The following is a 55,704-nucleotide window of genomic DNA, read 5'->3' on the forward strand; positions in this document are numbered from 1 at the left end:
GCGGGCGCGCGGGTCGACCCGGCGGCGGCGCGGGCGACGCTCGCGACCGTGGCGCGGGCGGCGGCGGTCGTGGCCGAGCGGGCGGAGTCGTGAGCGGGGGCGCGGGGCTGCCGGACGCGGGGCGCACGGGTGCGCCGGGTGCCGAGGGCGCGGGGCTGCCGGACGCGCGGCGCACGGGTGCGCCGGGTGCCGGGGGCGCGGATGCGCCGGTCCGGCGGCGGCCCTGGCTCTCGCGCCGGCACGCGGCGGTGCTCGCCGCCGGGGCGGGGCTCGCGGTGGTCGGGCTGGTGGTGCTGCTCGTCGTCTGGGTGGGGCTGGTGACGTCGACGCTGCGCACCGGGCTCGGCGAGGAGGACACCTGCGTCGCCGCCGCGACCGCGGGGGAGGACGGCGCGACGGTCTCCTCGTCGCTGCTGCCGCCCCGGGCGGTGTGCACGTGGACCGTCGACGGCCGCGCGACGGAGACCGTGCTGGCGGAGCGACCCGCGGCGCTCGCGGGCGCGGCGGTCGGGGCGGTCGGCGTCGGCGTGCTGCTCGTGGCGGGCGGCGCGGTGGCGGTGTGGCGGGCCCGGCGCCGCCCGGAGGTCGCGCCCGCGGGATGACCGCGGTGCTACTCATGAGGGTGTAGACCCCCGGCGAGCGCGTCGGGACGCTCGCGATGTGGACGGAGAGCTGCAGCGCACCGTGGGACGGAACATCCGGCGCATCCGCCTGGCGGGTGACCTGAGCCAGGAGGACCTGGCGGACCGGATCGGGCACCACCGCACGTACGTGGGGTCCGTGGAGCGGGGCGAGCGCGACCTTTCGCTGCGCTCGCTCGAGCGCCTGGCGACGAGCATGGGCGTCGACCCGGTCGCCCTGCTGGCGCCGATCGTCCCGCCCGCGCCGGGCGACCCCGTCGGGCCGGGCGACCCCGACGGGCCGGGCGGCCCCGACGGGCCGGGCGACCCCGACACGCCGGACCTCGACGGGCCCGCCCCCTCCTGAGCGCGCGACCGGGGCCCGCGCGGGGGTGCGGCTCGCCCCCGCGCGGACCGGTCAGGCGCGCGCCAGGTCCAGCACCCGGTCGAGCGCCGGCATCAGCCGGTGCCAGGACTCGGCGCTGAGCTCCAGGTGCTGCACCGCGCCGTCGCCCACGTACACCCAGGTGGTGCGGGCGCCGTCGCGGCGGTGCACGCAGACCGCGAGCTCGGCCGCCGCGGTGCGGTCCAGCGCGTCCGGGGTCCCCGGCGCGGCGCCCGGCTCGCGCTCCGCGAACGGCGACACCGGAGCGCCCGGCCCGCCGAGGAGCTGCCGGGAGGCCACGGACATCGAGCTGCTGACGTGCGCCCGGTCGCGCACGTCGTCGTCCTGCGCGTGCAGCACCACGCACCAGTCGGGGCAGGGCTCCACCTGCCAGGTCGGTCGGTCCTGCTCGGTGGTCACGGGTCCTCCTCGGTCGGCCTGCCGAGGGGCTCCTGCGCGGCCGCGCCCCTCGTCCCACCCACTCTGAGCACGACCACCGACACGGGAGCTCCGTCGTCCACAGGCCGCTCGGGCTCAGGCCTCGGGGGCGTCGCCGATCAGCTCGCGGACGGGCACGCCGAGGCGCTCCGCCAGCCGCTCGACGGAGCGCAGGGTGAGGTTGCGCTCCCCGCGCTCGACGCCGCCCAGGTACGTGCGGTGCATCTCCACGTCGCGCGCGAGCGCCTCCTGGCTGATCCCGCGCTCGATCCGGAGCCGGCGCACGCGCCGCCCCACCGTCACCTGCAGCTCACCGATCACGGTCCCACGGTCGGGGTCGTGCTACTTCTCTGTCTACAGACTGATGAGTAGCAGCCTAGCGGCGCCGGCCGCCCGGCGGGAACCCCCGCGCACCGCGCGCCCCGCAGGTGCCGTGTCGGGGGCGCGCGGCATGATGTCCGCGTGGACGCGACACGACCCGAGACGACGAACCCCGAGGACGCCGGCCTGGACGAGGCCGCCGCACGCCAGCGCTGGACCGAGCTGGCGGACCGCGTCCGGGAGCTCCAGTTCGCCTACTACGTGCGGGACGAGCCGGCCGCGAGCGACGCCGAGTACGACACGACGCTGCGCCGGCTGGAGGCGCTCGAGGACGCGTACCCGGAGTTCGGGCTGCGCACGCCCGAGTCGCCCACCCAGAACGTCGGCGGCACGTTCTCGACCGAGTTCCGCGCGGTCGACCACGTCGAGCGGATGCTGTCGCTGGACAACGCGTTCTCCGCCGAGGACGTGGCCGCCTGGGCCGAGCGGGTGCACCGCGACCTGGAGCTGCCGGCAGGTGCCGACGTCGGCTACCTGACCGAGCTCAAGATCGACGGCCTCGCGATCGCGCTGCTCTACGAGCGCACGGGCGACGGCCCGGCCCGGCTCGTCCGAGCGGCGACCCGCGGCGACGGGCGCACGGGCGAGGACGTGACGCTGAACGTCCGCACCATCGCGAGCATCCCGGACGTGCTCGCGGGGGACCCGGCGACCCACCCGGAGCAGATCGAGGTGCGCGGCGAGGTGTTCCTCCCGGTCGAGGCGTTCGAGCGGCTGAACGAGTCGCAGGTGGCGGCGGGCAAGGCCCCGTTCGCCAACCCGCGCAACGCCGCCGCCGGCTCGCTGCGCCAGAAGGACCCGCGCGTGACCGCGGGCCGGCCGCTCGGGATGTACGCGCACGGCATCGGGGCGCTGCGGTGGGGTCCGGGCGCGGTCGCGCTCGAGCGGCAGTCCCAGGTGTACGAGCTGCTGGCCGGCTGGGGCGTGCCGACGTCGCCGCACTACCGGGTCGTGCCCGCCCTCGCGGACGTCACCGCGCGGATCGAGGAGATCGGCGAGCACCGGCACTCCTACGAGCACGAGATCGACGGCGTGGTCATCAAGGTCGACGACCTGGCGCTGCAGCGCCGGCTCGGCGCCACCAGCCGCGCGCCCCGCTGGGCCATCGCGTACAAGTACCCGCCGGAGGAGGTGAACACCCGGCTGCTCGCGATCGAGGTGAACGTCGGCCGCACCGGCCGGGTCACCCCGTACGCGGTCATGGAGCCGGTCAAGGTCTCCGGGTCGACGGTGGCCATGGCGACGCTGCACAACAAGGACGTCGTCGCGCTCAAGGGCGTGCGTCCGGGCGACATGGTGGTGCTGCGCAAGGCCGGCGACGTGATCCCGGAGATCGTCGGGCCCGTCACCGCGCTGGCGGACGACGGCTACCCGCGCACCGACTGGACCATGCCCACCGAGTGCCCCGAGTGCGGGTCGACGCTGCGCCCGATGCGCGAGGGCGACGTCGACCTGCGCTGCCCGAACGCCCGCACCTGCCCGGCGCAGGTGCGCGGCCGCGTCGAGCACATCGGGTCCCGCGGGGCGCTCGACATCGAGGCGCTCGGCGAGGTCACGGCCGCCGCGCTGACCCAGCCGGAGATCCCCGAGGTCCCGCCGGTGGTCAACGAGGCCGACCTGTTCGAGCTCGTCGGCTGGCCCGCGGACGCCCCGGAGGAGGAGAAGGAGCGCGTGCGCGCGCGCAGCTTCGCCCGGCTGCAGCAGGTCCAGGTCGTCGTGCGGGACCCCGAGACGGGCGAGCCGCGCGTCGACGAGGACGGCACCGTGCGCCGCCGGACCCCGTTCCGGCGCCGCGTGACCCACAGCGTGAAGGCCCGGCGCGACGCGGAGGCCGCGGGGCAGCCGCTGCCCGAGTACGAGGACGTGCCGTCCGAGCAGGCCAAGAAGCTGCTCGACGAGCTCGACGCGGCCAAGACCAAGCCGTTCTGGCGCGTGCTGGTCGCGCTGAGCATCCGCAACGTCGGCCCCACCGCGGCGCGCGCGATCGCCCAGCGCTTCGGCTCGATGGACGCGCTGCGTGCGGCGCTCGCCGACGTCGAGGGGGCGCGGGCGACGCTGGCGGGGGTGGACGGCGTCGGCCCGACGATCGCCGACTCGGTGCTCGACTGGTTCGCCGAGGACTGGCACGCCGACATCGTCGACCGGTGGCGGGACGCCGGCGTGGTGATGGCCGACGAGGCCGACGAGTCCGCGCCCCGCACGCTCGAGGGCCTGACCGTCGTCGTGACGGGCAGCCTCGCGGGGTTCAGCCGGGACGGCGCCAAGGAGGCGGTGCTGTCGCGCGGCGGCAAGGCGTCCGGGTCGGTGTCCAAGAAGACCGACTACGTGGTCGTGGGGGAGAACGCCGGGTCGAAGGAGGCCAAGGCGATCGAGCTCGGGCTGCGGATCCTGGACGAGGACGGGTTCGTCGCGCTGCTGGCCGGCGGGCCGGCGGCGGTGGGGGACGGTCCGGGCGAGGACGAGGACCCTGCGGGCGAGGTCGCCGGCGACGCGGACGCCTCGTGACCGCCGCGGCCGCCGTGGTCGGCCCGGTGCGCATCCGGCTCGCCCGCCCCGAGGACCACGCCGCCGTCGGCGCCCTGACCGCGGAGGCCTACCGCGCCGACGGGCTGCTGGAGGTCGACGACGAGTACGAGATCGAGCTCCGCGACGCCGCGCGCCGCGCCCGCGAGGCCGTGCTCCTGGTCGCGACGGTGGCCGGTCGGGACGACGCGCCCGCCGAGGAGGTCGTCGGCACGCTCACGCTCGCGCCGTACGCGACCTCGTACGCCGAGATCGCCGAGCCCGGCGAGCTCGAGCTCCGGATGCTCGCCGTCGCCCCCGGCGCGCGCGGCCGCGGCGTCGCCGCCCGGCTGGTCACCGCCGCCCTGCGCGAGGCGGTCGCCCGGCGCGCCCGCGGCGTGGTGCTGTCGACGCTCGCCGAGATGGCGACCGCCCGCCGGCTGTACGACCGGCTGGGGTTCGCCGCCGCGCCCGACCGCGACTGGGGCCACGAGGGCGTGCACCTCCAGGCCCTCACCTGGGCCCCGCCCGTCGCGCCGGGCGTGCTGGTCGAGGCCGCGACCTGGGTCCCCGTCGCGACGCGGGACGTCGACGGCTGGCGGCTCGGGCTGTCGGGCGGGTTCACCCGCCGGGCCAACAGCGCGCTGCCGCTCGGCACGCCGGAGGACCTGGCGGCGACGCTCGGCCGGGTCGAGGCCGTCTACGCCGCGGCCGGGCAGCCGTCGGTGGTGCGCGTCTGCTCGGGCGCCCCCGACGGCCTCGCCGCCGCCCTGGCCGCGCGCGGGTACGCCGAGCGCGCGGCCACCGACGTGCTGGTCCGCGACCTCGCCGCGCTGCCGCCCGAGCGCGCCGCGGTCCCGCCGGACGTCCGCGTGGCCGTCGCCGACGAGCCCGACGACGCCTGGCTGGCCGGCTGGCTCGGCGTGAAGGCGGCGGGCGGGGCGGTCGACCCCGCGACCGCCCGCGCCGTCGTCTCCGGCTCCCCGGCGCTCTACCTGACGGCGACCGGCGCGGACGGGGCGACCCTGGCCGTGCTCCGCGCCGCGCTCGCCGACGGCTGGACCGGGCTGTCCTGCCTGATGGTCGAGCCGACCGCGCGCCGCCGGGGCCTCGGCCGGCTGCTCACCCGCGCCGGGCTGCGCGCGGCCGCCGACCGCGGCGCGCGGCGGGCGTTCCTCCAGGTCGAGGTCGGCAACCCCGGCGCCGCGGACCTGTACGCGGGGGAGGGCTTCCGGCCGGCGGAGCGGTACGCGTACTGGGAGCGCTGACGGCGCCGGCCGTGCCCGGTCCCGGGCCGCGCGGCTCACCCGCCGCGGGGCCCCGCCGAGCGCGCCGTGACGCGCCGGACGATACTGGCGCGATGATCGCCATCGAGCGCGCGGAGCTCCTGCAGGCCGCGGGCCTGCGTTGGACGCCGACGTCCGGGGACCGGTTCGTGCTGCGCCAGCCGGCGCTGGCCGGCGAGGTCTTCACCATCAGCGAGATGACCATCGAGCCGCACGTGTACCCGAGCGGCACGGTGCTCGGCTTCAACGGCACCACCGAGTGGGCGCTCGACTCCGTGACCCAGGACGACGCCGTGTGGCTGCCGCGCGAGGACCAGCTGCGCGAGCTGCTCGGCGGCACGTTCCGGAGCCTGGCGCGGGCGCTCGACGGCTCGTACCTCGTGGTCGTCGAGCTGCCGGGCCAGCCGGAGCGGTCGTTCGCCGCCGAGGAGGCCGAGGACGCGTACGCGGACGCGGTGCTGGCGCTGGTTTCGGCGGCGCGCGTCTGACCCGGCCGGGACCGGGTCGCGACTAGACTCGCGACCATGTCCTCCCTCTCTCGTGACGAGGTCGCGCGCGTCGCGGGCCTGGCGCGGATCGACCTGACCCCCGAGGAGCTCGACCGCCTCGCGGGCGAGCTCGACGTGATCGTCGAGTCGGTCGCCCGGGTCAGCGAGGTCGCCACGCCCGACGTGCCGGCCACCAGCCACCCGCTGCCGATGACCAACGTGTTCCGCCCGGACGTGCCCGAGCAGCCGCTGACGCAGGAGCAGGCGCTGTCCGGCGCCCCCGCGTCCGAGGACGGCAAGTTCCTCGTCCCGCAGATCCTCGGGGAGGAGTGAGATGACCGACCTGACCCGTCTCTCGGCCGCGGAGCTGGCCGACAAGCTGGCCGCGCGCGAGGTGACCAGCGTCGAGGTGACGCAGGCCCACCTGGACCGCATCGCCGCCGTCGAGCCCGCCGTGCACGCGTACCTGCACGTCTCCGCCACCGAGGCGCTTGCCACGGCCGCCGATGTCGACGCGCGCCGCGCCGCGGGCGAGGAGCTGCACCCGCTCGCCGGCGTGCCGATCGCCGTCAAGGACGTCGTCGTCACGCAGGGCCTGCCGACCACGGCCGGCTCGAAGATCCTCGAGGGCTGGGTGCCGCCGTACGACGCGACCCTGGTCGAGCGGATCAAGGCAGCGGGCCTGCCGATCCTCGGCAAGACCAACATGGACGAGTTCGCCATGGGGTCGTCGACCGAGCACTCGGCGTACGGCAACACGCACAACCCGTGGGACCTGGACCGGATCCCCGGCGGCTCCGGCGGCGGCTCGGCCGCGGCGGTCGCGGCCTACGAGGCCCCGCTGGCCATCGGCACCGACACCGGCGGCTCGATCCGCCAGCCGGGCGCCGTCACCGGCACCGTCGGCGTCAAGCCGACGTACGGCTCAGTGTCCCGCTACGGGCTCATCGCGCTCGCCTCGTCGCTCGACCAGGCCGGCCCCGTCACGCGCACCGTGCTCGACTCGGCGCTGCTGCACGAGCTCATCGGCGGGCACGACCCGCGCGACTCGACGTCCATCCCGGAGCCGCTGCCCGGCCTGGTCGCCGCGGCCCGGCAGGGCGCGTCCGGCGACCTCACCGGCGTGCGCGTCGGCGTGGTCCGCGAGCTGCAGGGCGAGGGCTACCAGCCCGGTGTGCTCGCGCGGTTCGAGGAGTCGCTGGAGCTGCTCCGCGGCGCGGGCGCCGAGATCGTCGAGGTCTCCTGCCCGCACTTCGAGTACGCGCTCGGCGCGTACTACCTGATCCTGCCGTCCGAGGCGTCGAGCAACCTGGCCAAGTTCGACGGCATGCGGTTCGGCCTCCGGGTCGAGCCGTCCGAGGGCCCCGTGACCGCCGAGCGCGTGATGTCCGCGACCCGCGGCGCCGGCTTCGGCGACGAGGTCAAGCGCCGGATCATCCTCGGCACCTACGCCCTGTCGGCGGGCTACTACGACGCCTACTACGGCTCGGCGCAGAAGGTCCGCACGCTCATCCAGCGCGACTTCGCCGCCGCGTTCGAGCAGGCGGACGTGCTGGTCTCCCCGACGGCGCCGACCACGGCGTTCAAGCTCGGCGAGAAGCTGGACGACCCGCTGGCGATGTACCTCAACGACGTCGCCACCATCCCGGCGAACCTCGCCGGCGTGCCCGGCATGTCGCTGCCGAACGGCCTGTCGGACGACGGCCTGCCCGTCGGCTTCCAGGTGCTGGCCCCGGCGAAGGCCGACGACCGGCTGTACCGCGTGGGCGCCGCGCTCGAGGCGCTGCTGGAGAAGAACTGGGGCGGCCCGCTGCTGGCCAAGGCTCCCGAGCTGGAGGTGGGCGAGTGAGCACCCAGACCGTCGACCTGGTCGACTACGACGAGGCCGTGGCCCGGTTCGACCCGGTGATCGGCATCGAGGTGCACGTCGAGCTCGGCACCGCGACCAAGATGTTCGACGGCGCCCCGCAGACGTTCGGCGCCGAGCCGAACACCGCGGTCACGCCGGTGTCGCTGGGCCTGCCCGGCGCGCTGCCCGCCGTCAACGGCACCGCGGTGGAGTACGCCATCCGGATCGGCCTCGCGCTGAACTGCGAGATCGCGGAGACCTGCCGGTTCGCCCGGAAGAACTACTTCTACCCGGACGTGCCGAAGAACTTCCAGACCTCGCAGTACGACGAGCCGATCGCCCACGACGGGTACCTGGACGTCGAGCTCGAGGACGGCACCGTGTTCCGCGTCGAGATCGAGCGCGCGCACATGGAGGAGGACGCCGGCAAGAACACCCACGTCGGCGGCTCCACCGGCCGCATCCAGGGCGCGGAGTACTCGCTGGTCGACTACAACCGTGCCGGCATCCCGCTGGTCGAGATCGTCACGAAGCCGATCACCGGCGCCGGCGAGCGGGCCCCCGAGGTCGCACGGGCGTACGTGCAGACGCTGCGCGACATCTTCCGGGCGCTCGGCGTGTCCGAGGCGCGGATGGAGCGCGGCAACGTCCGCGCCGACGTCAACGTCTCGCTGCGCCCGACGCCGACCGCGCCGCTGGGCACCCGCACCGAGACCAAGAACGTGAACTCGTTCCGCTCGGTCGAGCGCTCCGTCCGGTACGAGATCAGCCGCCAGGCCGCGATCCTCGACGCGCAGGGCTCGGTCACGCAGGAGACCCGGCACTGGCACGAGGACACCGGCATCACCACGGCCGGCCGCGTGAAGTCGGACGCCGAGGACTACCGGTACTTCCCGGAGCCCGACCTGGTGCCCGTCGCCCCGTCGCGGGAGTGGGTCGAGGAGATCCGCGCCGCGCTGCCCGAGCTGCCCGCCGCCCGCCGGCGCCGGCTGCAGGGGGAGTGGGGCTACGCCGACGCCGAGATGCGCGACGTGGTCAACGCGGGTGCCGTCGAGCTGATCGAGGCGACCGTGGCCGCGGGCGCGAGCCCGGCCGCCGCGCGCAAGTGGTGGATGGGCGAGCTCGCCCGCACCGCCAAGACGCAGGAGGTCGAGCTCGCCGAGCTGCCGATCACCCCGACGCAGATCGGCCAGCTGCAGCAGCTCGTCGACGCGGGGCGGATCAACGACAAGCTGGCGCGGCAGGTCCTCGAGGGCGTGCTGGCAGGCGAGGGCGACCCGGAGGCGGTCGTCGTCGCGCGCGGGCTGGAGGTCGTCTCGGACGACGGCCCCCTGCTCGAGGCGATCGACGCGGCCCTGTCTGCGCAGCCGGACATCGCGGAGAAGATCCGCGGCGGCAACCTCGGCCCGGTCGGCGCGATCATCGGCTCGGTCATGAAGGCGACCCGCGGCCAGGCGGACGCCGGCCGCGTGCGCGAGCTGGTCCTGGAGCGCGTCCAGGCCTGAGCAGCACGACGGCGGCGCGGCACCCGGCGGGACCGGGGCCGCGCCGCCGTCGCGTGCGGGGCCGGCACGCGCTCCGGCGCCCGCTCCGGAACGCGCCCGACCGCGCGGCGAAACACGACGGTCACCCGTAGTGCCTAGGCTCGGGTCGACGAGGAGGCAGCCCCATGGAGAAGCCCACGCTCGAGGGCGAGATGATCCACCTGCGCCCCATCCGCGCCGACGACGCGCCGGCGATGTGGGACATGGTCAACGACCCCGAGGGGATGCGGACCACCGGCACCACGACGGTGTTCACCCGCGCCCAGATCGACGCGTGGTGCGCGACGGTCTCCGGCCTGGACGGGCGGATCGACCTGGCCATCACCGCGAACGGGTCCGACGAGTACCTCGGCGAGATCGTGCTGAACGACATCGACGAGGTCGTCGGCTCGGCGAACATGCGCCTGGTCATGCGGCCGGCCTACCGCGGTCGCGGCTACGGCACCGAGGCGATCGAGCTGGTGCTGGGCCTGGCGTTCGACGGGATCGGCCTGCACCGGGTCGGGCTGGACGTGCTGAGCATCAACGCCCGCGCGCGGTCGCTCTACGAGAACATCGGCTTCCGGGTCGAGGGGCGCCGCCGGGACGCGTACCGGGACGGCGACGGCTGGTGCGACGGCATCGACATGGGGATGCTCGAGGACGAGTACCGGGCGCTGCGCGCGGCCTGACCGACGTCGTCCGCGCCGCCCGCGCACACGCCACGAGGCGCCGGTCCCCGGGAGGGTGGGGACCGGCGCCTCGCGCCTGCGGTGAGCGGCCGGGCCGCTCAGGGGTGCTGGTCGATCAGATGAGCCAGCGGTTCTTCTGCACGATCGGCAGGCTCTTCCACCAGCGGCCGAGGCCCCAGGTGTCGCCACCGGCGGTGAGGGCCACGAGGACCAGCACCAGCGCGTAGATGATGTGGTAGTCCATGACCGGGTTGGTCGAGCCCGAGATGAGCGGCCACTCGGCGAGCCACATCATCGCCATGATCAGCGAGCCGGCGCCGGCCGCGACCCGGGTGCCGATGCCGAGCATGACCGCCAGGCCGACACCCAGCATGCCGAGCATGAACAGGACGTCCGAGACCGGGCTGGCGATGCCGTTGAAGAAGCCGGTCAGCGGGCCCTGGGCCGCGAACTGCAGGAAGCCCTGGCTCGGCGCGCCGCCGTTGATCCAGGCCGCGTCCGAGGCCGTCGAGTAGCCGAACCCGAACGTCTTGTCGAGGAACGCCCAGAGGAAGATGAACCCCGTCGACAGGCGGAGAGCGGCGAGCACGCGGCGGGCGGCCACCGAGGTGACGACGTCCTCCTGGGTCCGCGAGGTCGCGGGGGCCGCCTCGGTGCGGGGGGTGGTGATCGTGGTCATGATCCGTGCCTTCGTTGTTGTGGGTTCACCTTGTGATGACTTTCCCAATGTCCTCCCGTCGGAGGCCCTGCACCCCGGACGGAAGTCCCAAACTCCCTGCGTGCGGCTGCTGGAAAGCGCTCCGCGTCACCCGGATGCCGGTCACCCGGGACCTCGGTCCTGGGGCGAGAAGGGCGTGATCCGGGACCTCGGTCCCAGCCCGGGACCCCGGAGGCGCGGGGTGCTCCCGCGCGCGACGAGGCGCCCGCCCCGGGGGTCGGGACGGGCGCCTCGTCGTGCTGCCGGCCGCGGCGGTCTCCGTCCGCCGCGGCCGCGTCCTCAGCGCAGCCAGCGCTGCGACCGCACCACCGGCAGCTCGCGCCACATGCGGCCGAGCCCCCAGGTGTCGCCGGCCAGGCAGGCCGCGCAGGCGATCAGGGCCAGGGCGTAGATGATGTGGTAGTCCACCAGCGGGTTCGTCGACCCGGCGGTGAGCGGCCACTCCGCGGCCCACATCAGGACCATGATGAGCGAGCCCGCCCAGGCGGAGACCCGCAGGCCGATGCCGAGCATGACCGCGAGGCCGACGCCGAGCATGCCGAGCATGAACAGCACGTCGGTGGCGGGGCTGGCGATCGACTGGAACAGGTCCTTGAACGGGCCGACCACGGCCTCGCTGTTGAGGAAGCCCTGGCTCGGCGTGCCGCCGTTGATCCAGGCGCGCTCGGATGGGGTCGAGTAGCCGAGGCCGAACGTCTTGTCGACGAAGGCCCACAAGAAGATGAACCCGGTGGCGAGCCGGGTCGCGGCGAGCGCGCGGCGCGCGTTCAGGGAGGTGACGACGTCCTCCTGAGCCGGCAGCGGGGCCGGTGCGGTGGACGAGCGCGAGACGGTGGGTGCGGACATGGCGGCTGCCTCCGGTCGGGATCACGGCTTTGTGACGACGCGCCCAATGTCCCGCTATGTCCCGTTGGGCGGAGGGGTCGAAGGTCCCGACTTCCCCGACTCCGTGTCCGCCCGGGCCCCGGAGGCCCGCGCCTCGGGACTTCGGTCCCGGGCCGACACCGGCCGGTGCCGAGATCGGTGGTTCGGGCCGAGATCGGTGGTTGCAAGCACCGATCTCGCGCGGAAGCACCGACTTCGCGCGGGAGCGCCGATCTGGGAGCGCTGGGCCGGTCGGCGTCAGCGCATGGACTGGTACGCGCCCAGCGAGACTGCGCGCTCCTGGGCGTGGTCGACGATGCGCTCGGGGTACTCCGGCGCGGCGGAGCGCGGCAGCTTCCACGGCTCGTGCACCGCCTTGCCGGGGATGTCGCGCAGCTCGGGCACCCAGCGCCGGACGTAGTGCCCGTGCGGGTCGAACTTCACGCCCTGGGTCACCGGGTTGAACACCCGGAAGTACGGCGCCGCGTCCCGGCCCGTGCCGGCGACCCACTGCCAGTTCATCTGGTTCTGCGGGATGTCGCCGTCCACCAGCCACGCCATGAAGTGGTCCGCGCCGCGCTGCCAGCGCACGTGCAGGTCCTTGACCAGGAACGAGGCCACGGCCATCCGCACCCGGTTGTGCATCCAGCCCTCGCCGCGCAGCTGCCGCATCCCGGCGTCGACGAGCGGGTAGCCGGTGCGGCCCTTGGCCCAGGCGGCGAGGGCGTCCGCCTCCGCGCGGCCGTCCACCCAGGCGTTCTCCGGGATGACGGGCGTCAGCGACTCGTGCGCGGCGCGGGGGTTGTGGAACAGCACGTCGGCGTGGAAGTCGCGCCACGCGATCTGGCCGCGGAACGTGTCGGCGCCCTCGCCGCGGCGGTGCGCGAGGTCCGCGAGGATCGTGCGGGGGTGGATCTCGCCCCACTTGAGCGGGACGGACAGGCGCGAGGTGCTGTCGAGGTCGGGTCGGTCGCGCTCCGCCTTGTAGTGCGACAGCGGACCGTCGAGCATCTCCGCCCACCGCGCGAGCGCCGCCGCCTCGCCGGCCCCCGGCAGTGCGAGGCCGTCGGGCACCGGGGCGTCCGGCACCGCGTCGGACCGGCCGCCGTCCAGGAACGTCACCGCGCGGGCCGTCGCGGCCGCGTCGGGCGCGGGGGAGTGCCAGCCGTGCTCGGCCCAGGCGCGGCGGAACGGGGTGAACACCTTGTAGGGCGTGCCGGAGCCGTTGCGGACCCGACCCGGCGTCACCGCGTACGGCGACCCGGTCCGGACCAGCGCACGGCCGTCCTCCTCGAGCGTCCACTCCACGTGGTCGTCCCGGCGCCGGCCGAACGGCTCGGTCGACGCGGCGACGTGCACGGCCTCGGCGCCGACCTCGCGGGCCACCGCCGGCACCACCTCGCGCGGGTCGCCGAGCCGGACCAGGAGCCGGCCCCCGGTCTGCTCGTCGAGCGCCGCGAGGCTCCGGGCCAGGTACGCCCGGCGGGGCGCGCCCGACGACGCCCACAGGCGCGGGTCGAGCACGTACAGCGCGAGCACATCGCCCTGCGCGGCCGCCGCGTGCAGCGCGGGGTTGTCGCCGAGCCGCAGGTCGCGGCGGAACCAGTGGAGGGCGGTCACCCGGCGACGGTAGCCAGCGGCGTCGGCGGTCGCGACCCGGACCTGCGTCGAGGCACCACCGGCCCGGGCGATGAGCCGATGGTGCCTCGACTGGGGGTACCTGCTGACGGGTCGTCGTCATCAGGTGACCGGAGCGGACCGCGGGCGGGAAGCCCGGTGATCGCCCCGGGGGAGAGACGACCGGTGGTCCGTGCGCACCAGCCTGCCCCCGCGGCCCGGCCCGCGAATGGGCCGTTGGTCCCGACCTTCGCGATCCCGGTCAGCCGCCCGCGACCGCGTCGGCGTGCGCGTCGACGGCGTCCCGCAGGTAGACCGCGAGCCCGGGCGCGACCGCGTCGTACGTGGCCGCGAACCGCGGGTCGTCGACGTACATCGCCGCCAGGTTCCGGTACGCCTCGGCGTCCGGGGTCCAGAACAGCGCCACCCAGGCGTGGTGCCGGGCGACCAGGTCGCGGACGGCCGGGTCGGCGACCGGGGTGCCGGCCGCCAGCAGCGCGGCCAGCCCCGTGCTCACGGCCTCGCCCTCGCGGCGGTGCGCCTCGCGCTCGTCCACGGACAGGTCCTCCCACGCGCGGGTGCTGCGGTCCACGGCCGCGTCGCCCCAGCGCTCGCGCGCCTCGGCCTCGTACCGGCGGTGGTCGAAGCCCTCGTACATCTCCTCGGCGGGCATGTCGGTGCCCCCTTCCAGGGACTCGATGGTGGCGGCGACGGTGCGGGCGAGCCGGTCGAGCCGGTCCCGCTCGGCGAGCAGCGCGGCGTGGTGCTCGCGCAGCCGGTCGGCCTGGACGCGCGCCGGGTCCGCGCCCCGGGCACCCCCGCCGGGCGCGGCCGCGTCGAGGATGTCCCCGATCACCGCCAGCCCGACGCCGAGCTCCCGGAGCACGAGCACCTGCTGCAGCCGCAGCAGCTCCGCGCGCCCGTACTCCCGCTGCCCGCCCGGCGCGGTGCCGGCCGGGCGCAGCAGCCCGATCGCGTCGTAGTGCCGCAGCGTCCGGGACGTCACCCCGGACAGCCGGACCACCTCGGCGGTGGTCCACCGCTCCGTGCCCGTCGTGCCGGTCATCCCGTCCGCCCGTCCTGTCGCCGACGGCGGTCGTTCCGCCGTCGCTGCTCGACGGTAGGCGTTGACGCAGCGTCAACCGCAAGCCCTCTCGCCCGCGCCCGCCGACCCGGGCCGCACGACCCGCCCGACCCGCCCTCTCTCGCCGAGATAGGACCGTCCCGCCGAGATAGGACGCGGCAGGGCCCTATCTCGGCGCGGAGGTCCTATCTCGGCGACCGAGGTCGGCGATCAGGGGCGGCGGGCGAGGGCGGCGGGCGGCCGGGGTGGGGTGGGGCGTGTCGGTGGGGCGTGGGAGGGTCGGGGCATGGAGAACGCAGCGGAGCGTGTCATCGGGCCCGGCGCCGCCACCGAGCGGGTCGACGCCCGGCACTGGCGGGTGCTGCTGCTGTGGCTGCAGGCCGCCTTCCGGGTCCCCGACCTCGCGACCGGCGCGGCGCTCGTCGCCCGGGTGGCCGCCGCGGCCGAGCGGGTCGGCGCCGCCCCGGACGTGACGCTGCGGCCGGGCGTGGTCCAGGTGCGCACGACCACGTGGTCGGTGCACGGGCTCACCGAGGCGGACCTGGCGCTCGCGGACGCCGTCTCGGCGGCGGCGGACGAGCTCGGGGTCAGCGGCGACCCCGCCTCGCTCACCTCGCAGGAGATCGCGATCGACGCGCTCGACATCCCGCGCGTCGCCCCGTTCTGGCGCGCGGTGCTGGGGTACGAGCCGGAGCCCGGGACCGACCCGGACGACCCGGCGCTCGCCGACCCCGGCTCGCTCGGACCGGGCTACTGGTTCCAGCAGATGGACGCCCCGCGCCCGCAGCGCAACCGCATCCACGTCGACGTCACGGTGCCGCACGACCAGGCTGAGGCCCGGGTCGCGGCGGCGCTCGCGGCCGGCGGCACGCTGCTGTCCGACCGGCGCGCGCCCGCGTTCTGGGTGCTGGCCGACCCCGAGGGCAACGAGGCCTGCGTCTGCACCTGGCAGGCCCGCGGGAAGGGCTGAGGCGTCTCGCCCCTCGGTCGATCACAGGACGGACGCCCGACGCACCGTGACGTGCGCGGACGTACCGTGACGGCCACGCCGCCGCCGCGGTGGCGCCCTGCTCGTCCGAAGGAGCCCCAGCGTGAGTCGTCCTCTGCGCTCTCGTACCTCGACCCACGGCCGCAACATGGCCGGTGCCCGCGCCCTGTGGCGCGCCACCGGCATGGGCTCCGAGGACTTCGGCAAGCCGATCATCGCGATCGCGAACTCGTACACGCAGTTCGTCCCGGGCCACGTGCACCTCAAGGACATGGGCGACCTCGTCGCGTCGGCGATCCAGGAGGCCGGCGGCGTCGCCAAGGAGTTCAACACCATCGCGGTCGACGACGGCATCGCGATGGGCCACGCCGGCATGCTCTACTCGCTGCCCAGCCGCGACCTGATCGCCGACTCGGTCGAGTACATGGTCCAGGCGCACTGCGCCGACGCCCTGGTGTGCATCTCCAACTGCGACAAGATCACGCCCGGCATGCTCAACGCGGCGCTGCGCCTGAACATCCCGGTGATCTTCGTGTCGGGCGGTCCCATGGAGGCCGGCAAGGCCGTGATCGCCGACGGCGTCGCGAAGACGCACCTCAACCTGATCAACGCGATCAACTACTCGGCGGACGACAACGTCTCCGACCAGGCGCTGGCCACGGTCGAGGAGAACGCCTGCCCGACCTGCGGCTCCTGCTCCGGCATGTTCACCGCCAACTCGATGAACTGCCTCACCGAGGCGCTCGGCCTGTCGCTGCCGGGCAACGGCTCGACGCTGGCCACGCACGCCGCCCGCAAGGAGCTGTTCCTCGAGGCCGGCCGCACGATCGTCGACCTGGCCCGCCGGTACTACGACGACGAGGACGACACCGCGGCGCCCCGCGGCATCGCGACCCGCGCCGCGTTCGCGAACGCGATGGCCCTCGACGTCGCCATGGGCGGCTCGACCAACACGGTGCTGCACGTGCTGGCCGCCGCGCAGGAGGCCGAGGTCGACTTCACGCTCGAGGACATCGACGCGATCAGCCGCCGGGTGCCGTGCCTGGCCAAGGTCGCGCCGAACCACCCGGACTACCACATGGAGGACGTGCACCGGGCGGGCGGCATCCCCGCGCTGCTCGGCGAGCTCGACCGCGGTGGCCTGCTCGACCACGACGTGACCAGCGTGCACACCCCGACGCTGCGCGCGTGGCTGGACGACTGGGACGTGCGCGGCGGCAAGGCCACCGAGCGCGCCGTGGCCCTGTTCCACGCGGCCCCCGGCGGCGTCCGCACCACCCAGGCGTTCTCGACGTCGAACGTGTGGGAGTCCCTCGACACCGACGGCGCGGGCGGCTGCATCCGCGACGTCGCGCACGCCTACACCGTCGAGGGCGGGCTGGCGGTGCTCCGCGGCAACCTCGCCGAGGACGGCGCCATCATCAAGACCGCCGGCATCGACCCGGACGTCTTCCACTTCGTCGGGCGCGCGCTGGTGTGCGAGTCGCAGGACGAGGCGGTCGACAAGATCCTGCGCAAGGAGGTCGAGCCGGGCCACGTCGTCGTCGTGCGCTACGAGGGCCCGTCCGGCGGCCCCGGCATGCAGGAGATGCTCTACCCGACGTCGTTCATCAAGGGCCGGGGGCTCGGCAAGGTGTGCGCGCTCATCACCGACGGCCGTTTCTCCGGCGGGTCGAGCGGCATCTCGGTCGGCCACATCAGCCCCGAGGCGGCCGCGGGCGGCACGATCGGCCTGATCGAGGACGGCGACGAGATCGAGATCGACGTCGAGACCCGTCTGATCCGGGTGAACGTGCCGGACGAGGTCCTGGCGGACCGCCGGGCCAAGATGGAGGCGCGCGAGAACCCGTGGCAGCCGGTCGACCGCGACCGCTACGTGTCGCCGGCCCTCCAGGCGTACGCGGCGATGGCGACGTCCGCCGACCGCGGCGCGGTCCGCGACGTGAGCCGCCTCCGCCGCGGCTGACGCAGCACCACCCGAGCGCCGCGCGGCGCGCCCCGGCACGTCAGGGGCGCGTCGCGCCGCTCGCGCCTAGAGTCTGCTCATGACGACCACGGGCGGGAACACCCCGGACATCGACATCAAGCCGCGCTCCCGGCAGGTGACCGACGGCATCGAGGCCACGGCGTCGCGCGGCATGCTCCGCGCCGTCGGGCTCGGCGACGACGACTGGGTGAAGCCCCAGATCGGCGTCGCGAGCTCCTGGAACGAGATCACCCCCTGCAACCTGTCGCTGCAGCGGCTGGCGCAGGCGGTCAAGAGCGGCGTGCACGCCGGCGGCGGCTACCCGCTGGAGTTCGGCACCATCTCGGTGTCGGACGGCATCTCGATGGGCCACGAGGGCATGCACTTCTCGCTGGTGAGCCGCGACATCATCGCGGACAGCGTCGAGACGGTGATGCAGGCCGAGCGCCTGGACGGGTCCGTGCTGCTGGCCGGCTGCGACAAGTCGCTGCCCGGGATGCTGATGGCGGCCGCGCGGCTCGACCTGTCGAGCGTGTTCCTCTACGCGGGCTCGATCATGCCGGGCTGGGTGAAGCTCGAGGACGGCACCGAGAAGGACGTCACGCTGATCGACGCGTTCGAGGCGGTCGGCGCGTGCTCCCGCGGCCTGATGAGCAAGGGCGACCTGGACCGCATCGAGCGCGCCATCTGCCCGGGCGAGGGCGCCTGCGGCGGCATGTACACCGCGAACACCATGGCGTCGGTGGCCGAGGCGATGGGCATGTCGCTGCCGGGCTCCGCCGCCCCGCCGAGCGCGGACCGCCGCCGGGACAACTTCGCGATGCGGTCCGGCGAGGCCGTCGTCGAGCTGCTGCGCAAGGGCATCACCGCGCGGCAGATCATGACCAAGGAGGCGTTCGAGAACGCGATCGCCGTGGTCATGGCGTTCGGCGGCTCGACCAACGCGGTGCTGCACCTGCTGGCGATCGCGCACGAGGCCGAGGTCGACCTGACGCTGGACGACTTCAAGCGCGTCGCCGCGAAGGTCCCGCACCTGGGCGACCTCAAGCCGTTCGGCCGGTACGTCATGGCGGACGTCGACCGCATCGGCGGCGTCCCGGTGATCATGAAGGCGCTGCTCGACGCCGGCCTGATCCACGGCGACTGCCTCACGGTCACCGGCAAGACCGTCGCGGAGAACCTCGCCGACGTCGCCCCGCCCGACCCGGACGGCAAGATCCTGCGCGCGCTGGACAACCCGATCCACCACACCGGCGGCATCACGATCCTCGACGGCTCGCTGGCCCCCGAGGGCGCCGTGGTGAAGTCGGCCGGCTTCGACACCGACGTGTTCGAGGGCACCGCCCGGGTGTTCGAGCGCGAGCGCGCCGCCCTGGACGCGCTGGAGGACGGCACCATCCAGGCCGGCGACGTCGTCGTCATCCGGTACGAGGGACCCAAGGGCGGCCCGGGGATGCGCGAGATGCTGGCGATCACCGGCGCGATCAAGGGCGCCGGGCTCGGCAAGGACGTGCTGCTGCTCACCGACGGCCGGTTCTCCGGCGGCACGACGGGGCTGTGCGTCGGGCACGTCGCGCCCGAGGCCGTGGACGCGGGCCCGATCGCGTTCGTGCAGGACGGCGACCGGATCCGGCTGGACGTCGCGAACGCGACGCTCGACCTGCTGGTGCCGGAGGAGGAGCTCGCCGCCCGCCGGGTCGGCTGGGCGCCGCTGCCCCCGCGGTACACCCGGGGCGTGCTGGCGAAGTACGCGAAGCTCGTGCAGTCGGCGTCGACGGGGGCGGTGCTGATCTGAGCGCGGCGCCGGGGCGGCCCCGGGGACGACCGACGTCCCCTGCGCCGCCCCGGCGCACGTGACAGGGTGGTCCGCATGGGCTGGACCGTCGAAGATGCGCCGTGGTGGACCCGAGCCGTCGTCTACCAGATCTACCCGAGGTCGTTCCAGGACTCCGACGGCGACGGCGTCGGCGACCTGCGCGGGATCATCTCGCGGCTCGACCACCTGAGCGCCCTGGGTGTCGACGTGGTGTGGCTGTCGCCGATCTACCGCTCGCCGCAGGACGACAACGGCTACGACATCAGCGACTACCAGGACGTCGACCCGTCGTTCGGCACGCTCTCGGACCTGGACGAGCTCATCGCCGCGCTGCACGAGCGGGGCATGAAGCTGCTCATGGACCTGGTCGTCAACCACACGTCCGACGAGCACCCGTGGTTCACCGAGAGCCGGAGCGGGCCGGACAGCCCGAAGCGCGACTGGTACTGGTGGCGGCCGCCGCGCGACGGGATGGCGCCCGGGCAGCCCGGGGCGGAGCCGACGAACTGGCACTCGTTCTTCTCGGGGTCGACGTGGGAGCTGGACGAGGCCTCGGGGGAGTACTACCTGCACCTGTTCAGCCGGAAGCAGCCCGACCTCAACTGGGAGAACCCGGAGGTCCGGCAGGCCGTCTACGCGATGATGCGCTGGTGGCTGGACCGCGGGGTCGACGGCTTCCGGATGGACGTCATCAACCTCATCTCCAAGGACACCGCGTTGCCGGACGGGCCGGTGGTCGCGGGGGTGTGGGGCGACGGCAGCGCGCACTACACGGACGGCCCGCGGGTGCACGAGTACCTGCACGAGATGCACCGCGAGGTGTTCGAGGGCCGGGCGGACCGGCTGCTGACCGTGGGCGAGACCCCGGGCGTCACGCTGGACGAGGCGCGGAGGTACACCGACCCCGCCCGGCGCGAGGTCGACATGGTGTTCCAGTTCGAGCACGTCGGCCTGGACCACGGCCCCGGCGGCAAGTTCGACCCGAAGCCGCTGCGGCTGACCGACCTCAAGGCGACGTTCGGGCGGTGGCAGGCGGGGCTCGCCGAGGCGGGCTGGAACAGCCTGTACTGGGACAACCACGACCAGCCGCGCGTCGTGTCCCGGTTCGGAGACGACGGGAAGCATCGCCGGGAGTCGGCGAAGGCGCTCGCCACGCTGCTGCACCTGCACCGCGGGACGCCGTACGTCTACCAGGGCGAGGAGCTCGGGATGACGAACGCGCACTTCACGCGGTTCGACCAGTACCGGGACATCGAGTCGGTCAACCACGTCGCCCAGGCCCGGACGCTCGCGTCGGCGACCGACGAGCAGCTGCTCGCGGGCCTCGCGGCGATGAGCCGGGACAACGCGCGCACGCCGGTGCAGTGGGACGACTCGCCGCAGGCGGGGTTCACCACGGGGACCCCGTGGCTCGCGGTCAACCCGAACCACGTCGAGATCAACGCGGCCGCCGAGCGCGCCGACCCGGAGTCGGTGTTCCACCACCACCGGCGGCTGATCGAGCTCCGGCACGCCGACCCGGTCGTGGCGCTCGGCGACTTCACGATGCTGCTGCCCGAGGACGAGCAGGTGTACGCGTACACCCGCGAGCTCGACGGCGACGCGCTGCTGGTCGTCGTCAACGTGTCGGGGGAGGAGCGGGTCGTCGACCTCGGGGACGCCTGGCCGCTCGCGCGCGACGGCGGCTGGGGCGAGCTGGTGCTCGGCACGCACGCCGACGCCGGGGAGCCGACGACGCTGCGGCCGTGGGAGGCCCGGGTGGTGCGGCGGTCCTGAGCCCGCCGCCTCCCGTCACTGCTGCACGTCGACCACCACGCGCACCGGGTCCGGGAGCAGGTAGGCCCGGAACGGGCGCGGCTCGCCGGTGACGCCGACGAACGCCTGGGTCTGCGCCTCGAACGTGCCGAGCAGCACGGCCTCGGTGACCGCCGTGGTGCCGGCGGCGGTCACGGGCTGCCGCAGGGGGAACTCGGTCAGCCCGGTGTCGTGCGGGTACGCGGTCCCGGTGAGGACGACCTGCAGCGCGCTGTCGCCGGCGACCTCGACGGTCTCGCCGGTCGGGTCCTCGACGGCCGCGTCGACGTACTCGACCCGCCAGCCGGGCGTCCCGGTCCCGCCGAGCTCGAACACCACCCGGTCGTAGCCGGCGTGGTGGCCGACGCGGACGTCGGTGACGGTGAGGGTCGCGTCGGAGGACGGGTCCACGGTGTCGGGGCTGGTGTCCGCCGGGAACGGCGGCGCGGCGTCGTCGGCCTGGGCGTCGTCCGGCTGGGTGCCACCGGTGGGCGATGCGGACGGGACGGGCGTGGCGGTCGTCGTCGAGGCGGGCGCGGACGGGGACGCGGCGGTGGTCGCCGGGTCGCCCGCCGTGTCGTCGCCCGAGCCGCACGCGGCGAGGAGGCCGAGCGCCAGGACGGCGGTGCCGGCGAGCAGCGGGCGGCGGGCGGTGCGGGATCGCGTCATGCGCACGAGGCTAGGAGGCGGACCCCCGGCGCGCCGGGACGCGGGCGGCGTGGCCGGTCACGACTCGGTACCGATCACGTGGTGGACTCGTGCACCACGATGTGAGACGGACCAGGGTGGGCGTGACACCGCTCGACGCGCGGCGTAGTGTCACGTGCCATGCGGACGAACCTCCTCCTCGTAGTACTTCCCGAGCGCGCCGGCTGACGCCACGCACGGAAGGCATCGCCCGCGCGCGCACCCCTCGACCGACCCGGTTCCCTGGGCTCGAGGGGTTTTTTCGTGCCGGCGAGGCATCGCGCGGCACCCACGCGGCCCCGGTCGCAGCAGCACCCGCTCCACCCGCACAGACGCAGGAGACACCGATGGTCCAGGGCCCCCACCCGGCACCGCCCCGCAGGGCGGCCGCGGCCGCAGCGCCCGCCGGCGCCACCGAGGCGCGCGAGCCGGCGCGCCTCGCCGCACCCGCCGCGCCGCCGCGCCCCGTCGTCACCGAGCAGGTCACCGGCGCCAAGTCGATCGTCCGCTCGCTGGAGGAGGCCGGCGCCGAGGTCGTCTTCGGCATCCCCGGCGGCGCGATCCTGCCGACGTACGACCCGCTGATGGACTCCACCCGGCTCCGGCACATCCTCGTGCGGCACGAGCAGGGCGGCGGCCACGCGGCCACCGGCTACGCCCAGGCCACCGGCAAGGTCGGCGTCACGATGGCGACCTCGGGCCCGGGCGCGACCAACCTGGTGACCCCGATCGCCGACGCGAACATGGACTCGATCCCGCTGGTCGCGATCACCGGTCAGGTCGGCGCCTCGCTGATCGGCACGGACGCGTTCCAGGAGGCCGACATCGTCGGCATCACGCTGCCGATCACCAAGCACAACTTCCTGGTGACCGACCCCGACGACATCCCGCGGACGATCGCCGAGGCGTTCCACATCGCGTCGACCGGCCGCCCGGGCCCGGTGCTCGTGGACATCGCCAAGTCGGCCATGCAGACGGACACCACCTTCACCTGGCCGCAGCAGCTGGACCTGCCGGGCTACCACCCGGTGACCAAGCCGCACGGCAAGCAGATCCGCGAGGCCGCCCGGCTGCTGGCCACGGCCCGCCGTCCGGTGCTGATGGTCGGCGGCGGCGTGATCCGCTCCGGCGCGTCCGCCGAGCTGCGCCGCCTGGTCGACGAGTCCGGCGCCGCCGTGGTCACCACGCTCATGGCCCGCGGCGCGCTGCCCGACACCCACCCGCAGCACCTCGGCATGCCGGGCATGCACGGCACGGTGGCCGCCGTCGCCGCGCTGCAGAAGGCCGACCTGGTGGTGGCGCTCGGCGCGCGGTTCGACGACCGGGTCACCGGCAAGCTGTCGTCGTTCGCCCCGAACGCGACGATCGTGCACGCCGACATCGACCCCGCGGAGATCGGCAAGAACCGCGCGGCGGACGTGCCGATCGTCGGCGACCTGCGCGAGGTCATCGCCGACCTGCTGCCGGAGCTCGCCCGCGAGCAGGTGCAGCACGGCAAGCCGGACCTCGAGGCCTGGTGGCAGCAGATCGACTCCTGGCGGGAGACGTTCCCGCTCGGCTACGACGAGCCGACCGACGGCCACCTGGCGCCGCAGCACGTCATCTCCCGGATCGGCGAGCTGTCCGGGCCGGAGTCGATCTTCGTGTCCGGCGTGGGCCAGCACCAGATGTGGGCCGCGCAGTTCATCAAGTACCAGCGGCCGAACTCCTGGCTGAACTCCGGCGGCCTCGGGACCATGGGCTTCTCGGTGCCCGCGGCGATGGGCGCGAAGGTCGGCCAGCCCGACCGCACCGTGTGGGCGATCGACGGCGACGGCTGCTTCCAGATGACCAACCAGGAGCTCGCCACCTGCACGATCAACGAGATCCCGATCAAGGTCGCGGTGATCAACAACTCCTCGCTCGGCATGGTCCGGCAGTGGCAGACGCTGTTCTACGAGTCCCGGTACTCGAACACCGACCTGCACACCGGCCACGGCACCATCCACGTCCCCGACTTCGTGAAGCTCGCCGACGCCTACGGCGCGGTCGGCCTGCGCTGCGAGACCACCGCCGACGTGGACGCCACGATCAAGCGCGCGATGGAGATCGACGACCAGCCCGTCGTCGTGGACTTCACGGTGTCGCGCGACTCGATGGTGTGGCCGATGGTCGCCGCCGGTGTGAGCAACGACGACATCCAGTACGCCCGGGGCATCTCCCCGGCGTGGGACCGCGAGGACTGAGGAAGAGAACATGAGCCGTCACACCCTCTCCGTCCTCGTGGAGAACAAGCCCGGCGTGCTGACCCGCGTCGCGGGCCTGTTCGCCCGCCGGTCGTTCAACATCCACTCCCTCGCGGTGGGCCCGACCGAGCACGACGAGATCTCCCGGATCACCGTCGTGGTCGACGTCGACGCCCTGCCGCTGGAGCAGGTCACCAAGCAGCTGAACAAGCTGATCAACGTGATCAAGATCGTCGAGCTCGAGGACGCCGCCTCCGTGCAGCGCGAGCTGCTGCTGGTGAAGGTCCGCGCCGAGGGCCCGGTCCGCACCCAGGTGCTCGAGGTGGTCGAGCTGTTCCGGGCGCACGTCGTCGACGTCGTGCCGGACACCGTCACCATCGAGGCGACCGGCAGCCCGGGCAAGCTCACGGCGCTGCTCGCGGCGCTCGAGCCGTTCGGCGTCCGCGAGATCGTCCAGTCCGGCATCGTGGCCATCGGCCGCGGGCCCCGCTCCATCACGGACCGCGCGCTCGAGCGCGTCAGCCGGTCCGCCTGATCCGTCCGTCCGCACGACCCCGCACACACAAGGAGAACCATCGTGGCTGAGCTGTTCTACGACGACGACGCCGACCTGTCGATCATCCAGAGCAAGAAGGTCGCCGTCATCGGCTACGGCAGCCAGGGGCACGCGCACGCGCTGAACCTGCGCGACTCCGGCGTCGACGTGACCGTCGGCCTCCGCGAGGGCTCGGCCTCCCGCGCCAAGGCGGAGAACGAGGGCCTCAAGGTCGCCACGGTGGCCGAGGCCGTCCAGGGCGCCGACGTCGTCGTCATCCTCGCGCCGGACCAGGTGCAGCGGCACATCTACCGCGACGAGATCGCCCCGAACCTGACCGAGGGCGCCGCGCTGGTGTTCGGCCACGGCTTCAACATCCGGTTCGGCTACATCAAGCCCGAGGCCGGCCACGACATCGTCATGGTCGCCCCCAAGGGCCCGGGCCACCTCGTGCGCCGCGAGTACGTCGACGGCCGCGGCGTGCCGGTGATCGTCGCCGTCGAGCAGGACGCGTCGGGCTCCGCCTGGGACCTCGCGCTGTCCTACGCCAAGGGCATCGGCGGCCTGCGCGCCGCCGGCATCAAGACCACGTTCACCGAGGAGACCGAGACCGACCTGTTCGGCGAGCAGGCCGTCCTCTGCGGCGGCGTGTCCCAGCTGATCCAGTACGGCTTCGAGACCCTGACCGAGGCCGGCTACCAGCCCGAGGTCGCGTACTTCGAGGTGCTGCACGAGCTGAAGCTGATCGTCGACCTCATCTTCGAGGGCGGCATCACCAAGCAGCGCTGGTCGGTCTCCGACACGGCCGAGTACGGCGACTACGTCTCCGGCCCGCGGGTCATCACGCCCGACGTGAAGGAGAACATGAAGGCCGTCCTCGCGGACATCCAGAACGGCGCCTTCGCCGAGCGGTTCATCACGGACCAGGACGCCGGCGCGCCGGAGTTCAAGGAGCTCCGCGAGAAGGGCCAGAACCACCCGATCGAGCCCGTGGGCCGCGAGCTGCGCAAGCTGTTCGCCTGGGTGAAGCCGTCCGACACGGACTACGTCGAGGGCTCCGCCGCGCGCTGACCCGCCGGCTGCTCGACGCCCGCGCGCCGAGATAGGACCTCCGCGCCGAGATAGGACCGTCCACGGTCCTATCTCGGCGGGACGGTCCTATCTCGGCGTCGTGGTTTCTGTTCGCGTCCGGGAGGATGGGGCGCATGACCGACGACGCCGCCGCCGACAGCACGCACCCCGACGAGATCCTCCGGTTCTGGGAGGTCGCCCGGGTCCGGGCCGGGGTGATGCGGGTCGCCGCCGTGACCGGGCCGGGGATCGCGGGGTCGCTGGTGCCGCCGTCCTGGGCGTTCGGGGACGAGCCCGCCCTCGCGGACGCCGCCCTCGCGCTCGTGCTCGACGGCACCAAGACCGCCACGTCGACGGCCCTGCCGGAGTTCGAGCTCGCCGACGAGCCGCTGCCCGTCAAGGGGGACCTGTCGATCGTCACCGACGCCGCCGGCCGGCCGGGCGCGCTGATCCGCACCACGCGGGTGGAGACGGTGCCGTTCGGCGAGGTCGACGAGGACGTCGCGGCGGCCGAGGGGGAGGGCGACGGGACGCTCGCGTCCTGGCGTGCGGAGCGCGAGGGCTCCTGGGCTCCGGTGCTGGCGGCGCTGGGCGCGGAGCTCACCGACGCGACGCCGGTCGTCGTCGAGCGGTTCGAGCTGCTGTTCCCGCGTCCCGGCGACCGGGGCCCGTCTCCCGCTCCGTCCGAGGCCTGAGACGGTCGTCCCGGTTCGTAAGACGACTCACTAGGGTGGAGAGCATGGCGCAGCGCATCAACCTGGCCGTCGTCGCGGGTGACGGCATCGGCACCGAGGTCGTGGAGCAGGGTCTCCTCGCCCTGGAGGCGGCCCTGTCCGGCTCGGGCAGCACGGTCACCACGACCGACTTCGACCTGGGCGCGCGCCGCTGGCACGCGACCGGCGAGACGCTGACCGACGCGGACCTCGAGGCGATCCGCTCGCACGACGCGATCCTGCTCGGCGCGATCGGCGACCCGAGCGTGCCGTCCGGCGTGCTGGAGCGCGGGCTGCTGCTCAAGCTGCGGTTCGCCCTGGACCACTACGTGAACCTGCGCCCCGCCAAGCTGTACCCGGGCGTGGCCTCGCCGCTGGCGGACCCGGGCGACGTCGACTTCGTGGTCGTCCGCGAGGGCACCGAGGGCCCGTACGTCGGCAACGGCGGCGCGATCCGGGTGGGCACCCCGCACGAGATCGCCAACGAGGTCAGCGTCAACACCGCGTTCGGCGTCGAGCGGGTGGTGCGCGACGCGTTCGCCCGCGCGAACGCCCGCCCCCGCCGCAAGCTCACGCTCGTGCACAAGCACAACGTCCTCGTGCACGCCGGCCACCTGTGGCGGCGCACCGTCGAGGCCGTGAACGCCGAGTTCCCGGACGTGACGGTCGACTACCTGCACGTGGACGCGGCGACCATCTTCCTGGTCACCGACCCGGCCCGGTTCGACGTCATCGTGACGGACAACCTGTTCGGCGACATCCTCACCGACCTCGCCGGCGCGATCGTCGGCGGCATCGGCCTGGCCGCGTCCGCCAACATCAACCCGGACCGCACCGCCCCGAGCATGTTCGAGCCCGTCCACGGCTCCGCCCCGGACATCGCCGGGCAGGGCAAGGCCGACCCCACCGCGACGGTGCTGTCCGTCGCGCTCCTCCTGGACCACCTGGGCGAGCGCGAGGCCGCGGCCCGCGTCGAGGCCGCCGTCGCGGCGGACGTCGCGGAGCGCGGGGGCCGAGTACGGTCGACGGCCGAGGTGGGCAAGGACCTCGCCGCGCGCATCGCCGGCTAGTCGCCGCCCGCTCGGGGCGCAGCGCTGCGTCCCGCGCCCGTCCCACCCCGGCCGTCGCCCAGGTACCGTCAGATCAGACTCCTGGTGAAAGGCCGCAGACTCATGAGCATCTCCGACACGACCGACCTCGGCTCGTCCTTCGAGGTCCGTCCCACCGACACCCCGACGCCCGACGCCGAGCGGGAGTCGCTGCTCGCCACGCCGAAGTTCGGCACCGTGTTCACCGACCACATGGCCCGCGTCTCCTGGACGCAGGGCCTGGGCTGGCACGACCGCCGGGTCGAGAAGTACGGCCCGCTGCTGCTCGACCCCGCCACCGCGGTGCTGCACTACGCCCAGGAGATCTTCGAGGGCCTCAAGGCGTACCGGCACGCCGACGGCTCCGTCTGGACGTTCCGCCCGCAGGCCAACGCCGAGCGGCTGCAGCGCTCCGCCCGGCGGCTCGCGCTGCCCGAGCTGTCGACCGAGGACTTCCTCGCGTCGGTCACCGCCCTGGTGCGCACCGACGTCGACTGGGTGCCGTCGGGGGAGGAGACCAGCCTCTACCTGCGGCCGTTCATGTACGCCTCCGAGGCGTTCCTCGGCGTGCGGCCGTCGATGCAGGCCGAGTACCTCGTGATCGCCTCGCCGGTCGGCTCGTACTTCGCCGGAGGCGTGAAGCCGGTGTCGATCTGGGTGTCCGAGGACTACTCGCGCGCCGCGGCCGGGGGCACCGGCGCCGCCAAGTGCGGCGGCAACTACGCCGCGAGCCTGCTCCCGCAGCAGGAGGCCTACGCCCGTGGCTGCGAGCAGGTGTGCTTCCTGGACGCCGCGACCGGCACGCTGCTCGAGGAGCTCGGCGGCATGAACGTGTTCGTCGTCGGCGCCGACGGCTCGGTGTCCACCCCACGGCTCACCGGCTCGATCCTCGAGGGCGTCACCCGCTCCTCGATCCTGCAGCTGCTCACCGAGGACGGCCGCGAGGTCACCGAGCGGGACATCCCGCTGGCCGAGCTGCTCGACGGGCTGCGCGACGGCAGCGTCGCCGAGGTGTTCGCCTGCGGGACCGCGGCGGTCGTGACCCCGATCGGCCGGCTCGCGGGCGGTGACTTCGACGTCACCGTGGGCGACGGCGAGGCCGGCCCCGTCATGCAGAGCATCCGCCAGCGGCTGACGGACATCCAGTACGGCCGTGCGGCCGACCCGCACGGCTGGATGCACCGCCTGGTCTGACGGCCGCGCGTCGGCCCCGTCCCGCGAGGTGGACGGGGCTGACGCCGGGCGTGACGTGTGCCACCATGAGCGCATGGCCCTCCCGATCGTCATCGCCTAGCGCGTCCGCCCCACCCCCGCGGACGCGCCGACCTCCCGAACCCGGGGGGTCTTTTTGTTGCTCGACCCGCCCGCCGACCCGGCGCGCACCCCGGCAGCTCGCCTCGTCCCCTCGCCGAGAGAAGCACTCCCCGTGACCGAGCCCACCGCCCCCGACGCCCCCGCCACCCTGCCCCGCGGCGGCGCGGCCCACCCCGCACCCGGCGGGCCCGCGGCGTTCGACGTCTACGACACCACGCTGCGCGACGGCGCCCAGCAGGAGGGCATGAACCTCTCGGTCGCCGACAAGCTCGCCATCGCGCCGCTGCTCGACGACCTCGGCGTGGGCTACATCGAGGGCGGCTGGCCGGGCGCGATCCCCAAGGACACGGAGTTCTTCGCCCGGGCCGCCAAGGAGCTCGACCTCCGGCACGCGGTGCTCGCCGCGTTCGGCGCGACCCGCAAGCCCGGCGTGCGCGCGTGGGACGACCCCCAGCTGCGCGCGCTGCTCGACTCCGAGGCGCCGGTCGTCACGCTCGTCGCCAAGTCGGACTCCCGGCACGTCGAGCGCGCGCTGCGCACCACGGGCGCCGAGAACCTGGCGATGGTCGCCGACTCCGTGCGGCTGCTCGTGCAGGAGGGACGCCGGGTCGTCGTCGACGCCGAGCACTTCTTCGACGGCTTCCGGTTCGACCCGGCGTACGCGCGCGACGTCGTGCTCGCGGCCGTCGAGGCGGGCGCCGAGACCGTCGTGCTGTGCGACACGAACGGCGGGATGCTGCCGTTCCAGGTGACCGAGGTGGTCCGCGACCTGCGCGCCGCGCTCGGCACCGCCGACGCCCTGACCCGGCTCGGCGTGCACGCGCACAACGACTCGGGCTGCGCGGTCGCGAACTCGCTCGCGGCGGTCGAGGCCGGCGCCGTGCACCTGCAGGGCACCGTCAACGGCTACGGCGAGCGCACGGGCAACGCCGACCTGCTCGCGACCGTCGCCAACCTCGAGCTCAAGACCGGCCGCAGCGTCCTGGTCCCGCCGGCCGACCGTCCGGGCGGGCTCGCCGAGATGACCCGGATCGCGCACCAGATCAGCGAGATCACGAACATCGCGCCGTTCGCGCGCCAGCCGTACGTCGGCGCGAGCGCGTTCGCGCACAAGGCCGGGCTGCACGCCTCCGCGATCCGCGTGGACCCCGACCTCTACCAGCACATCGACCCGCAGGCCGTCGGCAACGACATGCGGATGCTGGTGTCCGAGATGGCCGGCCGCGCGTCGATCGAGCTCAAGGGCCGCGAGCTCGGCTTCGACCTCGCCGGGCAGGACGAGGTGCTCACCCGGGTCACGAACCGGGTCAAGGACGCCGAGGCGCAGGGCTACACCTACGACGCCGCCGACGCGTCGTTCGAGCTGCTGCTCGCCGAGGAGGTCGACGGCTCCCGGCCGGCGTACTTCCGGGTGGAGTCCTGGCGCGCGATCGTCGAGCGCGCCGGCTCCCGCGGCACCCCCGCCACGGCCGAGGCCACGGTCAAGCTGCACGCCGGGGGCGAGCGCATCGTCGCCACCGGCGAGGGCAACGGCCCCGTCAACGCCCTGGACCACGCGCTGCGGCTCGCGCTCCAGCGGGTGTACCCCGAGCTGGCGGCCTTCGAGCTGATCGACTTCAAGGTGCGCATCCTCGACGCCATGCACGGCACCGACGCGGTGACCCGGGTGCTCATCGAGACGAGCGACGGCCAGACCGCGTGGAGCACCGTGGGCGTGGGGCCGAACCTGATCGAGGCGTCCTGGGAGGCCCTGACGGACTCGGCGATCTGGGGCCTGCGCAACCGGGGCATCACCCCGCGCTGACGAGACGTTGTCTCGCCGAGATGGCACCTCTCGGCTGTACGCACACGCCGCAGGACAGCCGAGAGTTGCCATCTCGGCGGGGGTGGCGGGCAAGGTGGGGGGCGTGAGGGTCGTCGTCGCGGTGGACGCGTTCAAGGGGTGCCTCTCCAGCGCCGAGGCCGGGGAGGCGGTCGCCGCCGGGGTGCGTGCCGCGGATCCCGGCGGGGCGGTGCGGGTCCTGCCCGTCGCCGACGGGGGCGAGGGGACCGTCGACGCGCTGCTCGCCGAGCGGCCCGGGTGCCGGGCGGTCGCGCGGGTCGTGGACGCGGTCGGGCGGCCGGTGGACGCGGCGTACGCGTTGCTGGACGAGGGGCCGGGGACGACCGCGGTCGTCGAGGCGGCCTCGTGCATCGGGCTCGCCCAGGTCGACGTCGGCCCGGACCTCCCGCCGCGCGCCGGCTCCGCGGGGCTCGGGCTGCTGGTGCGGCACGCGGTCGACCACGGCGCGCGCCGGGTGGTCGTCGCGCTCGGTGGCACGGCCTGCACGGACGGGCGGGCTGGGGCTGCTGCTCGCGATGGGGGCGTCGGCCCACGACCGTGACGGGGCGCCGCTCGGGGCGCCCGGCACCAACCCGCTGTGGGACTTCGGCACGCTCGACGCGCTGCCGGACCTCGGCGGGGTCGACCTGGTCGTGCTGACCGACGTCGACAGCCCGCTGCACGGCCCCGCCGGCGCGGCGCACGTGTTCGGCCCGCAGAAGGGCGCGACGCCCGAGCAGGTGGCGCACCTCGACGGCCGGCTCGACGTGTGGGGCGCGGCGCTCGCGGCGCACGGGCACCTCGTCGCGGACCGGCCGGGCGCCGGGGCCGCAGGCGGGCTGGGCGCGGCGCTGCTGGCACTCGGCGCGGAGCGGGAGCCCGGGTTCGGGTACGTGGCGCGGGCCGTCGGGCTGGCGGACGCGGTCGCGGGTGCGGACCTCGTGCTGACCGGGGAGGGCCGGCTCGACGCGCAGACGGCGCGCGGCAAGACCCCTGCGGGCGTGGCGGCGCTCGGGCGCGCGGCGGGCGCGGTGGTCGTGGCGCTCGCGGGCGCGGTCGAGCTCGGCCCCGACGATCCCGCCGGCCCGTTCGACGCGGTGCTGCCCGTGCACCCGCGGCCGCTCCCGTCGGTCGACGCGTTGGATCCGGCGACGACGACCGCCCACCTCGCCGCGACGGCCGCGCAGGTCACGCGCCTCGTCGCCGCAGCACGCCGCCCTCTCGCGCCGGGCGGCGGCCCGCAATAGCGTGGCGCGGGACAGCGCCCCCGGCCCAGGGAGACCCGATGACGGACCCCGCGCGCCCGCCCGCACCCGCCGACCAGCCCGGGCCCGGCGGGCGCCCGCCGGGGGGTTCGACGGCGGCCGGCACCCGCGTCCCGCGCGACCGGGCCTGGCCCTGGCTGCTGACCCTCGTCCTGGCGCTCGCCGCCGGCGTGCTGCTGGCCTGGCGGCCCTGGGCGCCCGCGCCCGAGCCCGGTGCGGCGACCCCGGACGCGACGGCCTCGGCCTCCCCGACGTCGACCGCGGAGCCGTCGCCGACGGCGACCTCCGGCGCCACGTCCGGCGCCGGCGGGTTCGACGCCGACACCGCCCCCGCGCTGTTCCTCACGGACGCCGAGCTCGCCGACGCGGTGCCGATGGCCGCGGGCCAGTCGCTCGCGGACGCGCCGGAGGCGCAGTGGGGTCTGCCCGAGCGCTCGACGGTCGACCCGTCCGCGTGCACGCCCGCGGTCACGACCACCGAGCGGGAGCCCGACGTGTTCCTGCGGCGGTTCGCCAGCGACGACGCGGTGACCGTCATCCAGTCCGTCCTGGTGCTCGCCGACGACGCGGCCGCGCAGGAGGCGTTCGACGTGCTGGTCGGCACGCTCGAGGACTGCGACGCCTACCAGCAGACCAACCCCGGGACGGACGGCGGCGCGTGGACCGCGGACCCGCCGACGACCGACCGCGGCACCGTGCCGACCGTCGTGCGCACCCTGACCCTGACGGCCGAGGGCGCGACCAGCCCCGAGGTCGAGGTGACCGCCCTCGCCGGCAACGCGCTGGTGACGACCACGGCCTCGGGCGTGGACCCGGCGGCCGAGCCCGCGGACCCGGCCACGCTCGCGGGCGTCGCCCGGAGCAGCGCCGAGCGCGCGCTGGGCGGCCTGGGCTGACCCCGCGGGTGCCGCTCGGCGCCGTCCCGTCGGGCCCGGCTGGGCCGCGGCCCCGACGCGCGCGAGGATGGGTCATCACCGTGGCCAACGCCGCGGGGGAGGTGCTGGCGCTCGCCGAGGCGCTGGACGTGGAGCCGGACCGGTTCTTCGAGGTGCTCGACGGCGGCCCGCTCGACACCCCGTTCCTCCGGGTCAAGGCCGACCTGATCCGCGAGGACCGGCTCAGCCCCGCCGCGTTCGCGGTCGGCACGTCCGGCAAGGACGCGCGCCTGATCGTCGCGGCGGCGCGCGAGCGCGGGCTGCACCTGGACGGCGCCGAGGCGTTCTCGGCCCGCCTCGACCGCGCCGCGGCGCAGGGCCGCACCGACGAGGACATGGCGGCGACGTACTACGTCTCGCCCGCGGACTGACCGCGGGTCCGCCGGCCGTTCGCACGACCGGAAAACACCGTGCGCCCGCACCCGGGCGCGCCGTACCGTCGCCCGCATGGGAACGCTGATCAGCACGGCCGCCGCGGCCGTCGCACGCCCCCGGTCCGCCTGAGCGCGGCCGGACGTCACACCGGTCGCCGCCTCCGGATGCCCCGAGCACCCGGAGCCGGGCCGAACCTTCGCTTCCGCCCCTCCGGGTGCTCCGTCCTGCCTGCGACTGGAGCACCTCCCGTGCGACACCCCCACGGCGGCCGGCACGAGCTCGGCCAGAACTTCCTGCACCACCGTCCGACCATCGACGCCGTCGTGCGCCTGGTCGGCGCGACCGACGGACCCGTCCTCGAGATCGGCGCCGGCGACGGCGCGCTGACCCGGCCGCTCGCCGGCCTCGGCCGCGACGTGCTCGCGATCGAGGTCGACCCGCGCCGGGCCGACCGGCTCCGCGCCCGCGCGGCCGGCGCCACCGTGCTGTGCGCGGACGCGCTGCGGGTGCCGCTCGACCGGCCGGTGGTGGTCGGCAACATCCCGTTCCACCTGACGACGCCGCTGCTGCGCCGGCTGCTGCACCACGGCCGGTGGCGGCACGCGGTGCTGCTGACCCAGTGGGAGGTGGCCCGCAAGCGCGCCGGGGTCGGCGGGCGGACGCTGCTCACGGCGCAGACCGACCCGTGGTTCGAGGTCGCCCTCCACGGCCGGGTGCCCGCCGACGCGTTCCGGCCGCGGCCCTCGGTCGACGGCGGGCTGCTGACCGTCGCCCGGCGCGACCGCCCGCTGGTCGACCCGGGCGAGCGCGACGGCTACCAGCGGTTCGTGGGGGCCGTGTTCACCGGCGCGGGCCGGGGGCTCGACCAGGTGCTGGCGCGGGCGGCGCGGGTCCCGGGGGCGACGGCCCGCCGGGCGCTCGCGGACGCGGGGGTGCCGCAGCGCGCGCTGCCGCGGGACCTGCGCCCGGAGCAGTGGGCGGCGCTGTGGCGGGCGCTCGGTGCCCGGCGCGGGGCCGGGACCTCCGTCCACCGGCGACCACGCCGGTCAGGGGCCTAGGATCGGGACCGTGCGTGGCGAGTACAAGGTCCCCGGCGGCAAGCTCGTGGCAGCGGACGTGGAGGTGGCAGGCGGAGCGCTCACCGAGGTGAGCGTCAGCGGCGACTTCTTCCTCGAGCCCGACGCCGCCCTGGCGGTCATCGACGAGTCCCTGCGCGGCCGGCCCGCCGACGCGCGGGTCGCCGACCTGACGACGGCGATCGAGGACGGCCTGCGCCGCGCCGAGGCCGACGGCCGGTTCGACGCCCCGGTGCAGATGGTCGGGTTCACGCCCGAGGCCGTGGCCATCGCCGTGCGGCGCGCGCTCGGCCACGCGACGTCCTGGCAGGACCACACGTTCGAGCTGATCCACCCCGGCCCGCTGCCGCCCGCCGTGCTGGGGGCGCTGGACCAGGTGCTGACCGAGGAGCTCGCGGCCGGCCGGCGCGGCCCGACCCTGCGGTTCTGGGAGTGGGACGAGCGCGCCGTGTTCATCGGCTCGTTCCAGTCGCTGCGCAACGAGGTCGACCCCGAGGGCGTGGCCAAGCACGACGTGACGGTCGTCCGGCGGATCTCCGGCGGCGGCGCCATGTTCATGGAGGCCGGCAACTGCATCACGTTCTCGCTCGTGGTGCCGGCGTCCCTGGTCGACGGCCTGTCGTTCGAGCAGTCGTACCGGTTCCTCGACGACTGGGTGATCGGCGCCCTCGCCGACGTGGGCGTGACCGCGACGTTCTCCGGCCTCAACGACATCGCGTCCCCGGCGGGCAAGATCGCGGGCTCCGCGCAGAAGCGCCTGGCCGGCGGGGCCGTGCTGCACCACATGACGATGGCCTACGACATCGACGCCGACAAGATGCTCGAGGTGCTGCGGATCGGCCGCGAGAAGCTGTCCGACAAGGGCACCACCAGCGCGAACAAGCGGGTCGACCCGGTGCGGTCCCAGACCGGGCTGCCGCGCGAGCAGGTCATCGACGCCTTCATCGCGCACTTCCGGTCGCGGTACCGGACCGTCGACGGCGACCTGCGCCCGGAGGAGCTGGAGCGGGCGCAGCAGCTCGTCGAGGAGAAGTTCGGCAACCCGGAGTGGACCGCGCGCGTCCCGTGACGGGGCCGACCCGCGGCGCGCGTGCCGCAGGACCAGGGTCGGGTCGGGGGAACCCCGGATGCGCCCGCGGGCCGCGGCCTGCCACGCTGGACGGGTGAAGGCGCTCCTCAACATCATCTGGCTGCTGTTCGGCGGCATCTGGCTCGCGCTCGGCTACGTCCTGGCCGGGATCATCTGCTGCGTGCTGATCGTGACCATCCCGTTCGGCATCGCGTCGTTCCGCATGGCGTCCTACGCGCTGTGGCCCTTCGGCCGCACGATCGTGGACCGGCCGACCGCGGGCGCCATGTCGACGATCGGCAACGTCGTCTGGATCCTCGTCGCCGGCTGGTGGCTGGTCCTCGGGCACCTCACCACGGCGCTCGCGCAGGCCGTGACGATCGTCGGGATCCCGCTCGCGATCGCGAACCTCAAGATGATCCCGGTGTCGCTGGTCCCGCTCGGCAAGGAGATCGTGCCGACCGACCGGTCGCTGGCGGCGTACGGGCACTGAGCCCGGGGTCGCTCGCGGCGGCGGGGCCTCAGACCGCGGCGTGCCGCAGCACCGCGACCAGCGCGACCACGCCCAGCAGTGCCGCGGCCAGCGCCGTCGCGCCGAGCGCCCCGCCGCCCGGCGTGCGGGCGCCGTCGGGGACGGGCGCGCCGGGACCGCGGTCGGGGTGCGCGTCGTCGACGACATCTGCCCAGGAGGTGGCCCGGTGCGCGCCGGCGCGGTCGAGCGCGAGGGCGCCGAGCAGGCCGAGCACCACGAGGACCCACACGGCGGGCCCGGCCCACGGCTCGAGCACCCGGCCGGCGACCAGGGAGCCGACCGCGACCGAGAGCGAGGTGCGGCGCCAAGCCAGCGCGGTGCGCTCCGGCTGGGCGCCGGGCGGGGCGGCGTGCGCCGGGGTGCCGGCGCTCACCGCAGCAGCAGCCCGACGAGCACCAGCGCCCCGGCCAGCGCCACGCCAGCCGCGAGCGGGCCGCTGAACGCCGGCGCGGGCAGCGGCTGCCGCTCGCGCAGCGCGCGCTCCGCCCGCGCCCAGCCGAACCACGCCTGCGCCGGCGCCGCGATCCCGAGGAGGATCAGCAGCACCGCCGCGGCGAGGCGCAGGTGCGGCTCGACCGGCAGGTCCAGGGCCTCCAGGGCGACGCCGCCCGCCAGCAGCGCGAGCGCCGTGCGGACCCACGCCAGGAACGTGCGCTCGTTGGCGAGCGAGAACCGGCCGTCCGGCTCGGTGCCGCGGGCGTAGACGCGCCGGGGGAACCGGCGGTCGGCGGGGGCGGTCACGCGTCCGGGCCCGCGGGTGCCGCGGGGGCCGGTCGGGCCCCGAACACGGCCGTCCCCACCCGGACGATCGTGGCGCCCTCGGCCACCGCGGCCTCCAGGTCGCGGCTCATCCCCATGGAGAGCTCGAGGGCGTCGCCGGTGCCGGCCTCGCCGCTGCCCGCGACCTTGTCCCGCAGGTCGCGCAGCGCGGCGTACCCGGCGCGCACGGCCCGCTCGTCGGGGGTGTTGGCGCCGACGGTCATGAAGCCGCGCAGCCGCAGCCGGTCGTGCCCGGCGACGGCCCGGACGACGTCGAGCGCGTCCTGCGGCGCGGCGCCGTGCTTGGTCGGCTCACCCGAGACGTTGACCTGCACCAGCACGTCGAGCGTCCGGTCGTCGTCGGCGCACCGGCGCGCTAGCCGGTCGGCCAGGGCCGCCGAGTCGACGCTCTGCACGCAGGTGGCCCAGCGCAGGGCGGCGTTCACCTTGTTCGACTGCAGCGGGCCGATGAGGTGCAGCTCGGGTGCGAGGTCGGCGAGCTCCGGCCCCTTGGCGACCAGCTCCTGCACCCGGTTCTCGCCCAGCAGCGCCCGGCGCGCGGCACCCGCGGTGGTGGCGGCACCCGCGATGTCGGCGAGCACGGCGGCGCGCACCGTCGCGGCGTCCTGGGTCTTGGTGGCGAGCAGCAGCCGGACCGAGCCGGCCGGGCGGCCCGCCGCGGACTCGGCGGCCGCGATCCGGGACCGGACGCGCGCCAGCCGCTCCGCCAGCTCGGTCGCCCCCGTCGTCATGTGCCCGACCCTAATCGCTCGTGGGCCGGCCGACGGCGGGCGGGCGGCGGTCAGGCCGGGTCCGGCGCAGGCTCGCCCGGCGACGGCTCGCCCGCCCCCGCCGCGTACCGCCCCGCGAGCTCCCGCGCCGCGTCCCGCAGCTCCGGCGGCCCGACGACGCGCAGCGGCACGTCGAACATCCCCAGCCACGCGGCGAGGCCGACCCAGGACCACGACCCGGCGACGACCCGGCACCGCTCGGCGTCGAGGGGCTCGACCACGTCCGCCGGCCCCGCCCAGCGTGCGACCAGCGACGCCGGTGCGTCGAGCACCGCCTCGCCGCGGCACGGCTGGGAGACGCCGGCGAACTGCTGCTGCAGGTACGCCGCCACGTCGGCGGCGGGCAGGTCCCGGCGCTCGAACCGCGGCCCGGTCGGGGTGCGCGGGTGCAGCCGGTCGACCCGGAACGTCCGCCAGTCGCGGCGGTCCAGGTCCCACGCCACGAGGTACCAGCGGCGGCCGCGGGTGGCCAGGTGGTGCGGCTCGACCCGGCGCGGCGGTCCGTCGGGGGCGTCGCGGGTCCCGCTCCCGTCGGCCCCGGGCGCCGCGTAGTCGAACCGCAGCACCTCCCGCGCCCGGATCGCGGCCCCGACCGCCATCAGCCGCTCGGTGTCCACGTGCTCCTCGGCGGGGTCGGGCGGCCGGCGCACGGCGGTGAGGTCGAGCCCCTCGACCCGGGCCCGCAGCCGCGCGGGCAGCACCTGGCGCAGGGTCGCGAGTGCGCGGGCCGCGGCCTCGTCGAGCCCGTCGACGCCCGTGGTCGCGGTCTGCAGGGCCACGGTGAGGGCGACCACCTGCTCGTCGTCGAGCATCAGCGGCGGCATCGCCGTCCCGGCCGCGAGCCGGTACCCGCCGTCGGGGCCCTTGGTGGCGTGCACCGGGTAGCCGAGAGCGCGAAGCCGGTCGACGTCCCGGCGGACGGTCCGCGGGCTGACGCCGAGGCGGCCCGCGAGCACGTCGCCGGGCCAGTCGCGCCGGGTCTGCAGCAGGGACAGCAGGGCGAGCAGCCGCGACGACGGCGTCGCGGGGGCGTCGGCCAGGTCGGGGATCGCGGTCATGCCGCGCAGTCTGCTCCGGATAGCGGACAGGAGCTGACCGCTACTCCCGCCACGGTGGTGCCATGACCAGCAGAGGGGAACCCGCCATGATCCGCACCAGGGGACTGACCAAGGACTTCGCCGGGGGCAAGGGGCCGACGGTGCACGCCGTGCGCGGCCTGGACCTCGACATCGCGCCGGGGGAGCTCGTCGCCGTGCTGGGCCCGAACGGGGCCGGCAAGACCACGACCATCCGGATGCTCACCACGCTGATCGCGCCCACCGCCGGGGCCGCCGAGGTCGCCGGGGCGGACGTCGCCCGCGAGCCCGGCACCGTGCGCCGCCGGATCGGCTACGTCGGCCAGGGCAACGGCGCGGGCCACGCGCAGCGCGCCGCCGACGAGCTCGTCGTGCAGGGGCACCATCTACGGGCTCGACCGCCGGGACGCGCGCCGCCGGGCCGCCGAGCTCATGGACCAGCTCGACCTGGAGCCGCTCGCCCGCCGCAAGGTGTCCGACCTGTCCGGCGGGCAGCGCCGCCGGCTCGACGTCGCGCTCGGGCTCGTGCACGCCCCGCGGCTGCTGTTCCTGGACGAGCCGTCCACCGGGCTCGACCCGCACAACCGCGCCAACCTGTGGGAGCACATCCTCCGGCTGCGGGAGCGGCACGCGATGACCGTGGTACTCACCACGCACTACCTCGACGAGGCCGACCAGATGGCCGAGCGGGTCGTCGTCGTGGACGAGGGCCGGGTGATCGCGGACGACACCGCCGCGGCGCTCAAGCACACGCTCGCGGGGGACCGGCTGGTGCTGGCGGCCGCCGACCCCGCGGACGCGCCGGCGCTCGCGGAGGTCGCCGCCCGGGCGCCCGGGGCGCGCGACGTCGAGGTGGACGGGACCGAGGTGCGCGCCCGCGTCGCCGACGCCCCCACCGCCCTGCCCGCCGTGCTCGCCGCCGCCGGCGCGCGCGGGCTCGCCATCGCCCGGGCCGAGGGCCACCAGCCCACGCTCGACGACGTCTTCCTGACCCTCACCGGCCGCAGCCTCCGCGAGGAGGGGGCCGCGCGCTCGACCGACCCCGTGGAGGTGGCGGCATGACCGCGACGACCGCTCCGACCCTCCCCGCCGAGACCCTGCCCGCCCGCGAAGCGACCCGGTCCTGGTGGGGCGACGCCTGGCTCGTGATGACCCGCGAGCTGCTGCCGACCGTGCGCGACCCGTTCTCCGTCGTGTTCGGGCTGATCCAGCCCGTCGTGTTCCTCGGCCTGTTCGGGCCGCTGCTGGCCGGGTCCGTCGGCGACGGGCTGCCCGGCGGCGACGTCTGGGCCTGGTTCGTGCCCGGGATCCTCGTGATGACGACCCTGTTCGGGACGTCGACGACCGGGGCGAACCTGCTGTTCGAGATGCAGACCGGCGCCCACGAGCGGCTGCTCGTCACCCCGCTGGCCCGGTCGGCGCAGCTGGTCGGCCGGTCCTGGAAGGAGATGGTGCCGATCGTCGCGCAGTCTGTGGTGGTCGTGGCCGTGATGCTGCCGTTCGGGTTCTCGTTCAACCCGGCGGGCGCGCTCCTGGGGCTGGTGCTGCTCGCGGTGTTCGGCGTCGGGATCGGATCGCTGTCCTACGCCCTGGCGATCGCGGTCCGGAAGCAGGACTGGATGTTCTGGGCCGTGCAGCAGACGCTGCTGTTCCCGCTGCTCATCCTGTCCGGGATGCTGCTGCCGCTGGAGACCGGGCCGCGGTGGATGCAGGCCGCGGCGGACGTGAACCCGCTCCGGTACGTCGTGGACGCCGAGCGCGCGCTGTTCGCCGGGGACCTGGCGTCCTCGACGGTCGCGTGGGGCGCGGTGGCGGCGGTGCTGACCGCCGGCCTCGGGCTGCTCGTGGGGGTGCGGACGCTGGCGCGGAGCGCGCGGTAGCGGCGGCCCGGTAGCGGCGGCCCGGTGGCGGACGCGCGGGCGGTCAGCCGCGCGCGATGTCCGCCACCGTGGCCGAGGTGAGCCGGATCAGGTCGTCCGGGGCCAGCTCGACGTCGAGGCCCCGGCGGCCGCCGGACACGAACACCGTGTCGAACAGCTGGACGGTCTCGTCGACGACGGTCGGGTGCGCCGTCTTCTGCCCGAGCGGGGAGATGCCGCCGACCACGTACCCGGTCGCGCGCTCCGCGGCGGTGGGGTCGGCCATCACGGCCTTCTTGCCGCCGACGGCGTGCGCCAGCGCCTTGAGGTCGAGCTTCCCCGCGACGGGCACCACCGCCACGGTGAGCGTCCCGTCCACCGACGCCATCAGGGTCTTGTAGACCTGCTCGGGGTCGATGCCCAGCACCTCGGCCGCCTCCAGGCCGTAGCCGACCGTGCTGCGGGGGTCGTGGTCGTAGGCGTGCGCGGTGTGCGGGACCCCGGCGGCGGCCAGCGCGACGAGGGCGGGCGTCCCGGACGGGGCGTTCTTGGACCTGCTCACGGGGTCAGCCTAGGGGCGGTGCTGCTAGCGTCGGGGCAGCACGGGAGTCCGGTGAGCCGGGCTGAGAGGGAGTACTCGAACTCCGACCGTAGAACCTGATCTGGATCATGCCAGCGCAGGGAGCGACATCTCGCAGGATGCCGGGCACCCGTCCGCCGTCCTCTCGTGCTGATCCGACCAGCACAGGAGGACGCATGATCCCGACACCCCCGACGACGCGGCCCGGGCCCGGGCCGGAGCCCGCCGCCGACCTGGTGGCCGACCCGCTCCGGTTCGGGGTCGGCGCCCGCGTCACCGTCGCGGTGATGTCCGACCGCTACGCCGAGACGATCCTCGGCGCCCTCGGCTCCGTGGCCACGGACGGCCTGGTCGTGCAGACCGGCGACGTGAGCACCTACGTCGGCGGCGCCGAGGCGGACCTGCAGCGCTATCTCACCGACCTCGTCGACGCGGTGGCCGCCACCGGCGAGCACGCGGCGGTCACGCTGCACCTGTCGCGCGGCTGCCCCGGCGAGGTGCGGTGCACGCTGCCCGGGGGCGCGGGTCCGCGCGCGGTCGCGCTGCCGCCGGGCCGGCGCACCGGCCGGTCCGGCGCGGCCGAGTGGGCGCTGTACCCGCTCGCCGACGACGTCCGGGCCGGGGTCGAGCCCGACCACATGCGGGACATCGAGGCGGCGATCGAGCTGGCGCGGGGGAACGGGACCTTCCGTGGCTCCGAGCACTTCGTCACGCGGCTGGAGGGCGACGTGGGCGCGCTCGTGGAGACCGTCGTCGGCGCGTGGGCGCGGGTCGGTCGCAGCGTCCAGCACGTGACCAGCCACGTCACCTTCTCGCTCAACAGCCCGACCCGGTCCCGTGGCTGAGCGCGTCCCGGGCGGGCGGCCGCGGCGCGAGCCGCTCGCGTTGAAGGACATCGTGCTCATGGTCGTGCTCGGGGTGGTCTTCGGGTTCCTGTACTGGGCGCTGGTCCAGGCGTGGAACGGCCTCGCGGTGCTGATGGGTCCCGCGGGCGACCTCGCGCAGCACCTGCTGCTCGGCGGTTGGCTGCTGGTGGCGCCGATCGCGATCGCGATCATCCGGCGGCCCGGCGTCGGGGTGCTCGCCGAGGTGCTGGCCTCGGTGGTCGAGGTGGTGTTCCTCGGGTCGCCGGTCGGGCCGCTGCTGGTCGTCGCCGCGCTGCTCCAGGGCCTCGGCAGCGAGATCCCGTTCGCGCTCGGGCGGTACCGGCGGTTCGGCTGGGCCCGGTTCGCCCTGTCCGGGCTGCTCGGCGCGACCCTCGTGTTCGGGTGGTCGGCGTTCCGGTTCGGCTGGTACGGGCAGGACGTGCTCGTCCTGCGGCTCGTGCTCCAGGCCGCGTCGGGTGTCGTCCTCGGCGGGCTGCTGGCGAAGGTGGTCGTGGACGCCCTGCGCCGCACCGGGGTGCTGGACGGGTTCGCGATCGGGCGCGCAGCGGCCGCCGCGCGCGAGCCCGTGGCGCGGCGTGGCTGACCCGGCGGCCGAGCCGGCGGCGGGCCGGGCGGCCGACCCGGCGGGGGCCGGCCCCGGACCCGACCCGGAGGCCGTGCTCGACGTCGCCGGGCTCGAGGCGGTGCTCGACGGCGGCGCGGGCGTCGGCCCCGTCGACCTGCGGCTCGCCCCGGGGGAGCAGGTGCTCGTGCTCGGCCCGTCCGGCGCGGGCAAGTCGACACTGCTGCGCTGCCTGCACGGCGCCGTCCCGCACGCGGTGCCCGCGCGGGTCTCGGGGCGGGTGGCGGTCGCGGGCCGCCCCGTCGCGGAGCACGGCGTCGCGGCGCTCGCGGACGTGGTCGGGGTGCTCGCGCAGGACCCCGAGACCGGGGTCTGCCTGGCGGACGTGGCGGACGAGGTCGCCTTCCCCCTGGAGAACCTCGGGACGCCGCCCGCCGCGATCGGGCCGGCGGTGGCGGCGGCGCTCGGTGCCGCGGGCGCCGCGCACCTGGCGGGCCGGCGCACGGACGCGCTCTCCGGCGGCGAGCTGCAGCGGGTCGCGCTCGCGGCCGCGGTGGTGACCCGGCCCCGGCTCCTGCTGCTCGACGAGCCGACGTCCATGCTGGACGCCGACGGCGTGGCGGCGGTGCGGGCGGCGCTGGCCGCGGCGCGGGCGTCGACGGGCGCGGCGTGCGTGCTGGTCGAGCACCGGCTGGACGCACTCGCCGGGGACGCGGGCGTCGCGGGGCTGCCGGGCCGGTGGGTGGTGCTGTCCGCCGACGGCCGGGTCACCCACGACGGTCCCGCGGCCGAGGTGGCGCGGGACGCGGGGCGCGAGCTGCTCGCCCGCGGCTGCTGGCTGCCCGAGGACGTCGAGCTCGCGGTGGCGCTCGGGGGAGCGGCGGGGGAGCCGGGGGCGTTCGACCTGCTTCCGGGGCTGGCCGCGGAGGCGCCGCCGTCGCGCGCCCCGGCCGCCGGGCAGGGGGAGGTGCTGCTCGCGGGCCGGGGTCTGGCGGTCGGCCGGCGGCCCGCGGGTCGGGCGGCCCGCAGGACCGCGGCGGAACCCGTGCTCCGCGACGTCGACGTCCGGCTGCGGGCCGGCGAGGTCGTGGCGGTCGTCGGGGCCAACGGCTCGGGCAAGTCCACGCTCGTCGCCACCCTCGCGGGCGTGCTGCCCCCGCTCGCGGGAGTCGTCGAGGGCGCGCGCCCCGGGCTGGTCGTGCAGAACCCCGAGCACCAGCTCGCGGGGCGCACGGTGGCGGCGGAGGTCGCCGTCGGGCTGCCGCCCGGCCCCGCCACGGACGACCGGGTGGCCGCCGCGCTCGCCCGGTTCGGCCTCGCCGCGCTTGCCGACCGGGACCCGCACCGGCTGTCCGGCGGCGAGCAGCGCCGGCTGAGCCTGGCCGCGATGCTCGTCCACGACCGCCCGGTCCTGCTGGCGGACGAACCGACGTTCGGGCTCGACCGGCACGGGACCGCGGCCGTGCTGCGGGCGCTCGCGGACGAGGCCCGCGCGGGTCGGGCCGTGCTGCTCACCTGCCACGACCTGCGGGCGGTGGCGTCGGTCGCGGACCGGGTGCTGGTCGTCGCCGACGGCGGGCTGGTCGCGGACGTGGACCCGCTCGCGCTGCTGCGGGAGCCGCGCCTCCTCGCCGCCGCGCGGCTGCGGCCGTCGCGGCTCCTGCGCCGGCTCGCGGAGCTGGTCGGCGACGCGGTCCGGCTGCGCGACGCGCTCGCCGCGCTGGACGCCCGCGCCCTCCGCGCGGCCGGCGCGCCCGACCCGGCCGCCGTGCCCGACCCGGCCGCCGTGCCCGACCCGGCCGGCGTGCCCGACCCGGCGGGGGTGCGGGTCCCGTGACGGCGCGCGGTGCCCGGAACCCGACCGTCAAGCTGCTGCTGGTCGTCGCGGTGTCGCTCGCGACCCTCGCCCTGCTGGACCCGGCCGCGCTCGCGGCGCTGTACCTGCTCGGGCTCGCAGCGGCCCGGTGGGGCGCCGGGGTGGGCGGTCGGCGGCTGCTGCTGGCCCAGGTGCCGTTCTGGACGTTCGGCGCCGGGGTGCTGCTGGTCAACGCGATGAGCCGGCCGGGCGTCGTCCTCGTCGCCGGCGGGCCGTTCCTGGTGACGCACGAGGGCCTGGTGGTCGGCGCGGCGCTCGCCCTGCGCGGGTGCGTGATCGGGGTCGCGACCGTCGCGTTCCTGGCGAGCACGCCGCCGCGGGACCTGATGGTGAGCCTCGTCCGGCACGCGCGGCTGAGCCCGCGGTACGCGTACGCGCTGCTGGCGGGCCACCGGATGCTCGCGGGGCTGCCGCGGCAGTGGGCGACGATCCGGGCGGCGCAGCTGGTCCGCGCCCCGCTCCGCCGGGACGGCCGGCCGCGCGAGGGCTGGCGCGGGCTGGGCCGGTCGGCGTTCGCGCTGCTGGTCGCGTCGATCCGCGCGTCCGAGCGCGTCGCGCTGGCGCTGGAGTCGCGCGGCCTCGCCGCCGGCCCGCGCACGGTCTGGCGCCCGGTCCGGCTGGGCGCGGGAGACGCCGCCCTGGCGGCCGGCGTGCTCGGCGTCCTGGCGCTGGTCGTGCTGACGGCCGCCCGCCTCTGACGGCACCCGCCCGTTGCCGAGGTCGTCGGTTCCGGCCACGGAGGCCCCGGCGGAACCGACGACCTCGGGCGGAACCGTCGACCTCGGGCGGAACCGTCGACCTCGGGCGGAGAGCCCGGGCGGAGAGCGGGTCAGACCGCGAGGCCGACCACGGAGCCGACGCCGTAGGTGATCGCCATCGCCAGGCTGCCGCCCACGACGTTGCGGAGCACCGCGCGGCCGGCAGGGGCGCCGCCCATGCGGGCGCTCACGGTGCCGGTCACCACGAGCGCCGCGACGACCGCCGCGAACGTCGCCACCACCCGCACCTCGCCGCCCCACGGGCCGAGCATCGCGAGCAGCGGCACGACGCCGCCGACCACGAACGCCACGAGCGACGCCAGCGCCGCGTGCCACGGGTTGGTCAGGGACTCCTCGGCGTCCCGGACGCCGTGCGCGCGCAGCACCTTCTCCGCGTCGCGCTGGCTGCTGACCGACACGTACTCGCCGGCCGCCATCGACAGCGCGCCCGCGACCAGGGCGGCGACGCCCGCGACCGCGAGGGTCGCGAGCCCGGTCGAGGCGCCCGCGACGCCGACCACGGTCGCGGCGACGGACACGATGCCGTCGTTGGCGCCGAGCACCCCGGCGCGCAGCCAGTTCAGCCGCTCCGCGGTCGGCAGGACGACCGCGGACGGGGCGCCGGGACCGGGGTCGACGGAGCCCGGAGCGCCCGGCTCGGGCGCGCGCCGGGACGCCGGTGCGGCGGTGCGGTCACGGTCCAGGAGGTGGGTCGACAGGGCGCTCATGGCAGCCACGGTAGGCCGGAGATGACGTCCTGTCATCACAGGAAAGGCTGCCCTGACTTGCGGAAACGCAGGTTTGCCTGCCCTTATCTGGAATCGATCAAGCCGTTCCCGCAGGTCAGAGCGGCCCCACCGCGAGCACCCGCAGCACGACCTCGCCGGCGGCGTCGGAGGCCGGCAGGTCGACCAGGGCGTCGATGCGCCAGTCGTGGTCGCCGGCCGGGTCGTCGAGCAGCTGCCGCACGAACCACAGGTCGCCCCGCGCACCCGCCTCGCCGTGCCCGGCGGGCCGCTCGTCGACCTGGAAGAGCGCCGGTCCGCGGGCCGCCGGGCCGGTGAGGATCTCGTCGTGGTCGTCGTAGAACGGGTCGAGCGCGTCGCCCCACCGGTCGGCCGTCCACGGCGCGTCCGACGCGTCCTGGTCGCCCAGCGCCGCCAGCGCCGGGTAGGCCTCGCGCGCGGCCAGGTCGACCCGGCGGAACAGCGCCCCGCGGACGAGCGCCCGGAACACCCGCCTGTTCACGGTGATCGGCGGGGGAGCGTCGTCCTCCGGCCGGGACTCGGTGACCGTGGCGTCGTCCAGGTCCTCGGGGTGCGCGAGCCGCTCCCACTCGTCGAGCAGGCTGGAGTCGGTGCGGCGCACCAGGTCGCCGAGCCACTCGACGATCTCGTGCAGCTCCTCGGTCCGCAGGTCGTCGGGCACGGTCTGCCGCAGCGCCCGGAACGCGTCCGCGAGGTAGCGCAGCAGCACGCCCTCGGTGCGGTCGAGCTGGTAGAGCGAGACGTACTCGGCGAAGGTCGCGGCGCGCTCGTGCATGTCGCGGACGACGGACTTCGGGGACAGCTCGTGGTCGGCGACCCACGGGTTGGTCTGCTTGTAGATCTGGAACGACGCGCCCAGCAGCTCGGCGAGCGGCTTCGGGTAGGACACGTCCTCGAGCAGCGCCATCCGCTCCTCGTACTCGATGCCGTCGGCCTTCATCGCCGCGACCGCCTCGCCGCGGGCGCGGTTCTCCTGCGCCGCGAGCACCTGGCGCGGGTCGTCGAGCGTCGCCTCGATGACCGACACCACGTCGTGCGCGTAGCCGGGGTCCTCGAGGTCGAGCAGGTCGAGCGCCGCGTACGCGAACGGGGACAGCGGCTGGTTCAGCGCGAACGTCGGCGGCACGTCGAGCGTCAGCCGCACCGTCCGGCGCAGCCGCTCCGGCCCGGGGCCGTCCTCGACCACGCGCTCGATCACGCCCGCCGTGCGCAGCGACCGGTAGATCGCGATGGCCTGGCGGACCAGCCGGCCCCTCGACGCCTCGGGCTCGTGGTTGTCGAGCAGCAGGTGCTTCATGGTCTCGACGGGGTCGCCGGTCGGGCGCGCCAGGACGTTGAGCACCATCGCGTGCGAGACGCCGAACGACGAGGTCAGCGGCTCGGGCTCGGCGTCCCGCAGGCGCTCGAACGTCTTGTCCGTCCAGTTCACCATCCCGGGCGGCGCCTGCTTGCGGACGATCTTCTTGAGCTTCTTCGGGTCGTCGCCGGCCTTCTGCAGGGCCTTGCGGTTCTCGATGACGTGCTCGGGCGCGAGCACGTACACCTCGCCCGTGGTGTCGAACCCGGCCCGGCCGGCGCGCCCGGCGATCTGGTGGAACTCGCGGGCGGACAGGTGCCGCATCCGGGTGCCGTCGTACTTCACCAGCGAGGTGAGCAGCACCGTGCGGATCGGCACGTTGATCCCGACGCCGAGGGTGTCGGTGCCGCAGACGACCCGGAGCAGGCCCTTCTGGGTCAGCCGCTCGACCACCCGGCGGTACTTGGGCAGCATCCCCGCGTGGTGCACGCCGACGCCGTGCCGCAGCAGCCGGGACAGCGTCCTGCCGAAACCGGGCCCGAACCGGAAGTCGCCCAGCTCGTCCGCGATCCGGTCGCGCTGCTCGCGGGAGGCGAGGGTCATCGACAGCAGCGCCTGCGCGCGCTCGACGGCCTCCTTCTGCGTGAAGTGCACGACGTACACGGGGGAGCGGCCGGTCTGCACCAGCATCTCGAGCAGCTCGTGCAGCGGCTCGACCTCGTAGGAGAACGTCAGCGGCACGGGCCGCTCGGCGCCCGCGACGACGGCGACGGGGACGTCGGTGCGTCGCTCGAGGTCGTCGACGAAGAACGACACGTCGCCGAGGGTCGCCGACATCAGCAGGAACTGGGCGCGCGGCAGCTCCAGCAGGGGCACCTGCCACGCCCAGCCGCGCTGCGGGTCGGCGTAGAAGTGGAACTCGTCCATCACGACCTGGCCGATGTCCGCGCCGGGGCCCTGGCGCAGCGCCTGGTTGGCCAGGATCTCCGCGGTGCAGCAGATGATCGGCGCGTCGGGGTTCACCGCGGAGTCGCCGGTCATCATGCCGACGTTGGCCGAGCCGAACGCCTCGACCAGCGCGAAGAACTTCTCGCTCACCAGCGCCTTGAGCGGGGCGGTGTAGTAGGTGCGACGGCCCTGGGCGAGGGCGACGAAGTGCGCGGCGGTCGCGACCAGCGACTTCCCGGAGCCGGTCGGCGTCGACAGGATGACGTGCGAGCCGGTCACCAGCTCCAGCAGCGCCTCGTCCTGGTGCGGGTACAGCGCGAGGCCCTGGTCCGTCGCCCAGCCGGTGAACGCCTCGTACAGCGCGTCGGGGTCCTGGGGGTTCGCGGGGACGCGGTCGGCGAGGGTCCGGCGGTCGGTGGGGGGCACCGGCCGATCCTTCCACGGTTCGGCGGCCCTACAGTGGGCGACCATGAGCGACGCCCCCAGCAGCACCCCGCCCGCCGTCGAGATGTGGACGGACGGCGCCTGCAAGGGCAACCCCGGCGTCGGCGGCTGGGGCGCGCTGCTCCGGTCCAACGGGCACGAGCGCGAGCTGTTCGGCGGCGAGGCCGTCACGACGAACAACCGCATGGAGCTCACAGCCGTCATCGAGGGGCTGCGGGCGCTCAACCAGCAGTGCCGGGTCGACCTGCACGTCGACTCGCAGTACGTCATGCAGGGCGTGACCAAGTGGATCGCCGGCTGGAAGCGGAACGGCTGGCGCACCGCCGACAAGAAGCCCGTGAAGAACCAGGACCTGTGGCAGGCGCTCGACGAGCAGGTCGCCCGGCACGCGATCTCCTGGCACTGGGTGAAGGGCCACGCCGGCGACCCGGGGAACGAGCGGGCGGACCAGCTGGCGAACAAGGGCGTCGACGAGGTGCGCGCGGGCTGACCCCGCGGCGCGCGGGCGCGCCTCCCCGCGGCTGGTCCAGACCAGTTACAGTCGGGGCGTGCCCAACGCCGGGCACGATCCCGCTCGCACCGGAGGTCAGGCATGGAACGGTCCGTCGTCGTCGCCATCGCGGAGGGTCTGCACGCCCGCCCCGCCGCCCTGTTCGTCGCGGAGGCCGGCAAGCAGCCGGTGCCCGTCACGGTCCGCAAGGGGGACGCCGCCCCGGTCCAGGCCGCGAGCATCCTCGGGGTGATGACCCTGGGCGCCGCCGCGGGCGAGACCGTCGTGCTCGCGACCGAGGTCGACGGCCCGGAAGCCGAGGCCAGCCTGGACGCGCTGGAGAAGTTCCTGAGCCAGGTCGAGATCGCCTGATCCCACGGAACGCACGAGTGGAGCGTTCTGCCGAGACACGCCACGCGTGTCGGGCAGGACGCTCCACTCGTTTCCAGCCGGGCGGACTCCGGCGTCAGGCCGGGGACTCGCCCGAGGTGCTCTCGCCCGGACGCCGGCCCGGGTCGTCCGCGCGGGACTCGACCCTGGCGGCCGGGACCGACGCCGTCGCCGGCACCTCGGCCGGGGTGGGGTCCGCGGCACGCGCCGCCTCGTCGCCCGCGCCCTCGGCCACGGGGTCGTCCTCCCGGCCCGGGGTCTTGAAGTTGAACTTCAGGATCATGAACCGGAACAGGAAGTAGTAGATGACCGCGTAGACCAGGCCGATCACGATGAGCAGCAGCGGCTGCTCGGCGATCCGGAAGTTCAGCAGGTAGTCGATCGCGCCCGCGGAGAACCCGAACCCGCTGCGGATGTCGAGGGCGTTCACCAGCGCGAGCGAGGTGCCGGTGAGGACGGCGTGGATCGCGTACAGCGGGTAGGCCACGTAGACGAACGCGAACTCGAGCGGCTCGGTGACGCCGGTGACGAACGCGACCAGCGCGGCCGAGCCCATGATGCCGGCGATGACCTTGCGGTTCTTCTTCTTCGCGGTGTGCACGATCGCCAGGGCGGCGGCGGGCAGCGCGAACATCATGATCGGGAAGAAGCCGGTCATGAAGGTGCCGGCGGTCGGGTCCCCGTGCAGGAACCGGGCGATGTCGCCGTTCCACACCTGGCCGTCGGCCTCGTAGGAGCCGAACTGGAACCACGGCAGCGAGTTCAGCAGGTGGTGCAGGCCGAACGGCAGCAGCAGGCGGTTCAGGGTGCCGAAGACGAAGCCGCCGATGATGGTCGAGCCGGTGACCCACTCGCCGACCGCGGTGAAGCCCGCGTCGAACGCCGGGTAGATGAGGGACGCGACGACCGCGATGAGCACGGCGGCGCCCGCCGTCACGATCGGGACGAACCGGCGGCCACCGAAGAACGCCAGGTACGGGGGCAGCTTGATCCGGTAGAACCGCTGGTAGAGCAGCGCTGCGGTCAGGCCGATGACGATGCCGCCGAGCACGCCGTAGTTGATGAGCTCCTGCGTCTCGCCCTCGGCCGCCTCGCCGAGGATGTAGGGCGACAGGGCGTCCGTGACGCCCTTGAACACGAGGTAGCCCACGAGCGCCGCGAGGCCCGTCGACCCGTCGGCCTTCCGGGCGTACCCGATGGCGACGCCGAGCGCGAACAGCAGCGGCAGGTTGCCGAGCAGCGCGTTGCCCGCGGCGGCCAGCACGTCGGCCACCGGCAGCAGCCAGTCGGCGCGGGCCCCGAGGCCGTCGGCGCCGAGCATGTCCGCCTGGCCGAGCCGCAGGAGGAGCGCGGCGGCGGGCAGGGAGGCGATCGGGAGCATGAGGGATCGACCCACGCGCTGCAGCTGCGCGAGTCCGGGGATGCCCCGCTTGGGGGTATCGACCGTGGTGGCGGTCATGGTCACTCCTCGTGGGTTCGGGTCGCGGGCCCCGCAGGGGCGGGTGCGCGCGGGTCGGGGGGAGGTGTGGGCACGCGGTGCGCTTCGGTGCGGGACGTGCGTGGTCGCCGTCGAGCCGGCAAGTTGTCTGGACCAGTTGCGGTCAGAGTGGTCTAGACCGGAGTATGTGTCAAGGACCACATGACCGCCCGCGGAGCGCCCGGACGGGCACCCGGTGGTGCGGACGACGGCGACCGAGGTGGGAGGGTGAGCGCGTGCACGCGAAGCAGTCCGCCGCCCCCGGCGCCCACAAGTACCAGGCGGTCCGCGCCTACCTGGTCGGCCTGGTCGAGCGCGAGCTGCACGTCGGCGACGCGATCCCGTCCGAGCGGGCGCTGTGCGAGCGGTTCGGCGTCTCCCGGATGACCGTGCGCCAGGCCGTCGACGCGCTCGTCGGCGAGGGCGTCCTCGTGCGCGAGCAGGGGCGCGGCACGTTCGTCGCGCCGCAGCGCATGGACTTCGAGATGCGGCTGACCACCTTCGGCGAGGAGATGCGCCGCCGCGGGATGCGGCCCGAGACCCGGGTGCTCGGCATGGGCACCGTGCCCGCCTCCGCGGAGGCCGCCGACGCGCTCGGCACCGAGCCGGGCGCCCCGCTGCACCACCTGCGCCGCGTCCGGTACGCCGACGGGTCCCCGATGAGCATCGAGCAGCACTGGGTGTCGGTCGGACTGGTGCCCGGGCTGCTCGCCGACGGCCCGCCGCCGAGCATGCACGACGCGCTGCGCGCCGTCGGCCTCGACCCGTCCTGGGGCGAGGAGACGCTGACCGCCGCGGAGGCGACCGACGAGGAGGCCGCGCTGCTCGACCTGCGCGGGACGCGGGCGGTACTGCGCGCGACCCGGCGGACGTTCAGCGCCGACACGCCCGCGATGTACTCGAACGCCTGCTACCGCGGGGACCGGTACAGCGTGTGGGTGCCGCTCAGCGCACCGGCGCCGGCCCTGGTGCCGCGGCTGCGCGAGCGGGACGAGGACGAGCGGCTCGACCAGCGGGAGGCCGTGGGCGCGGCCCTGGACGACGGGAGGACCGGATGAGCGCGCGGGGCACCGGCCAGGCCGAGGCGATCCTCGCCGGCCTGGGCGGGGTGGGGAACATCGACGAGATCGAGCCGTGCACGACGCGGCTGCGGTCGCTCGTGAAGGAGCCGTCCCGGGTGGACGCCGCCGCCCTGCGCGCCGCCGGCGCGTTCGGCGTGATGGTGTCCGGCCGGGTGGTGCAGGTCGTGATCGGCCCGAGCGTCGACACCCTCGCCTCCGACCTGGAGGACCTCATGTGACAGCCGCGGCCCGAGTGGGCCGCCGCACGCCAGCACCGGCCCGCCGCACCGCACCGGCGGGAAGCACGAAGGAGAAGAACCATGAGCAAGGCAGAGCAGATCCTGGCCGGACTCGGCGGCGACGCGAACATCGTCGACCTCGAGCCCTGCATCACCCGGCTGCGCGTCGAGGTCGAGGACCCGTCGAAGGTGACGGAGTCCGTCCTCAAGGCGGCCGGGGCGATCGCCGTGATGCAGTCCGGCACCGTCGTGCAGGTCATCGTCGGGCCCGAGGCGGACACGCTCGCCTCGGACATCGAGGACCTGCGCTGATGGCGCTGACCGTCCTCGCGCCGGTCGCCGGGGTGGTGCACGCGCTCGCGGACGTGAACGACCCGGTGTTCGCCCAGGAGATCGTCGGCCCGGGCCTGGCCGTGCAGCCGGACGCGGAGTCCGGCGCCGGCCGCTCGGTCGTCGCCCCGGTGGCCGGCACCGTCGCCAAGCTGCACCCGCACGCGTTCGTGCTGCTCGCCGAGGGCGGCCGCGGCGTGCTCGTGCACCTCGGCATCAACACCGTGCAGCTCGGCGGCGAGGGCTTCACGCTGCACGTCGCCGAGGGCGACGCCGTCGAGCAGGGCCAGCTCCTGGTCGAGTGGGACCCGGCGGCGGTCGAGGCCGGCGGGCGGTCGGCGATCTGCCCCGTCGTCGGGCTCGAGGCGCAGCCGGACTCGCTCACCCGGCTCGCGGAGCCGGGCACCCGCGTCGCGGCGGGCGACCCGCTGCTGCAGCTGGGCTGAGGCGCCGGTGCCGGCCGGGACCCGCGAAGGTCCCGGCCGGTGTCCCGGACGCGGCGCGAGCCCCGGCCGGATACTGAACGGCATGCTGCCCCGCCCGAGCACCCGCGACCTGCTGCGGTCGCTGCCCGCGCTCACCGGCGACCTGCCCGAGGTCGACCCGTACGCGCTGCCGGCGGACCCGGTCGACGCGTTCCAGGACTGGTTCGCCGCCGCCGTCGCCGCCGGCGTGCCCGAGCCGCACGCGCTGTGCCTGTCGACGGTCGGGCCCGACGGGGCGCCGCACGCGCGCGTCGTGCTGCTCACCGACGTCGCGGACGGGGCGTGGGTGTTCGCGAGCGACGCGCGGGCCGGCAAGGCCCAGGACCTCGCGGCCGAGCCGCGGGCGGCGCTGACGTTCTACTGGCAGCCGCTGGGCCGGCAGGTGCGGGTCGTCGGACGGGCCCGGGCGCTGGACGCCGCGACCTGCGCGGCCGACTTCCTGCGCCGCTCGCCGAGCAGCCGTGCCGCGGCGCTCGCGTCCCGGCCGGGGGAGCGGCTGCTGTCCGCCGAGGAGCTGCACGCCGCCGTGCAGCAGGCCCGCGCGCGCGTCGACCGGGAGCCCGGTCTGGTGCTGCCGACCTGGCAGCTGTGGGCGGTCGAGCCCGACGAGGTCGAGCTCTGGCAGGGCGACTCGGACCGGGCGCACGTGCGGGTCCGGTACACCCGGGCCGAGGACCGGTGGGACCGGCACCTCGACTGGCCCTGAGCGGCCTCAGTCGCGCGCGGCCGGCACCGCGTCGCGCGGGGGCAGCACGTCCGGCGACACGTCGGCCGCCCGGGCCGCCAGCGTGTGCAGCAGCCGCTCCAGCGGGCCCCGGCCCAGCGCCGCCCGCCACAGCCAGCACACCAGCACCGTCACGACCAGGAACGCGCCCCAGGTGCCGGCGTCCGGCTCCCACACCACCGACTCCCCGAGCAGGGCGATCACGACGAGCTGGCCGGTGTAGGCGGTGAGCGCGAGCGCACCGGTCGCGGCCAGCGGCGCCACGAGCGCGGGGACCGCGTCGGCCACGATCAGGCACAGGGCCAGCACCGCGAGGCCGACGCCGGTGTTGGCGGCGACCTCCAGGCCCGACGACGAGTGCGGCTCGGTGGTGACGAGCGCGACCAGCGTCTCGTCCTCCGCGACCACCCGGGTCAGCAGCGCCGACGCCGCGTGCGCCAGGACGGCCAGCGCCACCCCGGCGCCCAGCAGCCGGAGCCGGACACCGCGGTCCCGCAGGTCCATCCGCCCGACGGCGAGGCCCACCAGCACGTACGCGAACCACACGACCGCCGGGTAGTAGTCGCCGACCAGCAGGTCCGTGAACTCCCGGCCCGGGAGCCGCAGGAGCACCGGCTGGAGCGCGAGGTGCAGCAGCGGCCCGAACGCGGCGACGGCCACCGCCCCGCCGAGCAGACGCCGCGGCGGCACGCCCAGCAGCGGCGTCGCGCACGCGAAGAGCACGGCGTACGTCGGCAGGATCACCGCGATCGGCGTGCCGAGCAGGATCACCGCCACCCCGATCCCGAGCACGGCGAACGCGCGGACCAGGATCTTGGCGCGGGCCTGCACCCGGCGGACGCCGGTGACGGGCGCGGAGCCGCCGGAGATGAGCGCGACCGAGATCCCGGACAGCAGGACGAACAGCGCGGCCGACCGGCCGTCGACGACCTGCGCGAGCGACCAGGGCCACGGGTCGTCCGGCCCGCCGGGGCCGACGTGCGCGGTGAGCATGCCCAGCACCGCCAGGCCGCGGGCGACGTCCACCCCGGTGATCCGCTGCATGGCGCCACGCTAGCCGGGCGGCCGTCCGGGCGCGGGTGCCCCCGCCGGCGTGACGTCGGCCGCATCGTCTCGCGGGTCGGGACGCGACGTACCGCGTACTGGAATGCCCGTCCCTGACCGGGCTACCGTCGGACCGTGACCGACACGCACCAGGCCGACGTCTACACCCACGGCCACCACGACAGCGTGCTGCGCTCCCACCGGTGGCGCACCGCGGAGAACTCGGCGGCCTACCTGCTGCCGGCACTGCAGCCCGGCCAGTCCCTGCTCGACGTGGGCTGCGGCCCCGGCACCGTGACCGTCGACCTCGCGTCGCGGGTCGCGCCCGGCGCCGTCGTGGGCCTCGACCGCTCGGAGAAGGTGCTCGACCTCGCCCGCGAGGAGGCCGCGAAGGCCGGCGCGGACAACGTGACCTTCCAGGTCGGCGACGCCTACGCGCTGCCGTTCCCGGACGCGTCGTTCGACGTGGTGCACGCGCACCAGGTGCTGCAGCACCTCACCGACCCGGTCGCCGCCCTGCGGGAGCTGCGCCGCGTGACCCGGCCCGGCGGCGTCGTCGCCGTGCGGGACGCGGACTACGCGGGCATGACCTGGTTCCCCGCGTCGCCGGTGCTCGACGAGTGGTCCGCGCTCTACCACGAGGTCACCCAGGCCAACGGCGCCGAGGCCGACGCCGGCCGCCGGCTGCACTCCTGGGCGCTCGCGGCCGGGTTCGACCCGGACGGCCTCGTCGCCACGGCGGGGGTGTGGAGCTACGCCTCGGACGAGGACCGGGCCTGGTGGGCCGACCTGTGGGCCGAGCGCTGCGTCGTGTCGGACTTCGCCCGGCAGGCCGTCGAGCACGGGCTCGCCGACGAGGTCGGGCTGGAGCAGCTCGCCGCCGGCTGGCGCGAGTGGGGCACCCACCCGGACGGCTGGTTCGCGGTGCTGCACGGCGAGGTGCTGGCGCGCGTCTGACCTAGGCTGGGGCCGTGCGCATCGCCAGGTTCACCACCGGAGACGACCCCCGCTACGCCCTCGTGGAGGGGGAGCCGGGTCAGGAGCAGCTCGTCGTCATCAGCGGCGACCCGATCTACACCCCGGTGCAGCCCACCGGCGAGCGGATCCCGCTCGGCGACGGCGTCCGGCTGCTCGCCCCGGTG

The 55,704-nt window shown here is 75.3% G+C and carries 57 protein-coding genes, 1 pseudogene and 1 riboswitch (1 of these 59 only partly in view); of the genes and pseudogenes, 42 read left to right on the forward strand and 16 right to left on the reverse strand.

What is annotated here, in order from left to right; all coding sequences use genetic code 11:
- Positions 1–89: 89 nt before the first annotated feature.
- On the forward strand, positions 90–602 hold the full coding sequence (locus J5O08_RS04620; RefSeq protein ID WP_218705683.1) for a hypothetical protein: 513 nt from the start codon (positions 90–92) through the stop codon (positions 600–602).
- Positions 603–660: 58 nt separating this feature from the next.
- Positions 661–987, forward strand: a complete 327-nt coding sequence (locus J5O08_RS04625; RefSeq protein ID WP_218705684.1) for a helix-turn-helix domain-containing protein — start codon at positions 661–663, stop codon at positions 985–987.
- 51 nt (positions 988–1,038) lie between these two features.
- Here the strand turns inward: J5O08_RS04625 and J5O08_RS04630 are convergent, their stop codons facing one another.
- Complete coding sequence (locus tag J5O08_RS04630) at positions 1,039–1,425, reverse strand: hypothetical protein (protein WP_218705685.1); 387 nt, start codon at positions 1,423–1,425, stop codon at positions 1,039–1,041.
- Between the two features lie 114 nt (positions 1,426–1,539).
- Entirely contained in the window at positions 1,540–1,764 is a 225-nt protein-coding gene (locus J5O08_RS04635) for a helix-turn-helix domain-containing protein (protein ID WP_147795985.1), read from the reverse strand.
- A 141-nt stretch (positions 1,765–1,905) separates the two neighbouring features.
- Between J5O08_RS04635 and ligA the strand changes: the two genes are divergently transcribed.
- The 7 genes from ligA (at position 1,906) to J5O08_RS04670 (ending at position 10,164) form a co-directional block, all read left to right on the forward strand.
- Positions 1,906–4,329 carry an NAD-dependent DNA ligase LigA gene (gene ligA / locus J5O08_RS04640; RefSeq protein WP_308281355.1) on the forward strand — a complete coding sequence of 808 codons (2,424 nt, stop codon included), beginning with the start codon at positions 1,906–1,908 and terminating at the stop codon, positions 4,327–4,329.
- Positions 4,326–5,594 (forward strand): GNAT family N-acetyltransferase, encoded by a 1,269-nt coding sequence (locus J5O08_RS21530; RefSeq protein ID WP_218705686.1) that lies wholly within the window; start codon positions 4,326–4,328, stop codon positions 5,592–5,594. The genes ligA and J5O08_RS21530 overlap by 4 nt, the downstream gene beginning before the upstream one ends.
- A gap of 92 nt (positions 5,595–5,686) precedes the next feature.
- Positions 5,687–6,100: a pilus assembly protein CpaE gene (locus J5O08_RS04650; protein WP_218705687.1), complete on the forward strand. Its 414-nt coding sequence runs from the start codon at positions 5,687–5,689 to the stop codon at positions 6,098–6,100.
- Between the two features lie 36 nt (positions 6,101–6,136).
- The gene (gene gatC, locus J5O08_RS04655; RefSeq protein ID WP_147795987.1) at positions 6,137–6,433 is read left to right on the forward strand and encodes an Asp-tRNA(Asn)/Glu-tRNA(Gln) amidotransferase subunit GatC; all 297 of its coding nucleotides are present in this window, start codon (positions 6,137–6,139) and stop codon (positions 6,431–6,433) included.
- A 1-nt stretch (position 6,434) separates the two neighbouring features.
- Positions 6,435–7,949 (forward strand): Asp-tRNA(Asn)/Glu-tRNA(Gln) amidotransferase subunit GatA, encoded by a 1,515-nt coding sequence (gene gatA, locus J5O08_RS04660; protein WP_218705688.1) that lies wholly within the window; start codon positions 6,435–6,437, stop codon positions 7,947–7,949.
- Positions 7,946–9,454 (forward strand): Asp-tRNA(Asn)/Glu-tRNA(Gln) amidotransferase subunit GatB, encoded by a 1,509-nt coding sequence (gatB, locus tag J5O08_RS04665; RefSeq protein ID WP_218705689.1) that lies wholly within the window; start codon positions 7,946–7,948, stop codon positions 9,452–9,454. The genes gatA and gatB overlap by 4 nt, the downstream gene beginning before the upstream one ends.
- Positions 9,455–9,618: 164 nt before the next feature.
- A complete protein-coding gene (locus J5O08_RS04670) occupies positions 9,619–10,164 on the forward strand; it encodes a GNAT family N-acetyltransferase (RefSeq protein WP_158374620.1) in 546 nt (181 codons plus the stop codon).
- A gap of 115 nt (positions 10,165–10,279) precedes the next feature.
- Here J5O08_RS04670 and J5O08_RS04675 read toward each other — a convergent pair whose 3' ends face one another.
- The 4 genes from J5O08_RS04675 to J5O08_RS04690 form a co-directional block, all read right to left on the reverse strand.
- Entirely contained in the window at positions 10,280–10,843 is a 564-nt protein-coding gene (locus J5O08_RS04675; protein WP_217613849.1) for a DoxX family protein, read from the reverse strand.
- Between the two features lie 318 nt (positions 10,844–11,161).
- Positions 11,162–11,728 carry a DoxX family protein gene (locus J5O08_RS04680; RefSeq protein ID WP_218705691.1) on the reverse strand — a complete coding sequence of 189 codons (567 nt, stop codon included), beginning with the start codon at positions 11,726–11,728 and terminating at the stop codon, positions 11,162–11,164.
- A gap of 276 nt (positions 11,729–12,004) precedes the next feature.
- Entirely contained in the window at positions 12,005–13,366 is a 1,362-nt protein-coding gene (locus J5O08_RS04685; RefSeq protein WP_218705692.1) for a deoxyribodipyrimidine photo-lyase, read from the reverse strand.
- A gap of 259 nt (positions 13,367–13,625) precedes the next feature.
- Entirely contained in the window at positions 13,626–14,429 is an 804-nt protein-coding gene (locus tag J5O08_RS04690; RefSeq protein ID WP_218705693.1) for a MerR family transcriptional regulator, read from the reverse strand.
- Positions 14,430–14,733: 304 nt separating this feature from the next.
- On the opposite strand from J5O08_RS04690, the gene J5O08_RS04695 reads away from it, so the two are divergent.
- From J5O08_RS04695 to J5O08_RS04710, 4 genes are all read left to right on the forward strand, one after another.
- Positions 14,734–15,417 carry a VOC family protein gene (locus J5O08_RS04695; protein ID WP_218705694.1) on the forward strand — a complete coding sequence of 228 codons (684 nt, stop codon included), beginning with the start codon at positions 14,734–14,736 and terminating at the stop codon, positions 15,415–15,417.
- Between the two features lie 166 nt (positions 15,418–15,583).
- A complete protein-coding gene (gene ilvD / locus J5O08_RS04700; protein ID WP_374225929.1) occupies positions 15,584–17,401 on the forward strand; it encodes a dihydroxy-acid dehydratase in 1,818 nt (605 codons plus the stop codon).
- A 79-nt stretch (positions 17,402–17,480) separates the two neighbouring features.
- Positions 17,481–19,196, forward strand: coding sequence for a dihydroxy-acid dehydratase (gene ilvD / locus J5O08_RS04705; RefSeq protein WP_218705696.1), 1,716 nt, complete (start codon positions 17,481–17,483; stop codon positions 19,194–19,196).
- Between the two features lie 75 nt (positions 19,197–19,271).
- Positions 19,272–20,993 carry an alpha-glucosidase gene (locus J5O08_RS04710; protein WP_218705697.1) on the forward strand — a complete coding sequence of 574 codons (1,722 nt, stop codon included), beginning with the start codon at positions 19,272–19,274 and terminating at the stop codon, positions 20,991–20,993.
- 15 nt (positions 20,994–21,008) lie between these two features.
- On the opposite strand, the gene J5O08_RS04715 is transcribed toward J5O08_RS04710, so the two are convergent.
- Complete coding sequence (locus tag J5O08_RS04715) at positions 21,009–21,680, reverse strand: hypothetical protein (protein WP_218705698.1); 672 nt, start codon at positions 21,678–21,680, stop codon at positions 21,009–21,011.
- 365 nt (positions 21,681–22,045) lie between these two features.
- Here J5O08_RS04715 and J5O08_RS04720 point away from each other — a divergent pair, with 365 nt between their 5' ends.
- The 14 genes from J5O08_RS04720 to J5O08_RS04785 all read left to right on the forward strand — a co-directional run bounded on the left by J5O08_RS04720 (position 22,046) and on the right by J5O08_RS04785 (position 35,679).
- Positions 22,046–23,923, forward strand: coding sequence for an acetolactate synthase large subunit (locus J5O08_RS04720; protein ID WP_217613840.1), 1,878 nt, complete (start codon positions 22,046–22,048; stop codon positions 23,921–23,923).
- A 10-nt stretch (positions 23,924–23,933) separates the two neighbouring features.
- Entirely contained in the window at positions 23,934–24,458 is a 525-nt protein-coding gene (gene ilvN, locus J5O08_RS04725) for an acetolactate synthase small subunit (RefSeq protein WP_147796002.1), read from the forward strand.
- A gap of 42 nt (positions 24,459–24,500) precedes the next feature.
- Entirely contained in the window at positions 24,501–25,529 is a 1,029-nt protein-coding gene (gene ilvC / locus J5O08_RS04730; RefSeq protein WP_147796003.1) for a ketol-acid reductoisomerase, read from the forward strand.
- A 134-nt stretch (positions 25,530–25,663) separates the two neighbouring features.
- On the forward strand, positions 25,664–26,224 hold the full coding sequence (locus J5O08_RS04735; protein ID WP_218705699.1) for an ASCH domain-containing protein: 561 nt from the start codon (positions 25,664–25,666) through the stop codon (positions 26,222–26,224).
- A 44-nt stretch (positions 26,225–26,268) separates the two neighbouring features.
- Complete coding sequence (locus tag J5O08_RS04740; protein WP_218705700.1) at positions 26,269–27,312, forward strand: 3-isopropylmalate dehydrogenase; 1,044 nt, start codon at positions 26,269–26,271, stop codon at positions 27,310–27,312.
- Between the two features lie 102 nt (positions 27,313–27,414).
- Complete coding sequence (locus tag J5O08_RS04745; RefSeq protein ID WP_218705701.1) at positions 27,415–28,524, forward strand: branched-chain amino acid aminotransferase; 1,110 nt, start codon at positions 27,415–27,417, stop codon at positions 28,522–28,524.
- A 364-nt stretch (positions 28,525–28,888) separates the two neighbouring features.
- On the forward strand, positions 28,889–30,448 hold the full coding sequence (cimA, locus tag J5O08_RS04750) for a citramalate synthase (RefSeq protein ID WP_218705768.1): 1,560 nt from the start codon (positions 28,889–28,891) through the stop codon (positions 30,446–30,448).
- Positions 30,449–30,551: 103 nt separating this feature from the next.
- On the forward strand, positions 30,552–31,028 hold the full coding sequence (locus tag J5O08_RS04755) for a glycerate kinase (RefSeq protein WP_218705702.1): 477 nt from the start codon (positions 30,552–30,554) through the stop codon (positions 31,026–31,028).
- Positions 30,958–31,713 (forward strand): glycerate kinase, encoded by a 756-nt coding sequence (locus J5O08_RS04760; protein ID WP_218705704.1) that lies wholly within the window; start codon positions 30,958–30,960, stop codon positions 31,711–31,713. The genes J5O08_RS04755 and J5O08_RS04760 overlap by 71 nt, the downstream gene beginning before the upstream one ends.
- A gap of 38 nt (positions 31,714–31,751) precedes the next feature.
- Positions 31,752–32,627 carry a sensor domain-containing protein gene (locus tag J5O08_RS04765; RefSeq protein ID WP_218705706.1) on the forward strand — a complete coding sequence of 292 codons (876 nt, stop codon included), beginning with the start codon at positions 31,752–31,754 and terminating at the stop codon, positions 32,625–32,627.
- A gap of 80 nt (positions 32,628–32,707) precedes the next feature.
- A complete protein-coding gene (locus J5O08_RS04770; RefSeq protein WP_308281358.1) occupies positions 32,708–33,037 on the forward strand; it encodes an NAD-binding protein in 330 nt (109 codons plus the stop codon).
- Between the two features lie 252 nt (positions 33,038–33,289).
- On the forward strand, positions 33,290–34,099 hold the full coding sequence (erm, locus tag J5O08_RS04775; protein WP_308281359.1) for a 23S ribosomal RNA methyltransferase Erm: 810 nt from the start codon (positions 33,290–33,292) through the stop codon (positions 34,097–34,099).
- Positions 34,100–34,109: 10 nt separating this feature from the next.
- A complete protein-coding gene (locus J5O08_RS04780) occupies positions 34,110–35,186 on the forward strand; it encodes a biotin/lipoate A/B protein ligase family protein (protein ID WP_218705710.1) in 1,077 nt (358 codons plus the stop codon).
- Between the two features lie 94 nt (positions 35,187–35,280).
- Positions 35,281–35,679: a YccF domain-containing protein gene (locus J5O08_RS04785; RefSeq protein ID WP_217613831.1), complete on the forward strand. Its 399-nt coding sequence runs from the start codon at positions 35,281–35,283 to the stop codon at positions 35,677–35,679.
- Between the two features lie 28 nt (positions 35,680–35,707).
- Here J5O08_RS04785 and J5O08_RS04790 read toward each other — a convergent pair whose 3' ends face one another.
- From J5O08_RS04790 to J5O08_RS04805, 4 genes are read right to left on the reverse strand one after another with little or no spacing between them, the layout of a single operon-like run.
- Positions 35,708–36,091 (reverse strand): DUF202 domain-containing protein, encoded by a 384-nt coding sequence (locus tag J5O08_RS04790; protein ID WP_218705711.1) that lies wholly within the window; start codon positions 36,089–36,091, stop codon positions 35,708–35,710.
- Positions 36,088–36,459, reverse strand: a complete 372-nt coding sequence (locus J5O08_RS04795) for a DUF202 domain-containing protein (protein ID WP_218705712.1) — start codon at positions 36,457–36,459, stop codon at positions 36,088–36,090. The genes J5O08_RS04790 and J5O08_RS04795 overlap by 4 nt, the downstream gene beginning before the upstream one ends.
- Complete coding sequence (locus J5O08_RS04800) at positions 36,456–37,229, reverse strand: YggS family pyridoxal phosphate-dependent enzyme (RefSeq protein WP_218705713.1); 774 nt, start codon at positions 37,227–37,229, stop codon at positions 36,456–36,458. The genes J5O08_RS04795 and J5O08_RS04800 overlap by 4 nt, the downstream gene beginning before the upstream one ends.
- A gap of 50 nt (positions 37,230–37,279) precedes the next feature.
- Positions 37,280–38,326 carry a YafY family protein gene (locus J5O08_RS04805; RefSeq protein WP_218705714.1) on the reverse strand — a complete coding sequence of 349 codons (1,047 nt, stop codon included), beginning with the start codon at positions 38,324–38,326 and terminating at the stop codon, positions 37,280–37,282.
- Positions 38,327–38,412: 86 nt separating this feature from the next.
- Between J5O08_RS04805 and J5O08_RS21840 the strand changes: the two are divergent.
- A pseudogene (locus J5O08_RS21840) lies at positions 38,413–39,406 on the forward strand (ABC transporter ATP-binding protein).
- A complete protein-coding gene (locus J5O08_RS04815; protein ID WP_218705715.1) occupies positions 39,403–40,224 on the forward strand; it encodes an ABC transporter permease in 822 nt (273 codons plus the stop codon). The pseudogene J5O08_RS21840 and the gene J5O08_RS04815 overlap by 4 nt, the downstream one beginning before the upstream one ends.
- 43 nt (positions 40,225–40,267) lie before the next feature.
- Here the strand turns inward: J5O08_RS04815 and ybaK are convergent, their stop codons facing one another.
- Positions 40,268–40,765: a Cys-tRNA(Pro) deacylase gene (ybaK, locus tag J5O08_RS04820; RefSeq protein WP_218705716.1), complete on the reverse strand. Its 498-nt coding sequence runs from the start codon at positions 40,763–40,765 to the stop codon at positions 40,268–40,270.
- 30 nt (positions 40,766–40,795) lie between these two features.
- Positions 40,796–40,904: riboswitch (TPP riboswitch) on the forward strand.
- Between the two features lie 55 nt (positions 40,905–40,959).
- Between ybaK and J5O08_RS04825 the strand changes: the two genes are divergently transcribed.
- Genes J5O08_RS04825 through J5O08_RS04840 form a run of 4 tightly spaced genes read left to right on the forward strand, consistent with a single transcriptional unit; the run spans position 40,960 to position 44,806 of the window.
- On the forward strand, positions 40,960–41,628 hold the full coding sequence (locus J5O08_RS04825; protein ID WP_218705717.1) for a Ykof family thiamine-binding protein: 669 nt from the start codon (positions 40,960–40,962) through the stop codon (positions 41,626–41,628).
- Positions 41,621–42,253: an ECF transporter S component gene (locus J5O08_RS04830; protein ID WP_308281361.1), complete on the forward strand. Its 633-nt coding sequence runs from the start codon at positions 41,621–41,623 to the stop codon at positions 42,251–42,253. The genes J5O08_RS04825 and J5O08_RS04830 overlap by 8 nt, the downstream gene beginning before the upstream one ends.
- Positions 42,246–44,069, forward strand: coding sequence for an ABC transporter ATP-binding protein (locus J5O08_RS04835; RefSeq protein ID WP_218705718.1), 1,824 nt, complete (start codon positions 42,246–42,248; stop codon positions 44,067–44,069). The genes J5O08_RS04830 and J5O08_RS04835 overlap by 8 nt, the downstream gene beginning before the upstream one ends.
- The gene (locus tag J5O08_RS04840; protein WP_218705719.1) at positions 44,066–44,806 is read left to right on the forward strand and encodes an energy-coupling factor transporter transmembrane protein EcfT; all 741 of its coding nucleotides are present in this window, start codon (positions 44,066–44,068) and stop codon (positions 44,804–44,806) included. Before J5O08_RS04835 ends, J5O08_RS04840 begins: the two co-directional genes overlap by 4 nt.
- Before the next feature lie 131 nt (positions 44,807–44,937).
- Here J5O08_RS04840 and J5O08_RS04845 read toward each other — a convergent pair whose 3' ends face one another.
- Together J5O08_RS04845 and J5O08_RS04850 are read right to left on the reverse strand one after the other, a co-directional pair.
- On the reverse strand, positions 44,938–45,594 hold the full coding sequence (locus J5O08_RS04845) for a VIT1/CCC1 transporter family protein (protein WP_218705720.1): 657 nt from the start codon (positions 45,592–45,594) through the stop codon (positions 44,938–44,940).
- A 115-nt stretch (positions 45,595–45,709) separates the two neighbouring features.
- Positions 45,710–48,349, reverse strand: a complete 2,640-nt coding sequence (locus tag J5O08_RS04850) for a DEAD/DEAH box helicase (protein WP_218705721.1) — start codon at positions 48,347–48,349, stop codon at positions 45,710–45,712.
- On the opposite strand from J5O08_RS04850, the gene rnhA reads away from it, so the two are divergent.
- On the forward strand, positions 48,348–48,812 hold the full coding sequence (gene rnhA, locus J5O08_RS04855) for a ribonuclease HI (protein ID WP_147796023.1): 465 nt from the start codon (positions 48,348–48,350) through the stop codon (positions 48,810–48,812). The two genes, J5O08_RS04850 and rnhA, sit on opposite strands and share 2 nt — an antisense overlap.
- Before the next feature lie 102 nt (positions 48,813–48,914).
- Positions 48,915–49,184, forward strand: coding sequence for an HPr family phosphocarrier protein (locus J5O08_RS04860; RefSeq protein WP_218705722.1), 270 nt, complete (start codon positions 48,915–48,917; stop codon positions 49,182–49,184).
- A gap of 94 nt (positions 49,185–49,278) precedes the next feature.
- Here J5O08_RS04860 and J5O08_RS04865 read toward each other — a convergent pair whose 3' ends face one another.
- On the reverse strand, positions 49,279–50,661 hold the full coding sequence (locus tag J5O08_RS04865) for a PTS transporter subunit EIIC (protein WP_218705724.1): 1,383 nt from the start codon (positions 50,659–50,661) through the stop codon (positions 49,279–49,281).
- A gap of 254 nt (positions 50,662–50,915) precedes the next feature.
- Between J5O08_RS04865 and J5O08_RS04870 the strand changes: the two genes are divergently transcribed.
- The 5 genes from J5O08_RS04870 to J5O08_RS04890 all read left to right on the forward strand — a co-directional run bounded on the left by J5O08_RS04870 (position 50,916) and on the right by J5O08_RS04890 (position 53,500).
- A complete protein-coding gene (locus J5O08_RS04870) occupies positions 50,916–51,737 on the forward strand; it encodes a GntR family transcriptional regulator (protein WP_308281364.1) in 822 nt (273 codons plus the stop codon).
- Complete coding sequence (locus J5O08_RS04875; RefSeq protein WP_147796027.1) at positions 51,734–51,979, forward strand: glucose PTS transporter subunit EIIB; 246 nt, start codon at positions 51,734–51,736, stop codon at positions 51,977–51,979. The genes J5O08_RS04870 and J5O08_RS04875 overlap by 4 nt, the downstream gene beginning before the upstream one ends.
- 81 nt (positions 51,980–52,060) lie before the next feature.
- A complete protein-coding gene (locus J5O08_RS04880; RefSeq protein ID WP_147796028.1) occupies positions 52,061–52,291 on the forward strand; it encodes a PTS transporter subunit EIIB in 231 nt (76 codons plus the stop codon).
- Positions 52,291–52,755, forward strand: coding sequence for a PTS glucose transporter subunit IIA (locus J5O08_RS04885; protein ID WP_218705727.1), 465 nt, complete (start codon positions 52,291–52,293; stop codon positions 52,753–52,755). The genes J5O08_RS04880 and J5O08_RS04885 overlap by 1 nt, the downstream gene beginning before the upstream one ends.
- 82 nt (positions 52,756–52,837) lie before the next feature.
- Positions 52,838–53,500, forward strand: a complete 663-nt coding sequence (locus tag J5O08_RS04890) for a pyridoxal 5'-phosphate synthase (protein WP_218705728.1) — start codon at positions 52,838–52,840, stop codon at positions 53,498–53,500.
- 6 nt (positions 53,501–53,506) lie between these two features.
- On the opposite strand, the gene J5O08_RS04895 is transcribed toward J5O08_RS04890, so the two are convergent.
- Positions 53,507–54,562 (reverse strand): heparan-alpha-glucosaminide N-acetyltransferase domain-containing protein, encoded by a 1,056-nt coding sequence (locus tag J5O08_RS04895; protein WP_218705729.1) that lies wholly within the window; start codon positions 54,560–54,562, stop codon positions 53,507–53,509.
- Positions 54,563–54,697: 135 nt separating this feature from the next.
- On the opposite strand from J5O08_RS04895, the gene J5O08_RS04900 reads away from it, so the two are divergent.
- Both J5O08_RS04900 and J5O08_RS04905 read left to right on the forward strand, forming a co-directional pair.
- Entirely contained in the window at positions 54,698–55,519 is an 822-nt protein-coding gene (locus J5O08_RS04900) for a methyltransferase domain-containing protein (protein ID WP_217613815.1), read from the forward strand.
- 14 nt (positions 55,520–55,533) lie between these two features.
- Positions 55,534–55,704: the 5' end (the start) of a fumarylacetoacetate hydrolase family protein gene (locus J5O08_RS04905; protein WP_217613814.1), read on the forward strand. It continues 612 nt past the right edge of the window; the window shows 171 of its 783 coding nt (coding positions 1–171); the start codon lies at positions 55,534–55,536; the stop codon falls past the right edge of the window.

This window comes from Cellulomonas sp. PS-H5 (genome assembly GCF_019265565.1).
Taxonomy (GTDB): domain Bacteria; phylum Actinomycetota; class Actinomycetes; order Actinomycetales; family Cellulomonadaceae; genus Cellulomonas.

Excerpts from the sequence above, each read along its gene's own strand:
- J5O08_RS04850 (WP_218705721.1), bottom strand. The coding sequence starts at position 48,349 with ATGGTCGCCCACTGTAGGGCCGCCGAACCGTGGAAGGATCGGCCGGTG.
- J5O08_RS04675 (WP_217613849.1), bottom strand. The coding sequence starts at position 10,843 with ATGACCACGATCACCACCCCCCGCACCGAGGCGGCCCCCGCGACCTCG.
- J5O08_RS04670 (WP_158374620.1), top strand. The coding sequence starts at position 9,619 with ATGGAGAAGCCCACGCTCGAGGGCGAGATGATCCACCTGCGCCCCATC.
- J5O08_RS04650 (WP_218705687.1), top strand. The coding sequence starts at position 5,687 with ATGATCGCCATCGAGCGCGCGGAGCTCCTGCAGGCCGCGGGCCTGCGT.
- J5O08_RS04710 (WP_218705697.1), top strand. The coding sequence starts at position 19,272 with ATGGGCTGGACCGTCGAAGATGCGCCGTGGTGGACCCGAGCCGTCGTC.
- J5O08_RS04895 (WP_218705729.1), bottom strand. The coding sequence starts at position 54,562 with ATGCAGCGGATCACCGGGGTGGACGTCGCCCGCGGCCTGGCGGTGCTG.
- gatC (WP_147795987.1), top strand. The coding sequence starts at position 6,137 with ATGTCCTCCCTCTCTCGTGACGAGGTCGCGCGCGTCGCGGGCCTGGCG.
- J5O08_RS04695 (WP_218705694.1), top strand. The coding sequence starts at position 14,734 with ATGGAGAACGCAGCGGAGCGTGTCATCGGGCCCGGCGCCGCCACCGAG.
- ilvD (WP_374225929.1), top strand. The coding sequence starts at position 15,584 with ATGGCCGGTGCCCGCGCCCTGTGGCGCGCCACCGGCATGGGCTCCGAG.
- J5O08_RS04875 (WP_147796027.1), top strand. The coding sequence starts at position 51,734 with ATGAGCGCGCGGGGCACCGGCCAGGCCGAGGCGATCCTCGCCGGCCTG.
- J5O08_RS04745 (WP_218705701.1), top strand. The coding sequence starts at position 27,415 with ATGAGCATCTCCGACACGACCGACCTCGGCTCGTCCTTCGAGGTCCGT.
- J5O08_RS04715 (WP_218705698.1), bottom strand. The coding sequence starts at position 21,680 with ATGACGCGATCCCGCACCGCCCGCCGCCCGCTGCTCGCCGGCACCGCC.
- J5O08_RS04865 (WP_218705724.1), bottom strand. The coding sequence starts at position 50,661 with ATGACCGCCACCACGGTCGATACCCCCAAGCGGGGCATCCCCGGACTC.
- J5O08_RS04805 (WP_218705714.1), bottom strand. The coding sequence starts at position 38,326 with ATGACCGCGATCCCCGACCTGGCCGACGCCCCCGCGACGCCGTCGTCG.
- J5O08_RS04680 (WP_218705691.1), bottom strand. The coding sequence starts at position 11,728 with ATGTCCGCACCCACCGTCTCGCGCTCGTCCACCGCACCGGCCCCGCTG.
- J5O08_RS04740 (WP_218705700.1), top strand. The coding sequence starts at position 26,269 with ATGGCGCAGCGCATCAACCTGGCCGTCGTCGCGGGTGACGGCATCGGC.
- J5O08_RS04845 (WP_218705720.1), bottom strand. The coding sequence starts at position 45,594 with ATGAGCGCCCTGTCGACCCACCTCCTGGACCGTGACCGCACCGCCGCA.
- J5O08_RS04800 (WP_218705713.1), bottom strand. The coding sequence starts at position 37,229 with ATGACGACGGGGGCGACCGAGCTGGCGGAGCGGCTGGCGCGCGTCCGG.
- J5O08_RS04720 (WP_217613840.1), top strand. The coding sequence starts at position 22,046 with ATGGTCCAGGGCCCCCACCCGGCACCGCCCCGCAGGGCGGCCGCGGCC.
- J5O08_RS04880 (WP_147796028.1), top strand. The coding sequence starts at position 52,061 with ATGAGCAAGGCAGAGCAGATCCTGGCCGGACTCGGCGGCGACGCGAAC.
- J5O08_RS04890 (WP_218705728.1), top strand. The coding sequence starts at position 52,838 with ATGCTGCCCCGCCCGAGCACCCGCGACCTGCTGCGGTCGCTGCCCGCG.
- rnhA (WP_147796023.1), top strand. The coding sequence starts at position 48,348 with ATGAGCGACGCCCCCAGCAGCACCCCGCCCGCCGTCGAGATGTGGACG.
- J5O08_RS04690 (WP_218705693.1), bottom strand. The coding sequence starts at position 14,429 with ATGACCGGCACGACGGGCACGGAGCGGTGGACCACCGCCGAGGTGGTC.
- cimA (WP_218705768.1), top strand. The coding sequence starts at position 28,889 with ATGAACCTCTCGGTCGCCGACAAGCTCGCCATCGCGCCGCTGCTCGAC.
- gatA (WP_218705688.1), top strand. The coding sequence starts at position 6,435 with ATGACCGACCTGACCCGTCTCTCGGCCGCGGAGCTGGCCGACAAGCTG.
- ilvN (WP_147796002.1), top strand. The coding sequence starts at position 23,934 with ATGAGCCGTCACACCCTCTCCGTCCTCGTGGAGAACAAGCCCGGCGTG.
- J5O08_RS04765 (WP_218705706.1), top strand. The coding sequence starts at position 31,752 with ATGACGGACCCCGCGCGCCCGCCCGCACCCGCCGACCAGCCCGGGCCC.
- J5O08_RS04860 (WP_218705722.1), top strand. The coding sequence starts at position 48,915 with ATGGAACGGTCCGTCGTCGTCGCCATCGCGGAGGGTCTGCACGCCCGC.
- J5O08_RS04735 (WP_218705699.1), top strand. The coding sequence starts at position 25,664 with ATGACCGACGACGCCGCCGCCGACAGCACGCACCCCGACGAGATCCTC.
- J5O08_RS04815 (WP_218705715.1), top strand. The coding sequence starts at position 39,403 with ATGACCGCGACGACCGCTCCGACCCTCCCCGCCGAGACCCTGCCCGCC.
- J5O08_RS04885 (WP_218705727.1), top strand. The coding sequence starts at position 52,291 with ATGGCGCTGACCGTCCTCGCGCCGGTCGCCGGGGTGGTGCACGCGCTC.
- ilvD (WP_218705696.1), top strand. The coding sequence starts at position 17,481 with ATGACGACCACGGGCGGGAACACCCCGGACATCGACATCAAGCCGCGC.
- J5O08_RS04825 (WP_218705717.1), top strand. The coding sequence starts at position 40,960 with ATGATCCCGACACCCCCGACGACGCGGCCCGGGCCCGGGCCGGAGCCC.